57 protein-coding genes (2 of these 57 running past the window's edge) are annotated in these 55386 nt (G+C 66.3%); 27 read left to right on the top strand and 30 right to left on the bottom strand.

What is annotated here, in order from left to right:
* A protein-coding gene (locus JO391_RS06495; protein ID WP_220663505.1) for a cupin domain-containing protein crosses the window boundary here: on the bottom strand, positions 1–282 show its beginning. It extends 852 nt beyond the left edge of the window; the window shows 282 of its 1134 coding nt (coding positions 1–282); it begins with the start codon at positions 280–282; the stop codon falls past the left edge of the window.
* A 185-nt stretch (positions 283–467) separates the two neighbouring features.
* Here JO391_RS06495 and JO391_RS06490 point away from each other — a divergent pair, with 185 nt between their 5' ends.
* The 3 genes from JO391_RS06490 to ilvN all read left to right on the top strand — a co-directional run bounded on the left by JO391_RS06490 (position 468) and on the right by ilvN (position 4091).
* Positions 468–1382 (top strand): calcium/sodium antiporter, encoded by a 915-nt coding sequence (locus tag JO391_RS06490; RefSeq protein ID WP_220663503.1) that lies wholly within the window; start codon positions 468–470, stop codon positions 1380–1382.
* A 317-nt stretch (positions 1383–1699) separates the two neighbouring features.
* Positions 1700–3454, top strand: coding sequence for an acetolactate synthase 3 large subunit (locus JO391_RS06485; RefSeq protein ID WP_220663501.1), 1755 nt, complete (start codon positions 1700–1702; stop codon positions 3452–3454).
* 76 nt (positions 3455–3530) lie between these two features.
* Positions 3531–4091: an acetolactate synthase small subunit gene (gene ilvN, locus JO391_RS06480; RefSeq protein WP_220663498.1), complete on the top strand. Its 561-nt coding sequence runs from the start codon at positions 3531–3533 to the stop codon at positions 4089–4091.
* Between the two features lie 5 nt (positions 4092–4096).
* Here ilvN and JO391_RS06475 read toward each other — a convergent pair whose 3' ends face one another.
* The 5 genes from JO391_RS06475 to JO391_RS06455 all read right to left on the bottom strand — a co-directional run bounded on the left by JO391_RS06475 (position 4097) and on the right by JO391_RS06455 (position 9322).
* Positions 4097–4870, bottom strand: a complete 774-nt coding sequence (locus tag JO391_RS06475; RefSeq protein ID WP_220663496.1) for an enoyl-CoA hydratase-related protein — start codon at positions 4868–4870, stop codon at positions 4097–4099.
* A gap of 85 nt (positions 4871–4955) precedes the next feature.
* The gene (locus tag JO391_RS06470; RefSeq protein ID WP_220663494.1) at positions 4956–6155 is read right to left on the bottom strand and encodes an SAM-dependent methyltransferase; all 1200 of its coding nucleotides are present in this window, start codon (positions 6153–6155) and stop codon (positions 4956–4958) included.
* Positions 6156–6258: 103 nt separating this feature from the next.
* Entirely contained in the window at positions 6259–6711 is a 453-nt protein-coding gene (locus tag JO391_RS06465) for a cytochrome c-type biogenesis protein (RefSeq protein ID WP_220663492.1), read from the bottom strand.
* 5 nt (positions 6712–6716) lie between these two features.
* Positions 6717–8684 (bottom strand): heme lyase CcmF/NrfE family subunit, encoded by a 1968-nt coding sequence (locus tag JO391_RS06460; protein WP_220663490.1) that lies wholly within the window; start codon positions 8682–8684, stop codon positions 6717–6719.
* 206 nt (positions 8685–8890) lie between these two features.
* Positions 8891–9322, bottom strand: coding sequence for an Lrp/AsnC family transcriptional regulator (locus JO391_RS06455; RefSeq protein WP_220664466.1), 432 nt, complete (start codon positions 9320–9322; stop codon positions 8891–8893).
* 107 nt (positions 9323–9429) lie between these two features.
* Here JO391_RS06455 and rocF point away from each other — a divergent pair, with 107 nt between their 5' ends.
* Complete coding sequence (gene rocF / locus JO391_RS06450; protein ID WP_220663488.1) at positions 9430–10353, top strand: arginase; 924 nt, start codon at positions 9430–9432, stop codon at positions 10351–10353.
* Between the two features lie 13 nt (positions 10354–10366).
* On the top strand, positions 10367–11401 hold the full coding sequence (gene ocd / locus JO391_RS06445) for an ornithine cyclodeaminase (protein WP_220663487.1): 1035 nt from the start codon (positions 10367–10369) through the stop codon (positions 11399–11401).
* Here the strand turns inward: ocd and gluQRS are convergent.
* The 5 genes from gluQRS to gyrA form a co-directional block, all read right to left on the bottom strand.
* Positions 11398–12318, bottom strand: coding sequence for a tRNA glutamyl-Q(34) synthetase GluQRS (gluQRS, locus tag JO391_RS06440; protein WP_220663486.1), 921 nt, complete (start codon positions 12316–12318; stop codon positions 11398–11400). The genes ocd and gluQRS overlap by 4 nt on opposite strands.
* Positions 12306–13634, bottom strand: a complete 1329-nt coding sequence (gene trmFO / locus JO391_RS06435) for a methylenetetrahydrofolate--tRNA-(uracil(54)-C(5))-methyltransferase (FADH(2)-oxidizing) TrmFO (RefSeq protein ID WP_220663485.1) — start codon at positions 13632–13634, stop codon at positions 12306–12308. Before trmFO ends, gluQRS begins: the two co-directional genes overlap by 13 nt.
* Positions 13635–13710: 76 nt before the next feature.
* Entirely contained in the window at positions 13711–14088 is a 378-nt protein-coding gene (locus JO391_RS06430; RefSeq protein WP_220663484.1) for a DoxX family protein, read from the bottom strand.
* 119 nt (positions 14089–14207) lie between these two features.
* Entirely contained in the window at positions 14208–14504 is a 297-nt protein-coding gene (locus JO391_RS06425) for a hypothetical protein (RefSeq protein ID WP_220663483.1), read from the bottom strand.
* Positions 14497–17211, bottom strand: coding sequence for a DNA gyrase subunit A (gene gyrA / locus JO391_RS06420; RefSeq protein ID WP_220663482.1), 2715 nt, complete (start codon positions 17209–17211; stop codon positions 14497–14499). The genes JO391_RS06425 and gyrA overlap by 8 nt, the downstream gene beginning before the upstream one ends.
* Positions 17212–17406: 195 nt before the next feature.
* Between gyrA and JO391_RS06415 the strand changes: the two genes are divergently transcribed.
* Positions 17407–17676 (top strand): usg protein, encoded by a 270-nt coding sequence (locus tag JO391_RS06415; protein ID WP_220663481.1) that lies wholly within the window; start codon positions 17407–17409, stop codon positions 17674–17676.
* Here the strand turns inward: JO391_RS06415 and hisI are convergent.
* Complete coding sequence (hisI, locus tag JO391_RS06410; protein ID WP_220663480.1) at positions 17673–18035, bottom strand: phosphoribosyl-AMP cyclohydrolase; 363 nt, start codon at positions 18033–18035, stop codon at positions 17673–17675. The genes JO391_RS06415 and hisI overlap by 4 nt on opposite strands.
* Positions 18036–18097: 62 nt before the next feature.
* Here hisI and JO391_RS06405 point away from each other — a divergent pair, with 62 nt between their 5' ends.
* Positions 18098–18541: an iron-sulfur cluster assembly scaffold protein gene (locus JO391_RS06405; protein WP_220663478.1), complete on the top strand. Its 444-nt coding sequence runs from the start codon at positions 18098–18100 to the stop codon at positions 18539–18541.
* A 130-nt stretch (positions 18542–18671) separates the two neighbouring features.
* Here JO391_RS06405 and JO391_RS21425 read toward each other — a convergent pair whose 3' ends face one another.
* From JO391_RS21425 to JO391_RS06390, 4 genes are all read right to left on the bottom strand, one after another.
* Complete coding sequence (locus tag JO391_RS21425) at positions 18672–18794, bottom strand: hypothetical protein (protein ID WP_259444836.1); 123 nt, start codon at positions 18792–18794, stop codon at positions 18672–18674.
* Between the two features lie 123 nt (positions 18795–18917).
* Positions 18918–19430 (bottom strand): helix-turn-helix transcriptional regulator, encoded by a 513-nt coding sequence (locus JO391_RS06400; protein ID WP_220664465.1) that lies wholly within the window; start codon positions 19428–19430, stop codon positions 18918–18920.
* 2 nt (positions 19431–19432) lie between these two features.
* Positions 19433–20095, bottom strand: a complete 663-nt coding sequence (locus tag JO391_RS06395) for a cytochrome b/b6 domain-containing protein (RefSeq protein WP_220663476.1) — start codon at positions 20093–20095, stop codon at positions 19433–19435.
* A 3-nt stretch (positions 20096–20098) separates the two neighbouring features.
* Positions 20099–20434: a PepSY domain-containing protein gene (locus tag JO391_RS06390; RefSeq protein WP_259444835.1), complete on the bottom strand. Its 336-nt coding sequence runs from the start codon at positions 20432–20434 to the stop codon at positions 20099–20101.
* 102 nt (positions 20435–20536) lie between these two features.
* Between JO391_RS06390 and JO391_RS06385 the strand changes: the two genes are divergently transcribed.
* The 12 genes from JO391_RS06385 to JO391_RS06330 all read left to right on the top strand — a co-directional run bounded on the left by JO391_RS06385 (position 20537) and on the right by JO391_RS06330 (position 32715).
* Positions 20537–21340, top strand: a complete 804-nt coding sequence (locus tag JO391_RS06385) for a hypothetical protein (protein WP_220663474.1) — start codon at positions 20537–20539, stop codon at positions 21338–21340.
* Positions 21337–22356: a hypothetical protein gene (locus JO391_RS06380; protein ID WP_220663472.1), complete on the top strand. Its 1020-nt coding sequence runs from the start codon at positions 21337–21339 to the stop codon at positions 22354–22356. The genes JO391_RS06385 and JO391_RS06380 overlap by 4 nt, the downstream gene beginning before the upstream one ends.
* 62 nt (positions 22357–22418) lie before the next feature.
* On the top strand, positions 22419–23504 hold the full coding sequence (locus tag JO391_RS06375; RefSeq protein WP_220663470.1) for an AI-2E family transporter: 1086 nt from the start codon (positions 22419–22421) through the stop codon (positions 23502–23504).
* Positions 23501–24175: a P-loop NTPase family protein gene (locus tag JO391_RS06370; RefSeq protein ID WP_220663468.1), complete on the top strand. Its 675-nt coding sequence runs from the start codon at positions 23501–23503 to the stop codon at positions 24173–24175. The genes JO391_RS06375 and JO391_RS06370 overlap by 4 nt, the downstream gene beginning before the upstream one ends.
* A 43-nt stretch (positions 24176–24218) precedes the next feature.
* Positions 24219–26408, top strand: a complete 2190-nt coding sequence (locus tag JO391_RS06365) for an RNA degradosome polyphosphate kinase (RefSeq protein WP_220663466.1) — start codon at positions 24219–24221, stop codon at positions 26406–26408.
* Positions 26409–26563: 155 nt separating this feature from the next.
* A complete protein-coding gene (locus JO391_RS06360) occupies positions 26564–28114 on the top strand; it encodes a Ppx/GppA family phosphatase (protein ID WP_220663464.1) in 1551 nt (516 codons plus the stop codon).
* The gene (locus JO391_RS06355; RefSeq protein WP_220663462.1) at positions 28111–28722 is read left to right on the top strand and encodes a VOC family protein; all 612 of its coding nucleotides are present in this window, start codon (positions 28111–28113) and stop codon (positions 28720–28722) included. The genes JO391_RS06360 and JO391_RS06355 overlap by 4 nt, the downstream gene beginning before the upstream one ends.
* Positions 28719–29207, top strand: a complete 489-nt coding sequence (locus JO391_RS06350; RefSeq protein ID WP_220663460.1) for a GNAT family N-acetyltransferase — start codon at positions 28719–28721, stop codon at positions 29205–29207. Before JO391_RS06355 ends, JO391_RS06350 begins: the two co-directional genes overlap by 4 nt.
* A gap of 31 nt (positions 29208–29238) precedes the next feature.
* Positions 29239–29940: a TerB family tellurite resistance protein gene (locus JO391_RS06345; protein WP_220663458.1), complete on the top strand. Its 702-nt coding sequence runs from the start codon at positions 29239–29241 to the stop codon at positions 29938–29940.
* Positions 29941–30020: 80 nt separating this feature from the next.
* A complete protein-coding gene (locus tag JO391_RS06340) occupies positions 30021–31058 on the top strand; it encodes an endonuclease/exonuclease/phosphatase family protein (protein ID WP_220664463.1) in 1038 nt (345 codons plus the stop codon).
* A gap of 31 nt (positions 31059–31089) precedes the next feature.
* The gene (locus tag JO391_RS06335) at positions 31090–31476 is read left to right on the top strand and encodes an AAA+ family ATPase (RefSeq protein WP_220663456.1); all 387 of its coding nucleotides are present in this window, start codon (positions 31090–31092) and stop codon (positions 31474–31476) included.
* A 156-nt stretch (positions 31477–31632) separates the two neighbouring features.
* Positions 31633–32715, top strand: a complete 1083-nt coding sequence (locus JO391_RS06330) for an IS4 family transposase (protein WP_259444834.1) — start codon at positions 31633–31635, stop codon at positions 32713–32715.
* 87 nt (positions 32716–32802) lie between these two features.
* On the opposite strand, the gene scpA is transcribed toward JO391_RS06330, so the two are convergent.
* On the bottom strand, positions 32803–34932 hold the full coding sequence (scpA, locus tag JO391_RS06325) for a methylmalonyl-CoA mutase (RefSeq protein ID WP_220663454.1): 2130 nt from the start codon (positions 34930–34932) through the stop codon (positions 32803–32805).
* 94 nt (positions 34933–35026) lie between these two features.
* Here scpA and JO391_RS06320 point away from each other — a divergent pair, with 94 nt between their 5' ends.
* Positions 35027–35464 (top strand): DUF4174 domain-containing protein, encoded by a 438-nt coding sequence (locus JO391_RS06320; RefSeq protein ID WP_220663452.1) that lies wholly within the window; start codon positions 35027–35029, stop codon positions 35462–35464.
* A 17-nt stretch (positions 35465–35481) separates the two neighbouring features.
* Here the strand turns inward: JO391_RS06320 and JO391_RS06315 are convergent, their stop codons facing one another.
* From JO391_RS06315 to JO391_RS06290, 6 genes are all read right to left on the bottom strand, one after another.
* Positions 35482–37485: an acetyl-CoA carboxylase biotin carboxylase subunit gene (locus JO391_RS06315; RefSeq protein WP_220663450.1), complete on the bottom strand. Its 2004-nt coding sequence runs from the start codon at positions 37483–37485 to the stop codon at positions 35482–35484.
* Positions 37486–37610: 125 nt separating this feature from the next.
* Positions 37611–37823: a hypothetical protein gene (locus JO391_RS06310; protein ID WP_220663448.1), complete on the bottom strand. Its 213-nt coding sequence runs from the start codon at positions 37821–37823 to the stop codon at positions 37611–37613.
* A 121-nt stretch (positions 37824–37944) separates the two neighbouring features.
* Complete coding sequence (locus tag JO391_RS06305) at positions 37945–38337, bottom strand: hypothetical protein (RefSeq protein WP_220663446.1); 393 nt, start codon at positions 38335–38337, stop codon at positions 37945–37947.
* Positions 38338–38460: 123 nt separating this feature from the next.
* On the bottom strand, positions 38461–38622 hold the full coding sequence (locus JO391_RS06300) for a hypothetical protein (RefSeq protein WP_220663445.1): 162 nt from the start codon (positions 38620–38622) through the stop codon (positions 38461–38463).
* Between the two features lie 85 nt (positions 38623–38707).
* Positions 38708–39109, bottom strand: coding sequence for a DUF6497 family protein (locus JO391_RS06295; protein ID WP_375155688.1), 402 nt, complete (start codon positions 39107–39109; stop codon positions 38708–38710).
* Positions 39110–39132: 23 nt separating this feature from the next.
* On the bottom strand, positions 39133–40665 hold the full coding sequence (locus tag JO391_RS06290; protein ID WP_220663443.1) for an acyl-CoA carboxylase subunit beta: 1533 nt from the start codon (positions 40663–40665) through the stop codon (positions 39133–39135).
* A gap of 172 nt (positions 40666–40837) precedes the next feature.
* On the opposite strand from JO391_RS06290, the gene JO391_RS06285 reads away from it, so the two are divergent.
* The 4 genes from JO391_RS06285 (at position 40838) to JO391_RS06270 (ending at position 44483) form a co-directional block, all read left to right on the top strand.
* A complete protein-coding gene (locus JO391_RS06285; RefSeq protein WP_220663441.1) occupies positions 40838–41191 on the top strand; it encodes a DMT family protein in 354 nt (117 codons plus the stop codon).
* Between the two features lie 101 nt (positions 41192–41292).
* Positions 41293–42510: a multidrug effflux MFS transporter gene (locus JO391_RS06280; RefSeq protein ID WP_375155701.1), complete on the top strand. Its 1218-nt coding sequence runs from the start codon at positions 41293–41295 to the stop codon at positions 42508–42510.
* A gap of 58 nt (positions 42511–42568) precedes the next feature.
* Positions 42569–43966: a helix-turn-helix domain-containing protein gene (locus JO391_RS06275; protein ID WP_220663438.1), complete on the top strand. Its 1398-nt coding sequence runs from the start codon at positions 42569–42571 to the stop codon at positions 43964–43966.
* Between the two features lie 64 nt (positions 43967–44030).
* Positions 44031–44483, top strand: coding sequence for an SRPBCC family protein (locus tag JO391_RS06270; RefSeq protein ID WP_220663437.1), 453 nt, complete (start codon positions 44031–44033; stop codon positions 44481–44483).
* A 6-nt stretch (positions 44484–44489) separates the two neighbouring features.
* Here JO391_RS06270 and JO391_RS06265 read toward each other — a convergent pair whose 3' ends face one another.
* The 5 genes from JO391_RS06265 to betI form a co-directional block, all read right to left on the bottom strand.
* Positions 44490–44729 (bottom strand): HP1242/YdcH family protein, encoded by a 240-nt coding sequence (locus tag JO391_RS06265; RefSeq protein WP_220663436.1) that lies wholly within the window; start codon positions 44727–44729, stop codon positions 44490–44492.
* 72 nt (positions 44730–44801) lie between these two features.
* Positions 44802–45431 (bottom strand): thermonuclease family protein, encoded by a 630-nt coding sequence (locus JO391_RS06260; protein ID WP_310795063.1) that lies wholly within the window; start codon positions 45429–45431, stop codon positions 44802–44804.
* Positions 45432–45589: 158 nt separating this feature from the next.
* Positions 45590–47248, bottom strand: coding sequence for a choline dehydrogenase (gene betA, locus JO391_RS06255; RefSeq protein ID WP_220663434.1), 1659 nt, complete (start codon positions 47246–47248; stop codon positions 45590–45592).
* On the bottom strand, positions 47245–48240 hold the full coding sequence (locus tag JO391_RS06250; protein ID WP_220663432.1) for a threonine ammonia-lyase: 996 nt from the start codon (positions 48238–48240) through the stop codon (positions 47245–47247). The genes betA and JO391_RS06250 overlap by 4 nt, the downstream gene beginning before the upstream one ends.
* The gene (gene betI, locus JO391_RS06245; protein ID WP_220663430.1) at positions 48237–48821 is read right to left on the bottom strand and encodes a choline-binding transcriptional repressor BetI; all 585 of its coding nucleotides are present in this window, start codon (positions 48819–48821) and stop codon (positions 48237–48239) included. The genes JO391_RS06250 and betI overlap by 4 nt, the downstream gene beginning before the upstream one ends.
* A 91-nt stretch (positions 48822–48912) precedes the next feature.
* Between betI and choX the strand changes: the two genes are divergently transcribed.
* The 3 genes from choX (at position 48913) to choV (ending at position 51888) form a co-directional block, all read left to right on the top strand.
* The gene (gene choX / locus JO391_RS06240; protein ID WP_220663428.1) at positions 48913–49842 is read left to right on the top strand and encodes a choline ABC transporter substrate-binding protein; all 930 of its coding nucleotides are present in this window, start codon (positions 48913–48915) and stop codon (positions 49840–49842) included.
* An 85-nt stretch (positions 49843–49927) separates the two neighbouring features.
* Complete coding sequence (gene choW / locus JO391_RS06235; protein ID WP_259444833.1) at positions 49928–50863, top strand: choline ABC transporter permease subunit; 936 nt, start codon at positions 49928–49930, stop codon at positions 50861–50863.
* Positions 50860–51888, top strand: a complete 1029-nt coding sequence (gene choV, locus JO391_RS06230) for a choline ABC transporter ATP-binding protein (RefSeq protein WP_220663426.1) — start codon at positions 50860–50862, stop codon at positions 51886–51888. Before choW ends, choV begins: the two co-directional genes overlap by 4 nt.
* Here the strand turns inward: choV and JO391_RS06225 are convergent.
* Together JO391_RS06225 and topA are read right to left on the bottom strand one after the other, a co-directional pair.
* Positions 51885–52946 carry a DUF1036 domain-containing protein gene (locus JO391_RS06225; RefSeq protein ID WP_220663424.1) on the bottom strand — a complete coding sequence of 354 codons (1062 nt, stop codon included), beginning with the start codon at positions 52944–52946 and terminating at the stop codon, positions 51885–51887. The genes choV and JO391_RS06225 overlap by 4 nt on opposite strands.
* Before the next feature lie 6 nt (positions 52947–52952).
* On the bottom strand, positions 52953–55386 hold the 3' portion of the coding sequence (gene topA / locus JO391_RS06220; protein ID WP_220663422.1) for a type I DNA topoisomerase. 191 nt of this gene lie beyond the right edge of the window; the window shows 2434 of its 2625 coding nt (coding positions 192–2625); its start codon lies beyond the right edge, outside the window; the stop codon is at positions 52953–52955.

Raw genomic sequence — 55386 nt, 5'->3', positions numbered from 1 at the left:
GTGCCAGTGCATCTCGCGCACGACGCCGGGGCCGAGGCGCATGTTGACGATGGCAAGCTCTTCCATCGCCGGCATCTCGCGCAGCGTGACCTCGCGCGCCCAACCGCCGTCTTCCAGGCGGTTGTGGGCCTGGGCGAAGGGGAACTTCAGGTTCGGCATGCCGCCGTGGTCGGTGACGGGGGGAACCAGGATGTCGGGGTTCAGCGCCTCGACCGCGGGGTTGCGGGGGCCGGCGATGGTGGCGCCGAGATGGCCGAGGATGGGTTGGCGGGGATCGGGCATCGGGGGCTCCTGTTTGCGCGGTTGCGCGGCAGGGTACAGATTTGTCAGCGGCTTGCACCTGGGATTTGCGGAGTTTCGCGGCAAGACCTGTGGCCCGGCGGACGCTATGGTGCGAACTCGGCAGGGCGCCCCTTGCATGGGAGAGCGTTCGGACAACCATCTGAGGAAACCGGACGGGGGCTGTCGTGACCTATGTGATGTTCGTGGTGGGGCTGGCGGGGCTGTTCTTCGGCGGGGAATACCTCGTGCGGGGCGCGAGCGTGCTGGCGCGGCGGTTCGGGCTGTCGCCCATGGTGATCGGGCTGACGGTGGTGGGCTTCGGCACATCGGCGCCGGAGCTTCTGGTTTCGGTCCAGGCGGCCCTGGCAGGCGAGCCGGGGATCGCCATCGGCAACGTGATGGGGTCGAACATCGCCAACATCCTGTTGATCCTGGGCATATCGGCGGTGATTGCGCCGCTGGTGATTCCGGCGCGGCGGCTGTGGCGGGACCTGGGGTTCATGATGCTGGCCTCGCTGGCGCTGTGGCCCGTTCTGGCGGACGGGGCGGTGACGCGGGTGGACGGGCTGGTTCTGCTGGGCGGGCTGGCGGTCTTCCTGCTGGTGGCGTTACGGATGGGCGGCAATCCGGAGGATGTGGAGCTGACGGTGGACGAGCCGGCCTGGAAGGCCGCGGCACAGACCCTGGGCGGGCTGGTGCTTCTGGTGATCGGTGCGCGGTTCCTGGTGGACAGTGCCAGCGAGATCGCGCGGGGCTTCGGCATATCGGAGGCGGTGATCGGGCTGACGGTGGTGGCCGTGGGCACCTCGCTGCCGGAACTGGCGACCAGCGCCATCGCGGCCTTCCGGCGGCAGACCGACATCGCGGTGGGCAATGTCGTGGGATCGAACATCTTCAACATCTTCGGCATCCTGGGCGCGACCGCGATGATTGCGCCGATCGACAGCGTGGATGCGCGGTTCATGGCGGTGGATTTCCCCTGGGTGGTGGGAACGGCGGCGGCCGTGACGGTGCTGGCGCTGGCACTGGGGCGCCTGCCGCGCTGGCTTGGGGGTGTGCTTCTTGTGGTCTATGCGGGCTATGTCGCGCTGATGCTGTAGGACGGAACGGCCCGATTTTTGCGTTCGTTGCGAGGGGGCCGCACTGGGCGCAAGAAAAGTTCAAAAATTGCCGGGCGCGCCGACACTTTCTTTGCGCTTTTGCCATTGACGCCCCGTTTCGGCCCGCATAGGTTGCCGCTGCAGCAAAGGGGAGCGGGCCATGGCACGCATTCTTGTACTTGTAGAGGATTGGCGCATGGGCCGGTAACGGTTGCCATATCAGCACCCATGCGCCCCCGGAGACCCCTCCCGGGGGCTTTTTGTTGGCCGCGACGACTTGAACACGAACGACGACGAAGGACCGAAAGGCGAAAGCGATGACGAAGGCGATGACCGGCGCGAGGATGGTGGTTCAGGCCCTGAAGGATCAGGGCGTGGAGGTGGTCTTCGGCTATCCGGGCGGCGCTGTCCTTCCGATCTATGACGAGATCTTCCAGCAGAACGAGATCCGCCACATCCTCGTGCGGCACGAACAGGGCGCGGTGCACATGGCCGAGGGCTATGCGCGGTCGACCGGCAAGCCGGGCGTGGCCCTGGTGACCTCGGGTCCCGGTGCCACCAATGCGGTGACGGGCCTGACCGACGCGCTGATGGATTCGATCCCGATCATCGTGCTTTCGGGCCAGGTGCCGACCTTCATGATCGGCACCGACGGCTTCCAGGAGGCCGACACCGTGGGCATCACCCGGCCCTGCACCAAGATGAACTGGCTGGTGAAGGACACGGCGAAGCTGTCCGAGACCATCCACCAGGCCTTTCATGTTGCCACCGCCGGCCGCCCCGGCCCGGTGCTGGTGGACATTCCGAAGGATGTGCAGTTCGCCACTGCCGATTACATCGGCAAGGAAAGGCTGCGGATCGACCATTACCAGCCCAAGGTGAAGGGCGACATCGAGGCGATCACCCGTCTGGTCGAGATGATGGAGACCGCCGAGCGGCCGATCTTCTATACCGGGGGCGGCGTCATCAACTCGGGCACCGCGGCCAGCCAGCTCTTGCGCGAGCTGGTGGATGCGACGGGCTTTCCCATCACCTCGACCCTGATGGGCCTGGGCGCCTATCCGGCCTCGGGCAAGAACTGGCTGGGGATGCTGGGGATGCATGGCCTTTATGAGGCCAACCTGGCGATGCATGGCTGCGACCTGATGATCAACGTGGGCGCGCGCTTCGACGACCGGATCACCGGGCGGGTGAAGGATTTCAGCCCCCATTCGAAGAAGGCGCATATCGACATCGACGCCTCGTCCATCAACAAGGTGATCCGGGTGGACGTGCCGATCCTGGGCGACGTGGGCCACGTGCTGGAAGACCTGCTTCGCATCTGGAAGGCGCGGGGCCGCAAGGTGAACAAGGAGGGGCTCGCCAAATGGTGGGGCCGCATCGCCGAATGGAAGGCGGTGGATTGCCTGCGCTACAAGCCCTCGGAAAGCTCGATCAAGCCGCAGTACGCGCTGCAGCGGCTGGAGGCGCTGACCAAGGGGATGGACCGCTACATCACCACGGAAGTGGGCCAGCACCAGATGTGGGCGGCGCAGTTCCTGGGCTTCGAGGCGCCGAACCGCTGGATGACATCCGGAGGGCTTGGCACCATGGGCTATGGCCTGCCGGCCAGCATCGGGGTGCAGATCGCGCATCCGCAGGCGCTGGTGATCAACGTGGCGGGCGAGGCCAGTTGGCTGATGAACATGCAGGAAATGGGCACGGCGATGCAGTTCCGCGCGCCGGTCAAGCAGTTCATCCTGAACAACGAGCGTCTGGGCATGGTGCGCCAGTGGCAGGAACTGCTGCATGGCGAGCGCTATTCGCATTCCTGGAGCGAGAGCCTGCCCGATTTCGTGAAGTTGGCGGAAGCCTTCGGCTGCAAGGGCATCAAGTGTTCGGATCCGAAGGACCTGGACGACGCGATCATGGAAATGATCCGCTATGAAGGCCCGGTGATCTTTGACTGCCTGGTGGAGAAGCACGAGAACTGCTTCCCCATGATCCCGAGCGGCAAGCCGCACAACGAGATGCTCCTGGGCGATGCCGATACCCAGGGCGTGATCGGGGCCAAGGGCGCGGTGCTGGTGTAAGGTGGAGCCGGGGGACTTTGCGTCCCCCGGACCGCCGGCAGGATGTTTGTTGGACAGAAAATGAAGGGAGGGGCGGATGTCGCCGCTCAACATCAAGAAAGGCTCAACGAGCCATTCCGCCTATGACCTGCGGGACAGCCATTCCCAGGTCGAGGAGAGTCACACCCTCGCCGTGATCGTCGAGAACGAGCCGGGCGTGCTGGCGCGGGTGATCGGGCTGTTTTCCGGGCGCGGGTATAACATCGACTCGCTGACCGTGGCCGAGGTGGACCATACCGGCCACCGCTCGCGCATCACCGTTGTGACACGGGGCACGCCGGCGGTGATCGACCAGATCGAGGCGCAGCTGAGCCGGATGGTGCCGGTTCATGCGGTGCACGACCTGACGGCCGAGGGGCCGAGCGTGCAGCGCGAACTGGCGCTGTTCAAGGTGGCGGGCAAGGGCGATGCGCGGATCGAGGCGCTGCGGCTGGCGGAGATCTTCCGCGCCAATGTGGTGGATTCCACGCTGGAGAGCTTTGTCTTCGAGATGACCGGCACGCCCGAGAAGATCGATGCCTTTGCCGAGCTGATGCGCCCCCTGGGCCTGCGCGAGATCGCGCGGACCGGCATCGCGGCCCTGTCGCGCGGGGCCTGAGCGGATCAGGCGCCCCGGAAGCGTGCGGGGCGCTTTTCCAGGAAGGCGGCGACGCCTTCGCGGAAATCCTGCGTGGCGCCGCACTGGCCCTGAAGCCGGGCTTCGAGGGCCAGTTGCGCGGGGAGTGTGCTACCGGGGCTGGCGCGGAGCGCGCGTTTGACGGCGGCAAGGGCCACGGTCGGACCGGCAGCGAGCGTCTTGGCGCGGGCGCGCCAGCGGGTTTCGAACTCGGCATCGGGCACGGCTTCCCAGATCATGCCCCAGTCGGCGGCCTGGGCGGCCGGGATCGGTTCGGCCAGCAGCATCGCTCCCATGGCACGGGCCTGGCCCACCTGGCGTGGCAGCCAGAAGGTGCCGCCGGCATCGGGCATCAGGCCGATGCGGGTGAACGCCTGCAGGAAGGTGGCGCTTTCGGCGGCGATCACCAGATCGCAGGCAAGCGCCAGGTTGGCCCCTGCCCCGGCGGCGACGCCGTTGACCGCAGCGATGACCGGCGCGGGGCAATCGGCGATGGCGGCGATGAGGGGTTCATATTCCTCGCGCAGGGTGCGTTCGAGGTCCAGCTCGTCCAGCGGGCCGGCATCGGCGAGGTCCTGGCCGGAAGAGAAGGCGCCGCCCGTGCCGGTGAGGACGACGCAGCGCGCCTGTGTCGCGGCCTTGAGGGCGGCCAGAAGCTCGGCCCGGAGCTGGCGGTTGAGCGCGTTGCGCAGCCTTGGCCGGTTCAGCGTGAGGATCGTCACCCCGCCTTCGGCCTGCACCAGAATCGTCGGTTCTGCCATCGCACCCTCCCCTTGCCGCGGCCAGCCTAAAGACCGGGGGCCTGCGGCGGAAGCGCGGGCCGAATGGGACGTTGCGGCACGGGCGTCAGGCGTAGAGGTAATCGCGCGTCATGGGGACGGATGCGCCGTGGCGGGCGAGTTGGAGCTGGTGGATCACCATGGTTTCCTCGGCAAAGCTCTGTTCGGCAGCCAGGAGGTAATAGCGCCACATCCGCACGAAGCGGTCGTCGTAGAGCTGGCGGGCGCGGTCGAGATTGGTCTGGAACTTGGCATACCAGGCGGCGAGCGTGCGTTCGTAGTGGCCGCGCCAGATTTCCAGGTCGCACAGCGCGATGTCGTGGCGTTCGAGGATGGGCAGCACCTCTGACAGGGCCGGGATATAGGCGCCGGGGAAGATGTACTTGTCGAACCAGGGCGAGATCGACTCGGGCCGGATCGGGCGGCCGATGTAGTGGATGAGCGCCACGCCGTCGTCCGTCAGGAGCTCGCGCACCTTGCGGAAATAGGTGGACAGGTGCGGCAGGCCGACATGTTCCATCATGCCGACCGACACGATGCGGTCGAAGGGGCCGGTGACATCGCGGTAATCCTGAAGCCGGAACTCGCAGCGGTCGGCCAGGCCGGCGGCGGCGGCCTTGGCGCGCGCTTCGGCCAGTTGCACCTCGGACAGGGTGACGCCCGTGACATGGGCGCCGAAGTCGCGCGCCAGCGTCATCGCCAGCGTGCCGAAGCCGCAGCCGATGTCGAGCACGCGCATTTCCGGCCGGATCAGGAGCTTGCGGCCGATGAGGGCCATCTTTTCGGCCTGAGCCTGTTCGATGGTTAGGTCGGGCTGGCGGAAATAGGCGCAGGTGTACTGCTTGTTGGCATCCAGGAAGAGGTCATAGAACTCGCCGCTGAGGTCATAGTGATGCGCCACATTGCGCCGCGCGCGGTGCAGCGGGTTCACGCCCAGGCGGGCGCGGATGGCGCGTCGCGCGCGTTCCAGCGTGCCGGGGACAAGGCCGGGATTGGGCAGGCGGGCGTTGCGGATCATCAGTTTGAGAAAGCCGCGCAGGTCATCGCCCTGGATGATAAGCGTGCCGTCCATATAGGCCTCGCCCAAGGCGAGATCGGGGTTCAGCACGATGCGCGTTGGCAGGGCCGGGTCGGTGAGGACGATGCTGACCTCTGGCCCGCCGGAACCGGGGCCGAAGCTGTGTTTCGCCCCGTCGGGCAATGTCATGTTGAGGCGGCCCACCTGGACGAAGCGCCGCCCGACCGCCAGCATCAGAGCTGTCGACATGGTCACATCCCCCTGATCCCCACGCCGTGAGGCAGATAATCACGAAGGTTTTGCGACGAAAAGAGGAAGATGCGGCACTCTGCCGCAGGAAATCGACCGGAAGTCAGTCCTTGAGCAATTCCTTCAGCCGGGCCTCTTCATCCGCGGTCAGGCCGCGGTCGGCGATCTGACTGCGGCTGCGGCCGCGGAAGGTAAGGAAGGCGATGCCGGCCCCGGCCAGCAACATGGCCGGCCCGGCGAGCCAGAGTGCGAGGTTCAGGCCCTGCGGGCGCGGGTTGAACAGCACGAATTCGCCATAGCGGTCCACGATGTAGTCGATGACCTCCTCGTTGGTGTCGCCCGCCACCAGCCGTTCGCGCACCAGAAGCCGCAGGTCGCGGCTGATCTGGGCATCGGAATCGTCGATGTTCTCGCCCTGGCAGACCGGGCAGCGCAAATCGCGCGAAATCACGCGGGCGCGGGCTTCCAGCGCGGGGTCGGGCAGCATCTCGTCGGGCTGGACGGCCCAGACGGGGGCGGCGACGACGAGCGCAAGCGCCAGGATCAGGCGGCGCATCACGGTCATTCCGCGGGGACCGCAGCGGGGCGGCGGGCGCCGGCGGCCAGACGGAAGCGGCGGTCGGTCAGGCTGAGGAGGCCACCCAGGGCCATGAGGGCCGAGCCGATCCACAGCCAGTTGGCGAAGGGTTCACGGTAGCTGCGGATCACCCAGCCCCCGCCGTCCTGCGGATCGCCCAGGGCAAAGTACAGGTCATGCGTCAGGGTCTGGTGGATGGCAGCTTCGGTCGTGGGCATGGCCTGGACCGGATAGAACCGCTTTTCCGGTTGCATGGTGATGGTGGGGCCGCCGGGGCGGGCCACCGCCAGATCGGCGAAATGGGTGGTGTAGTTCGGCCCCGGTTCTTCGCGCACGCCGGTGAGGGTGACGGTGTAGCCGCCGAATTCCATGCTGTCGCCCGGCTTCATCACGCGGATGTCCTCGACCTTCCAGGCGTGCATGGCGGCCACAGCGAAAAGCGTGACGCCAAGGCCCACATGGGCGGTGGCCTTGCCCCAATCGGCCCGGGGGGCGCGGGCCAGGCGGCGCAGGCGCGTGCCGGCGGCGCCCTGCCCGCCCTTCGACCAGAGATCGGTCAGCGCGCCAAGCACCACCCAGGCGCCAAGGGCGGCGCCGATGGGGCCAAGAACCGCCGGGCCGCCCTGCAGCGCCCAGACGGTGGCGCCAAGGACTACGGAGAGGATGAGGGCCGGGCGCATCAGGCGCAGGGCGCGGGACAGATCGCCCCGTTTCCAGGCGAGCACGCTGCCGGGCGGCAGGATCAGCGCCAGCGCCACCATGAAGGGGGTGAAAGCCGCGTTGAAGAAGGGCTCGCCGACCGAAAGCTTGCGGTCGAAGGCCATTTCGGCGACCAGCGGCCAGACCGTGCCCACGAAGACCACGAAGCAGGCGACGGTCAGCAGGATGTTGTTGGCCACCAGCGCGCTTTCGCGGCTGATGGGCGCGAAGATGCCCTTCGCCTCCATCGCGCCGGCGCGGGCGGCAAACAGTGTGAGCGCGCCGCCCAGGAAGACGGCGAGGATCAACAGGATGAAGACGCCGCGTTCGGGGTCATTCGCGAAGCTGTGCACAGAGGTGATGACACCCGAGCGCACGATGAAGGTGCCGATCAGCGAGAAGCCGAAGGCGAGGATGGCGAGAAGGATGGTCCAGGCCTTCAGCGTTTCCCGCTTTTCCACCACGATGGCGGAATGAAGGAGCGCCGCGCCGATCAGCCAGGGCATGAACGAGGCGTTCTCGACCGGATCCCAGAACCAGAAGCCGCCCCAGCCAAGCTCGTAATAGGCCCACCAGGAGCCGAGCGCGATGCCGATGGTCAGGAACACCCAGGCGGCCACCGTCCAGGGCCGGACCCAGCGGGCCCAGGCGGCATCGACCCGGCCCTCGATCAGGGCGGCGACGGCGAAGGAGAAGGCCATCGAGAGCCCGACATAGCCGAGGTAGAGGAAGGGCGGGTGGAAGGCGAGGCCGGGGTCCTGCAACAAGGGGTTCAGGTCGCGCCCATCCATCGGCGGCATGGCAAGCCGGTCGAAGGGATTGGAGGTGAGCAGCATGAACAGAAGGAAGGCCACCCCGATCATGCCCTGAACCGCCAGAACGCGCGCCTTCAGCGTGGCGGGCAGATACTGGCCGAAGAAGACGGCGCAGGCGGAGTAGAGCGAGAGGATCAGGCTCCACAGAAGCAGAGAGCCCTCGTGGTTGCCCCAGGTTCCGGCGAACTTGTACAGCATGGGCTTGAGCGAATGCGAGTTCTCGACCACCACGCGCAGCGAGAAATCCGAGGTCATGAAGGCGCGGACCAGGGCCGCGAAGGCGAAACCCACCAGCAGGAATTGCAGCACCGCCGCGGGTTCGGCCACGGCCATCCAGGCCGGGTTGCGGCGGTGGGCGCCGACCAGCGGCACCACCGACTGAACAAGCGCCACGCAGAGAGCGAGGACGAGGGCGTAGTGTCCGAGTTCGACGATCATGGGATGTTCCGTTTGCGCTGCGCGAAGGTATAGGGCGCTTTGCCCCGCTTGTCAGCGCGGCTGTGGCGGAAGGAAGCGGGTGGTTCGACGGTTGCCGCACCCCGTGTGGAGTGTTTCCGCAACGAGGAATCCCATCGTATCAGAGTGTTACAGGTTCGCCCCCCGCGCGCCCAGTGAAGATGCGCGCAGGTGTCGCGGCGATGTGATCAGCGCTTGCCGGCCTTGCGGGTGCCGAGGAGGAGGTTGGTCTCTGACGTGGTGATGCCTTCGAGGCCGCGGATGCGGAAGAGGACCTCGTCCAGATCGGCCAGCGTTTGGGTGCCCAGTTCCACGATCAGGTCCCACTTGCCGTTGGTGGTGTGGATCGCCATCACCGCCGGAAAGCCCGAAAGCCGGGCCATGATGCGTTCGGCCCCCCTGCCCTCGATCCCCACCATCATCAGCGCGCGCACCGGCGCGGCGGTCACGTCGCTGCGCGTCAGCACCGTGAAGCCCGCGATTTCGCCCCGCGCTTCCAGCCGTTCCATGCGGGCGCGGACGGTCGCGCGCGAGATGTCGAGCCTTGCCGCAAGGTCGGACAGCGCGGCGCGGCCATCGCGGCGGAGTTCGGCGATCAGCCGCTGGTCGGTTTCGTCCAGCATGGTCGGTTCCTCCGCCGTTTCGGCAAATCCGTGGTTCAGGATGACGATAATGCCACTGGAATCCATCGCAAGGGGGAAAGACTGAAGGAGCAAAGGAGAGACCCATGGCCAATTGCATCCTGATCGGGGCCCCGATTGACGAAGGGCAACGTCGTCCCGGCTGTCTGATGGGGCCGGCGGCCTTTCGTGTGGCGGGGCTGGCCGCGGCGATCCGCGACCTGGGCCATGGCGTGACGGACTGGGGCGACCTGGCCCTGCCGGAGCTGCGCGAGGCGACCTGCCCCAACCCGGCGGTGCATTCGCTGGCCGAGGTGGTGGGCTGGACCGAGGTTCTGGCCGACAAGGTGGAGGACGCGCTGGCGGACGGCGGGTTGCCGGTGGTGATGGGGGGCGACCATTCGCTGGCGCTTGGATCGGTCGCCGGCGCCGCCGCCCATGCCAAGCGCGAGGGGCGGCCTCTGTTCCTGTTGTGGCTGGATGCGCATTCCGATTTCCACACGCCGATGACCACGACCAGCGGCAACCTGCATGGCACGCCGGTGGCCTATATTGCCGGGCGTGGCGATTTCGACGCCTTCCCCCCCTTCCCGGCGCCGATCCCGGCCGGTCGCATGTGCCTCTATGGCATCCGGTCTGTCGATCCGGCCGAGCATTCCGCCCTGCTGGAGCATGACATCGCCATCACCGACATGCGGGTGCTGGACGAACATGGCATCGTGGCGCCGCTCCGCGCCTTTCTGGAACGGGTGGAGGCGGAACAGGGGATGCTGCACGTCTCGCTGGACGTGGATTTCCTCGACCCGTCCATCGCGCCGGCCGTGGGCACGACGGTGCCGGGCGGCACGACCTTTCGCGAGGCGCATCTGGTGATGGAGCTCTTGCACGAATCCGGGCTGGTGACATCGCTGGACCTGGTGGAGCTGAACCCGTTCCTGGACGACCGCGGTATGACGGCGCGGCTGATGGTGGATCTGGTGGGCTCGCTGATGGGCAAGAAGGTCTTTGACCGGCCGACGCGGTCGAAGTGACGGGAGGCAAATGATGACCCTGAACCTTGTGCCTTTTGTCAGCGTTGACAGCATGATGAAGCTGGTTCTTCATCTTGGGATCGAACGCGTGATGGTCGATCTGGTGGCCGAGATCGAGGCCGACTTCCGGCGCTGGCCGATGTTCGACAAGACCCCGCGCATTGCCTCGCACAGCGATGTGGGCGTGATCGAGCTGATGCCGACCTCGGACGGGCAGACCTATGGCTTCAAGTATGTGAACGGGCATCCCGCCAACATGAAGCGGGGGTTGCAGACGGTGACGGCCTTTGGCCTTCTGGCTGATGTGGAGACGGGATATCCGGTGCTGCTTTCGGAAATGACCATCCTGACGGCGCTGCGCACCGCGGCGACCTCTGCCATGGCGGCGAAATGGCTGGCGCCGAAGGGCTCGCGCGTCATGGCGCTGATCGGCAATGGCGCGCAGGCCGAATTCCAGGCGCTGGCCTTCAAGGCGGTCTGCGGTATTCAGGAGGTCCGGCTCTACGACCTCGACCCCGCTGCCACGGCGAAATGCGTGCGGAACCTGGCCGGGCGGGGCCTGCGCACGGTGGCCTGCCGGACGGCGGAAGAGGCGATCTTGGGCGCCGAGATCGTGACCACGGTGACGGCGGACAAGGCCTGTGCCACGATCCTGACCGACAACATGGTGGGGTCAGGCGTGCACATCAACGCGGTGGGCGGCGACTGCCCCGGCAAGACGGAACTGCACCGCGACATCCTCCTGCGCTCGGGCATCTTCGTGGAGTTTCCCCCGCAGACGCGGGTGGAGGACGAGATCCAGCAACTGGACCCCGACCATCCGGTGACCGAGCTCTGGCAGGTGATCGCCGGGCAGGCGGCGGGGCGGAACAGCGCCGAGCAGATCACGCTCTTCGACTCGGTCGGCTTCGCCATCGAGGATTTCGCCGCGCTGCGCTATGTGGCGGGCAAGGTGAAGGGGACGGAGTTCTGCGAGATGCTGGACATGATCGCAGACCCGGACGATCCGCGCGACCTGTTCGGCATGGTGCTGCGCGCGGCGGCCTAGAGGCCGACCATCCGGCGGATGTCCTGCGGCGTCGCGCCCTCGGCGCGGTATTTCGCCAGCGCGCGGGCATCGTCGCGTTTCGCCAGCCGCTTGCCGTTGTCGTCGCGGATCAGGCGGTGGTGGTGGTAGGCGGGCGTGGGCAGGTTCAGCAGGCGCTGCAGCATCACGTGAATGCGCGTCGCTTCGGATAGATCGGCTCCCCGGACCACATGGGTCACGCCCTGCTCCGCGTCGTCCACGACCACCGACAGATGATAGGAGGTTCCCATGTCCTTACGGGCCACAACAAAATCGCCAACCTGCTTGCAGATGTCGTCCGGCGTGAACTCGATAAGACCCTTTGCCCCGCCGGGTCCGATCCCGGTTTCCACATAGCCAGCATAGCTGTGCCAGCCGCCATCCGGGGTGTCGATGCGGTGCTGGAAATGCTGCGGACCGATGCAGGCGACCTCCAGCCTCAGGGTGGCGTCGCGCGGGCGGTCATGTCCGTCTGGAAACGTCCGCTCCCAATTCATCCGGTTGCGGCAGGTGCCGGGATAGACCGGCCCGTCCGGCCCCGTAGGCAGGTCCACGCCTTCCTGCGGTGCCGACAGGGCGGCCTCGATGTCCCGGCGGCTGCAGGTGCAGGGGTACAACAACCCGGCCAGCCAGAGGTCATTCAGAGCCTTGTCATAGGCGGGCTGACGTTCCGACTGGCGCATCGGTTCGGCGTCCCAAACGATGCCCAGCCAGGCCAGATCGTCAAGGATCTGACGCTCCCAATCCGGCCTGCTGCGCTGGCGATCAATGTCCTCCATCCGCAAGAGGAAGCTTCCCCCCTCGTAGCGGGCCATGTCATGCGCCAGCAGGGCAGAATAGGCATGGCCGAGGTGTAGCGGGCCGGTCGGTGAGGGCGCGAAGCGGGTTACGAAAGCCATGCCTGGAAAGCTTCCTTGGCGCGGTCGGTATAGGCCTTGTAGCGGTCTTTCCGGCCCTTGCGGCCTCCCTTCGCGTCGATGGGCGGGAACAGCCCGAAGTTCACGTTCATCGGCTGGAAGGTCTTTGCCTCGGCCCCGCCGGTGATGTGGGTGATCAGAGCGCCCGTCGCTGTTTCGGGCGGCGGCGGTGGCAGGTCTTGTCCGAGGATCTCTGCCGCGGCCATGCGGCCGGCCAGAAGACCCATCGCGGCGCTTTCCACATAGCCCTCGACCCCGGTGATCTGGCCGGCGAAGCGGATGTTGGGGCGCGACTTCAGCCGCATCTGCGCATCGAGCAGCGTGGGCGAGTTGATGAAAGTGTTGCGGTGGATGCCGCCCAGGCGCGCGAACGAGGCATTTTCCAGCCCCGGAATCTTGCGGAAAACATCCACTTGCGCTCCGTACTTCATCTTGGTCTGGAAGCCCACGATGTTGTACAGTGTGCCCAGCTTGTTGTCGCGGCGCAGCTGCACCACGGCATAGGGCTTCTGGGGATTGTGGGGGTTGGTCAGGCCCACCGGCTTCATCGGGCCAAAGCGCAGCGTCTCGCGCCCGCGTTCGGCCATCACCTCGATCGGCAGGCAGCCGTCGAAGTAGCCCGCCGTCTCGCCCTCATGAAACTCGGTCTTGTCCGCCGCCAACACCGCGTCGATGAAGGCCTCGTACTGGTCCTTCGTCATCGGGCAGTTCATGTAGGCGGTCTGTTCCTCGATGGTCTCGCCCTTGTCATAACGCGACTGCATCCAGGCGACCGACATGTCCACCGTTTCGGCATAGACGATGGGGGCGATGGCATCGAAGAAGGCCAACGCCTCGGCGTCGGTGGCGGCGCGGATGCTTTCGGCCAGCGCACCGGAGGTCAGCGGGCCGGTGGCGATGATCCAGTGGCCGGATAAAGGAAGCTCGGTAATCTCTTCCTCTGAAACGGAAATCAGCGGATGGGAACTGAGCCGCGCTGTGACAGCTTCGGCAAAGGGATCGCGGTCCACGGCCAACGCGCCACCCGCCGGCAGGCGATGCGCTTCGGCCATTTCCATGATCAGGCCACCGGCCGCCCGCATCTCCCAGTGCAAGAGACCCACGGCGTTGCGTTCGTGGTCGTCCGAGCGGAAGGAGTTGGAGCAGACCATCTCGGCCAGCATGCCCGTGCGGTGGGCAAAGGTGCCGACCTTGGGGCGCATTTCGTGGATCACCACGGGCACGCCGGAAGATGCGGCCTGCCAGGCGGCTTCAGAACCCGCCATGCCGCCGCCGATAATGTGAAGTGTCTCGGTCATGGCAGGGATTTAAGCGCATTCGGCCCAAATGAAAAGCGGGCCGGTTTCCCGGCCCGCCTGTCCTAAAGTGCGTGCCTTACGCCTTGTCCAGCGCCAGCTTGCCCGCGCCGGTCGAAGCCAGCAGCAAAAGGCCACCCGCGATGGCCATGTTCTTCAGGAAGCTGGAGAGCTGCATCTGGTCGCCGAAGTTCGAATGATACATCAGCCCGGCCACCACGCAGAAGGCCGCCGCTGCCAGCGCGGCAAGGCGGGTCTGGAAGCCGACGATCAGCGCACCGCCCACCACGATCTCGAACAGGATCGCGGGCCACGCCAGGAAGGCAGGAAGACCACCCGAGGCGAGATAGCCCGAAAAGCCCGCGACATTCCCCAGCTTGCCAAGGCCGGCCAGAAGGAAGAGCACCCCGATCAGCACGCGCGCGGCAAGGGGGGCATAGGATTTGAGAGAGTCCATCGTGAAGGGTCCTGTTCCGTTTCGTCCTCGGCCCGTGCCGAAGCTGCATTACGCATACAGGATTTTTTCTTTCCGCAAATTCCGCACGTTCGCGCGCAGTCTGCGCAGGAATGCACAGATCAGGGTGTTCGGAGCGCCGCCCGCTGCCGCAAGACGAAGGCTGCAGGGTCCGAGACATCGTAACCCAGCCCTGCCGCTGCATCGAAGAAGCCGCGCGCCGGCATGTCACCACTCAGGCGCCCCCGCATGAGCGCTGCGCGCAACGGGCGCCCGGCGGCGGTATCCTCGGCCATCAGCCGTTCCAGGGCCGCCGTCAGGTCCGCCAGCCGCCAGCCCAGGTCGCGGGCCAGCGCGCCGTAGGTGATGGTCTCGCCCGCCGCCGCAAGGGCGGCAAGGCGGGCCTCCAGCTCACTCATCCGCCTGTTCGGCAACGCGGGCCACGGACACCACGTCCTCGCCCTCGCCCACGTTGAACACACGCACCCCGCCCGCCGAGCGGGACCGGAAGGAGATCTGGTCCACCGGAACGCGGATCGACTGGCCGGCCGAGGTCGCCAGCATGATCTGGTCGGAAGGTTCCACCGGGAACGAGGCCACAACGATGCCGCCGCGGGGGCCGGGCGAGATTGCCTTGACGCCGATGCCGCCGCGTCCGCGCACCGGGTAGTCGTGGCTGGACGAGAGCTTCCCCGACCCGCCACGCGTGACGGTCAGGATCAGGTCTTCCGCCGCCGACATCTCGGCATAGCGTTCGGGCGAAAGCTGGCCTTCGGACACCGCTTCTTCCTCCTCGTCTGCCGCCTCTTCCTCGGTCACGCCGGCCATCAGGCGGCGCTGCTTCAGATAGGCCACCCGCTCCTCTGGCGTGGCGTCGAAATGGCGGATCACCGCCATCGACACCACAGAGTCGCCCTCGGCCAGGCGGATGCCACGCACGCCGGTGGAATCGCGGCCCTTGAACACCCGCACCTCGGTTGTCGGGAAGCGGATCGCGCGGCCAAGCGAGGTCACCAGCATGATGTCGTCGTTCTCGTCGCAGATGCGCGCGTTCACCAGGCTCACGCCTTCGGGCAGGTTCATCGCGATCTTGCCGTTGCGCTTGATGTTCGTGAAATCGCTGAGCGCATTGCGGCGCACGTCGCCATCCGAGGTGGCGAAGAACACCTGCAGCCCGTCCCATTCCAGCTCCGGCACGTCGATGGGCATCAGCGCGGCAATGGAAATGCCGGTCTGGATCGGCAGGATGTTGACGATGGCCTTGCCCTTGGCGGTGCGCCCCGCCAGCGGCAGGCGCCAGCATTTCAGTTGGTAGGCCATGCCATCGGTGGTGAAGAACAGAAGAACGGTATGCGTGTTCGCCACGAACAAGGTGGTGACGACGTCGTCCTCTTTCGTCTCCATCGCCGACAGGCCCTTGCCGCCGCGGTTCTGGGCGCGGAATTCGGCCAGGGGCGTGCGCTTGATGTAGCCGCCCGAGGTGATGGTGACGACCATGTCTTCGCGCTCGATCAAATCCTCGTCGTCCAGGTCGCCCTCCCAATCGGCGATCTGGGTGCGGCGGGGCACGGCGAATTGCGTCTTCACCTCGGTCAGCTCGTCCGAAATGATCGCCATGATCCGGTCACGCGAGGACAGGATATCGAGGTAGTCCTTGATCTTCGCGGCCAGTTCCTCGAGCTCGTCGGTGATTTCCTTCACCCCCAGGGCGGTGAGCCGCTGCAGGCGCAGGTCGAGGATCGCGCGGGCCTGGGTTTCGGACAGGTTGTAGGTCCCGTCCTCGTTCATCTTGTGGGTCGGGTCGTCGATCAGGCGAATGTAATCGGCGATGTCATGCGCGGGCCAGCGCCGCGTCATCAGCCGGTCGCGCGCCTCGGACGGGTCGGAGGAGGAACGGATGGTCGCCACCACCTCGTCCACGTTCGAGACCGCCACCGCCAGACCGCACAGGATATGGCTGCGCTCCCGCGCCTTGCGCAGCTCGTAAGCCGTACGGCGCGCTACAACTTCCTCGCGGAAGGCAATGAAATGCACCAGGAAATCGCGCAGGGTTAGCGTTTCCGGCTTGCCGCCGTTCAAGGCCAGCATGTTGCAGCCAAAGCTCGTCTGCATTGGCGAAAAGCGGTAAAGCTGGTTCAGCACCACGTCGGGCGTGGCGTCGCGCTTCAGCTCGATCACCACGCGCACGCCCACCCGGTCGGATTCGTCGGCGACACTGGCCACGCCTTCCAGCCGCTTGTCGCGCACGGCCTCCGCGATCTTTTCGATCATCGCGGCCTTGTTCACCTGGAAGGGGATCTCGTCCACGATGATGGCAAAGCGGTCCTTGCGGATTTCCTCCACATGGGTCTTGGCGCGAATGATCACCGAGCCGCGGCCTTCAAGATACGCCTTCCGCACGCCCGACCGGCCCATAATCATCGCGCCGGTGGGGAAGTCGGGGGCCGGGATGATCTCCATCAGCCGTTCCATCGACAAGTCGGGATTCTCGATCAGCGCCAGCGTGCCGTCGATCACCTCGCCCAGATTGTGCGGCGGGATGCGGGTTGCCATGCCGACGGCGATGCCTTCGGACCCGTTGACCAACATGTTGGGGTAGCGCGCCGGCAGGACGGTGGGTTCGCGGTCCTTGCCGTCATAGTTGTCCTGAAAATCGACCGTGTCCTTGTCGATGTCGTCCAAGAGCGCGCGGGCCGATTTTTCCAGCCGGACCTCGGTATAACGGAAGGCCGCGGGCGGATCGCCGTCCATCGAGCCGAAGTTGCCCTGCCCGTCCAGCAGCGGCAGCGACATCGAGAAATCCTGCGTCATCCGCACCAGCGCGTCATAGATCGCCGAGTCGCCGTGCGGGTGATACTTGCCCATCGTGTCGGCCACCGGACGCGAGGACTTGCGGTAGGGCTTGTCGTGCGTGTTGCCGACTTCGTTCATCGCATAAAGAATACGCCGATGCACCGGCTTCAGCCCGTCGCGCAGGTCGGGGATGGCGCGGGCCACGATCACGCTCATCGCGTAATCCAGATAGGCCGTCTTCATCTCTTGCGCGATGTCGATCTGCGGTCCGTGCCATTCGGCCCGCGCCGGCTTTTCGTCAGCGTTTTCAGGGTCTTCGGGACGATCCGACACGTTGTCCTGCCTTCCGGGCCATTGCCCCATATCTTGCGCGCGCGACCCTACACCAACCATCCTGTTGTGTGCAATGCGGGGGTGGCCGCCCCATCTGGCAGCACCCCATCCTGAGTGCCAACATACTGTTTTCGTTGAAATTCATTCCGGCTTTGGCATCATCCTTCGCAGGGGGGAAACGCATCGGAGGCAAGGATGGCGGCAAGCGAGACGGAACTTATGCTGAAAGGCTATGGGCTGACCACGGCGGAACTGTTCTACCGGATGCCCGACTACCGGCATGTGCTGAACAGCTTCATCTGGCAGGACTATGATCTGGCGCCGGACTATCCCCGGCTCTTCAAGTTCATCGAGTTCTGGCAGGAAAAGATCGAAGGCCCGCTGCACTCGGTCCGCTTCGCTCACCGAAAGCTGATCAGCCCCGGCGAATGGCGGCATGTGAAGGGAGAGTTCTACCTGAACTAGCCCGCCATCGGCGCCATGATCTCGACCTCGGCCCCGCCGCGGATCGCCGTGTAGAAACAGCTGCGCCGGTTGGTGTGGCAGGCCGGCCCCTCCTGTGCCACCAGCGCCAGCAGACAGTCGCGGTCGCAGTCGATGCGCAATTCCACCAGCCGCTGGTGGTGCCCCGAGCTTTCGCCCTTGACCCAGAACGCCTGGCGCGAGCGTGACCAATAGGTCACCTTACCCGTCTCCAGCGTGCGCGCGACCGAGGCCGCGTTCATCCAGGCGAACATCAGCACCTCCCCCGTGGCCGCATCCTGCGCGATGCAGGGAACCAGGCCCTTGTCGTCGTACTTCAGGCTTGCCGCATCAAAGGCCATGGGTCCGCTCCTTGGCAGGGACAGGGTGCGGGTCTATCTAGGGGGTCAGCGGAGATTTGGCCATGAGCGACAGCGACCTCATCAAGCTCTATTCGGGGCGCATCCTGGAACTGGCGGCAGACATCCCGCATCTGGGCCGCCTGCCCCACCCCGACGCCAGCGCAAAGCGGCGCTCGCCGCTTTGCGGCTCCACCGTCACGGCCGATGTCGTGGTCAAGGATGGCCGTGTGCAGGATTTCGCGCAGGATGTGAAGGCCTGTGCGCTTGGCCAGGCCTCGGCGGCGGTGCTGGGCCGCGTGGTGATCGGCCGCAGCCGGGCAGAACTGGAAGCGGCGCGCGACGCCTTGCGCGCCATGCTGAAAGAGGGCGGCCCGGTGCCCGCCGCGCCCTTCGACGGCTACGAGGTGCTGATCCCCGCCCGCGACTACAAGAACCGCCACGCCTCGATCCTTCTGGCGCTGGAAGCGGTGACCGAGGCGATGGCCACGGCCGAAGCTGCCGCCTGACCAGAAAAAACCGCCGCACACCCATCGGTGGCGGCGGTCAGTGGCGTGTCTTTGCCGGAGCGGGTCGAGGCAGACCCAGGGACAGGCATCCGGGGAAGGATGATCCGGCAACAAAGACCGCAGGCAGAACTCAGGCGGCGCCGGTCAGGCTGAGGGCGCCGTAAAGCAGAACGAACAGGGCAACCAGGCCGGCGAGATCCTCCACCACCGTGGCGCGGGACCGGACGAGGACTGCGGCGATATCCTTGAACATCAGAACCTCCTGCTCTTGCGTTGCCCCTTTGTTCTCATATCCAGCGCGAGTCGTAAAGAACTTTTTAAGAACATTACGGAACAAACTGTGCACATACGGAATATGCGCCGCCCCGCACCCGGCTCAGGCTGCGCGCAGGGGCAGGCCCTCGCCCATCAGATCCTCGACAAAATAGGCGGCAAACTGCGCGCGGCCGGAAACCCCGGCCTTGGCGTAGATGCGCGTCAGCTGCGCGCGCACCGTGCCCTGCGCCGCCCCGCGCAATGCCGCGATTTCTGCAACGTCCAGCCCCTTCAGCGCCAGAAGGCCTACGTCGGTCTCGGCCGGGGTAAGCCCCCAGGCGGTGAACTGGCGTTCCACCACATCGGCAAGCGCGCCCCGCGCCACGTCCAGCGCGCGGTCCTGTTCCTCGATCAGCGTGATGGTGCGCCGCAGCGAGACGATGCCGAACAGCACCCCCAGCACCAGCGCCAGCGTCACCACGCCCTCGAACCAGATGTGCAGGCTGTCGGCATCCGCCGCGAGGTCGCTGAACACGTCGCCCACGAAGAACACCGCCGCCAGGCTTTGCAGTGCGACGAAAACCGAAAGCGCGGCGGTTTCCCGCCGCCCCTTCGGCCGAAGGATCGGGCCCATCTTCACTCGGCGCGCCTCCGGTTGCGTTCGCCGCGTGCCGCGCTGCCCAGAAGCATCGGCGCCACCAGATTGCGCCGCAGCGCGCGCGACTCAACGGCCACGCCAGCCACATGCAGCAGCACAAGGATCAGGATCACGTTCGCCGCCACCTCGTGCACCTCTTTTGCCGCGTCCTTCCAGCCGCCGTCGTCGTCGGCCCTGCTGTCATCGGCCTGCACCAGCGCCGACCAGTCGCCGCTGTCAACCGCCGCCTGATCGGCCGCCACCTGCATCGGCGTGGCGCCGCCCGTCATGTAAAGCCCACTTGCCGTGACAAGCGCCAGAAGGCCCCACAGCGCATAGGCCATGATCGCCCCCGCAGGGTTGTGCGAAGGGTATTCCGGCACCCGGCCGCGTACCAGCCCGGCAAGGTGACGCATCGCCTGCACCGGCGCAGGCGGGAAGGTGGAAAAGCGTGCTGCGCCGGGGCCGACCAGGCCCCAGACCAGCCGCAGCGCCAGCATCGCCATGCCGGTCCAGCCGGCGGCAACGTGAAGCGTGCTGCCCCCTTCGGTCAGGACCGCGTTCAGCAGCACCACGATGGCGATGACCCAATGCGTCAGGCGCACCACGGGGTCCCACAACGCCGGGGGCTTCACCCGGCCCGACCAAAGGGAGGCAGCCATGGCTTAGTCCCCCGACTTCACTTCGGTAACGGCGCCGCTGGCGGGGTCGATATAGACTTCCATCGGCTTGCCGGCCTCGTCGGTGCACTTCGCTTCGATCTTGCCGTCCTCGGCTTCGAAGTCCGAAACCTTGCAGCCCTTCTCGGCCAGTGCCGCGGTGGCGGCCTCGGGAGTGGTGCCCACGACATCGCCCACGGCAGGCGCGGCCAGCGCGGCCAGCGGGGCGGCGGTCAGGAACAGGAACAGGGTCAGGATACGCTTCATGGTCTTGCCTTCCTTCTGCCGGGGCACCGCGCCCCGGATGGCCGCCACCTGCCCCGCGCCCTGCGGCCGGTCCATTGGCCGGGGGCTTATCGCGACCCGCTAAGCGCCCGCTGACAGCCGGGAGCGGCGCGTCCCCCGGCTTGCAGGCCGCCGCGCTTCCGGGTCATGGTCGCGGCGATGGACCATCATGCACGCAGCATCGCCCTGACCGTTGCCGCCGGGACGGTGATCGTTCTGGCGCTTCTGGCCATATGGCGGATCCTGCAACCGCTGACACAGGGCGCGGCCCTTGCCCTGATCCTTCTTGCCCTGCTGGTGTTCCTTGGCACGCGCAGTGTCCAGGCGGCCCGCCGCCGCGCCTGGGGGCAGGCGGCGATTCGCCCTGCCTCGCCCCTCGCCCCGTTGCTGACAGGCCGGATCGGTGCCACGGCACGCGCCATCGGGGTCACCGCGATTGCCGTGCCCCTGACCGCGGCCGAGGTCGTGCTGGCGCGCCCGGCCGATCTCTGGCTTCTGGCGGCCCTCGTTCCGCTGGCGGCTCTGGCGCAGGCGATCCTCGCCCACCGGCTCGGACGGCACCTGCACCGTCCCTGGGCCGACCCGCTGGCCGACAGGCTGGCACTGGCGCTGGTGGGCGGGGTGTTCGTCGGGCTGCATGTCTGGCTCGACTGGACCACCGCCACCCTGCCCGGCTATCTGCACCTCCCCTTCGCCCCTGCGATGCAACAGGCCATGGCCGATGTGCCCGGCCCTGCCGGCCCGGTGACCGAAGCCCTTCAGGCGGCGCAGGCGGGCGATGCGGCGCGGATGTGGCTGTTGCTGCATCTTGGTCCGGACAGCCCCTTCGCGGCCCTGCGCCCGCTGGCTGTCATCCTGCACCTCGTGACAAGCGCGCTGGCCGTCCTGTCGGTGGCACAGGTGGCCATCGCCGTGCGGCAGTTCTGCGAGAACCTGCTTGTCGAAACATCGGGGTCCACATGACCGCACCTCCCCCGCCCGCAAGACGCCAGGCCCGGCTCTTTGCCATCGCCTTCTGGTCCACCATCGCGGTGCTGGCCCTTGTCACGCTTGGCCTCGCCGCCGTGGTCGCGCTGCGCGGCCCGGCGGGGCTGGACGATCTTGCACGTGACATCGGCCTGAAACCTGCCATCTACCGCCCCGCCCCGACCGAGCTTGAACGGCTGTTCCAGCAGGCGGGCGACATGGCGGCGGCAGAGGTGCAGGGTCTGATGGCGGCGCAACTGGACGCGGCCTTCGCCGCGGCCCATGCCGCCGTGCCGGACTACGCCGATTTCCACTATTCGGTTCTGGGCGAATACACCGAACTTGCCGGCGCCGTTCTGGGCCAGGTGGAAGGCGAGCTCTACCGCCGTCTCTTCGGCGACCTCGACACCCGGCTTTCCGAAGCAGCGGCCCGTGTCGATGCTGCCTATGCCCAGGCCTTCGCCTCGGCACTGGAGCGCAAGACCGCCGAGCTTCTCGCCGCGACGCCCGCTCAGGACGAACTCGACGCCGCGATGGCCGCGCTTCTGGGGCAAGCCCCCGTGCGGATGACGGTCACCGCCCCCATCGGCGCCACCGCCGCCCTGATGGGCGGCGCCGCGGCCGTGAAGGTCATGACCAGCGTGATGGCCAAGAAGATCGCCTCCAAGGTGGCCATGAAGGCGGCAGCGAAGGGCGCCGCAAAATCCGCAGGCCTTCTGGGCGGCAGCGGCGCCGGCGCGGCCATCGGCAGCGCCGTCGGTCCCGTCGGCACCGTCGCGGGTGCCGTCATCGGCGCCGGCATCGCCTGGTTCGCCACCGATGCCGTGGTGGTAAACCTCGACGAATACTTCCACCGCGAAGAATTCGAGGCCGAGCTTCACGCCATGATCGACGACCAGCGCGACCGGATGCTGCGCGACTGGACCGCCACCCTGCAGGCCCGCCCCACCGAACTGATGCAGGACGTGGCGCTGAAGGATCTCTTCACCCCCGCGGGGCCGCCCCAGCCGTGACCCGCCCTTGATATGCCCGCCCGGACGCGCGATATGCTCGACCAGTGCCTTGGAGACATGCGATGGCCCTGCCGGTGAAGGACCAACTGAAATACTGGGGCATCGCGGCCCTGGTGTTCTTCGTCGTGCTCTGGTTCCTGGGCAACATCATCCTGCCCTTCCTGGTGGGCGGCGCCATCGCCTATTTCCTCGACCCGCTGGCCGACCGGCTGCAACGCGCCGGCCTCAGCCGCGCCGCGGCCACCGCGCTCATCACCCTGGTGGCCGCCCTGGTCTTTGCCGCGCTGGTCCTGTCGGTCATCCCGACGCTGATCCAGCAGCTGACCGCGCTGGTCAACGCGGTGCCCGACTTCGTCAAGCAGTTCCAGACCTTCCTCGTCACCCGCTTCCCAGAGCTGCAGGACAGCACCTCGACCGCGCGCCAGACGCTTTCGCAGATCGCCCAGGCGATCCAGGCGCAGGGCGGCCAGCTGGCCAACGGCGTCATCTCCTCCGCGCTCAGCGTGGTCGGCGCGGTCGTCTTCCTCGTCGTCGTGCCGGTCGTGGCCTTCTACATGCTGCTCGACTGGGACCGCATGGTCGCCCAGGTCGATGCGCTGATCCCGCGCGACCACGCCCCCACCGTGCGCCAGCTCGCGCGCGAGATCGACGCCGTGCTTGCCGGCTTCGTGCGCGGCCAGGTCTCGGTCTGCGTCATCCTGGGCACTTTCTATTCGGTCGCGCTGATGCTGGCCGGCCTGCAATTCGGCCTTGTCGTCGGCGCCATCGCCGGGGCGATCACCTTCATCCCCTATGTGGGCTCGCTGGTCGGCGGCACGCTCGCCATCGGTCTGGCGCTCGTGCAGTTCTGGGGCGACTGGGTGTCCATCGCCATTGTCGCCGCCATCTTCGCCGCCGGCCAGTTCTTCGAAGGCAACATCCTCACCCCGCGCCTCGTGGGCAAGTCGGTGGGCCTGCACCCGGTCTGGCTCCTCTTCGCCCTGTCCGCCTTCGGCGCGGTCTTCGGCTTCGTCGGGATGCTGGTGGCGGTGCCCGTCGCCGCCGCCATGGGCGTCTTCACCCGCTTCGGCATCGCCCAGTACCAGAAGAGCCTGCTCTACCGCGGCATCGACCCGCATCCCGAGCCGGAGCGGGCGCCCGAGCCGTGACCGGACAGCTCGCGTTCGACCTGCCCGCGCGCGAAACCTTTCGCCGCGAGGATTTCTTCGTCTCGCCCGCCAATGCCACAGCGCTGGCCGCGCTGGATGCGGGCGACTGGCCCGGCGGCAAACTCGTGCTGACCGGCCCCGCCGGCAGCGGCAAGACCCATCTCGCCCGCCTTTGGGCCGCCGAGACCGGCACGCCTGTCATTCCCGGCACAACCCTCGGTGATGCCGACCCCCAGGCCCTTGCCGCGACAGGCCGGTTGGTCATCGAAGGCGCCGATGCCGTGGCGGGCCACGCGACGGCCGAGGTCGCGCTCTTCCACCTGCACAACCTCCTCTGCCCCGCCGGGCGCCTGCTCCTTACCGCGCGCCATCCGGTGCGCGACTGGGGCCTCACCCTGCCCGACCTGCACAGCCGCCTTTCCGCGGCCGGCGTTGCCACGCTGGACCTGCCCGACGATGCGCTCCTTTCTGCCGTGCTGGTCAAGCTCTTCGCCGACCGCCAGGTCACGGTGCCGCCCACGCTGATCCCCTGGCTCGTGGCCCGCATGGAACGCAGCATTGCCGCGGCCCGCGCGCTGGTGGCAGAGCTTGACGCCAAGTCACTGGCCGAACGGCGCCCCATCTCGCAGAAGCTGGCTGCAGAGGTGCTGGACAAGATGGAAGACGGGTGATTCCATATCCCGAAAGGCGCCGGGCAGACCGGCGGAGAGTGAGATGACCCAGGCCGATTTCCTGAAAGCCCCGTTCCCTGCCCCGGTTTCGCTGCCCGCGGCCGAAATCACCGGACCGGGTCGCTTCTTCAACCGCGAGCTCAGCTGGCTCGCCTTCAACTGGCGTGTGCTGGACGAAGCCGCGAATCCTGCCGTGCCGCTTCTGGAACGTCTGCGCTTCCTGTCGATCAGCGCAACCAACCTTGACGAATTCTACACCGTCCGCGTCGCCGGCCTGCGCGCGCTCGTCCGCGCCGGCAATACCACCCCGTCCGAGGATGGCCGCACTCCGGCCGAACAGCTGCGGCTCATCAACGAGGATGCGCGCCGCCTGATGCAGGTACAGCAGACCACGTTCAACAAGCTGAAGAAGGAAATGGAGGCCGAGGGCATCACGCTGCTCACCCGGTCAAAGCTTACCTCGCGCGACCTGAAACACCTGGAAAAGCACTTCCTCGACAAGGTCTTCCCGGTGCTTTCGCCGCTTGCCATCGACCCGGCACACCCGTTCCCCTTCATCCCCAACACGGGCTTCTCCCTGGCGCTGGAGCTGGAACGCGTGTCCGATCACCGCGCCCTCCAGGCACTTCTGCCCATTCCCCAGCAGATCGCCCGCTTCGTGCCGTTGCCGGGGCGCGAGGGCGAAAACCGCTTCCTGCCCCTCGAAGAGCTTCTGCTCCTGCACCTCGACATGCTCTTCCCAGGCTTCACCGACCGCGGCCATTGCCTGTTCCGCGTGCTGCGCGACAGCGACCTCGAAGTCGAGGACGAGGCCGAAGACCTGGTGCGCGAGTTCGAAACCGCACTCAAGCGCCGCCGCCGGGGCGAGGTGATCCGGCTCAAGATGTCCGCCGGCGCCCCGCCCGAGCTGAAAGAGCTCATCATGGAAGAGCTCGCCGTCACCGAACAGGAAGTGGTCGAGGTGCGCGGCCTGCTCGGTGTGGCCGACCTCAAGGAACTGGTGCTGTCCTCGCGCCCCGATCTTCTCTGGCCGCCCTTCACGCCCCGTGTGCCCGAACGGGTGCAGGATCACGACGGCGATCTCTTCGCCGCCATCAAGCAGAAGGACATCCTTCTGCACCATCCCTACGAAACCTTCGATCTGGTGATCCGCTTTCTGGAACAGGCCGCGCGCGACCCGAACGTGCTGGCCATCAAGCAGACGCTCTACCGCACCAGCTGGGACAGCCCCATCGTCAGCGCGCTCTGCGAGGCGGCAGAGGCGGGCAAGTCCGTGACCGCGCTGGTCGAGCTGAAGGCCCGCTTCGACGAGGCCGCCAACATCCGCCAAAGCCGCCGGCTGGAACGGTCCGGCGCGCATGTCGTCTATGGCTTCGTGAACTACAAGACCCACGCGAAGATCAGTACCGTGGTCCGGCGCGAGGGCGAGAACCTGGTCACCTATACCCACTACGGCACCGGCAACTATCACCCGATCACTGCGCGCATCTACACCGACCTGTCGTTTTTCACCTGTGATGCCGCGCTTGGCCGCGATGCCACCAAGGTCTTCAACTATCTCTCCGGCTATGTTCAGCCTCAGGGTCTGGAAAACCTCGCCATCGCCCCGGTCACGCTGAAACCGCGCCTTCTGGAACTGATCGGGGCCGAGGCCGACCACGCCCGCGCCGGCCGCCCGGCGGAAATCTGGGCCAAGCTGAACTCGCTGATCGAGCCCGACGTGATCGACGCGCTCTATTCTGCCTCGAATGCCGAGGTGAAGATCAACCTCGTGGTGCGCGGCATCTGCGGCCTGCGCCCCGGCGTGAAGGGTCTCAGCGAAAACATCCGCGTGAAGTCCATCGTCGGGCGGTTCCTGGAACATAGCCGAATCGTCTGCTTCGGCAACGGTGGTGGTCTGCCCTCGAAGAAGGCGCGCGTCTTCCTGTCCTCTGCCGACTGGATGAGCCGCAACCTGACGCGCCGGGTCGAGACGCTCGTCGAGGCGCATAACCCCACGGTCAAGAACCAGATCATGGGGCAGATCATGGCCGCCAATCTCGCGGACGAGGCACAAAGCTGGGTGCTGGATGCGATGGGCCGCTATCGCCGCTTCCTGCCCGAGAAGGACGAGACGCTGTTCAACTGCCACCGCTTCTTCATGGAAAACCCCTCGCTCTCGGGGCGCGGCTCGGCGGGGGCCAAGGACGTCCAGCGCCTGGCCACGCTGCGCGACGAAGGCCAGGCCGCCTGACGGTCTGGCCGGCGATTCCGGTGCGCAGCCGGGCCGCAGGGAGCCGGGTGACTTCGGTTTTTCGCAGAATAATCGTGATCTTGCGGGCCTGTGTTGACCTTGAAACCGCGCCGGTGCATGGTCCCGCGCGAACGGACAGACAGGGGGACGCTGCCATGCCTGCCGACCATTCCCACGATGATCACGGCCCCTTCGGCCGCCCGCTGTTCGACGATCCCTCTGCCAGGGCCCTGTCGCGCGTCGGCGTGGTGGACGTGGGCTCGAACTCCATCCGCATGGTGGTCTTCGACGGCGCGGCGCGCAGCCCCGCCTATTTCTACAACGAAAAGATCATGGCCGGCCTCGGCAAGAACCTGGCCGAAACCGGCAGGCTCAACCCCGAGGGCCGAGTCCGGGCGGTGGCCGCGCTGAAACGCTTCGCGCTTCTGGCCGAAGGCATGGGCATCGCCCCCCTCACCGTCGTCGCCACCGCCGCCACGCGCGAGGCCGAGGACGGCCCCGACTTCCAGGCCGAGGTGCTGCGCGAAACCGGGCTGAAGCTCTGGGTCATCGACGGCGACGAAGAGGCGCGTCTGTCGGCCCAGGGCGTGCTCCTCGGCTGGCCCGACGCCAAGGGCGTGGTCTGCGACATCGGCGGCAACTCGATGGAACTGGCCCGCATCGGCGACGGCAAGGTCGGTCGCCGCGTCTCCACGCCCCTCGGCCCCTTCCGGCTCCAGCAGGCCGCGCCCACCCCCGACAAGCGCCGCCTGCACATCGACCGCATCCTGAAGGACGCCCAGGCCCAGATCCGCTCGGAAGGCGAACGCATCTACCTCGTCGGCGGCTCCTGGCGCGTCATCGCGCGGCTCGACATGGAACGGCGCAACTACCCGCTCACCGTGCTCCACGAATACCGCATGACGCCGCGCTCGCTCCTCGACACGCTCGACTGGATCGCCGCCTCCGACCTCGCCCTCCTGCGCGCCCGCACCGGCACTTCGGCCGACCGTATGGAACTGGTCCCCCTCGCCTGCGAGGTTCTGCGCGAAGTGGTGAAACTCCTCAAACCCTCCGAAATCGACGTCTCCGCCTATGGCATCCGCGAGGGCCTGCTCTACGAACAGATGCCCGACCGCCTGCGCCAGCGCGACCCGCTGATCGAGGCCGCGCGCATGGCCGAACTCACCTCGGCCCGCATGCCCGGCTTCGGTCGCAAGCTCTATGACTTCCTCGCGCCCCTCTTCCGGGACTGGCCCGAGGACCGGATGCGCCTGGTGAAGGCCGCCTGCCTGTTGCACGACACCACCTGGCGCGCCCACCCCGATTACCGGGCCGAAGTCTGCTTCGACAACGCCACCCGCGCCAACCTCGGCGGGCTCGACCATCCCGGCCGCGTCTTCCTCGGCCTGTCGCTCCTGCACCGATACAAAAACAGCCGCGCGGGCTCGCGCCTCGAACCCCTGTTCCGCCTGCTGACAGAGGACGAGATGGCCCAGGCCGAAGTCCTCGGCAAAGCCATGCGCTTCGGCGCCATGTTCTCCATCGGCGACCCGGCCGAAGCCGCCACCCTGTCCTGGCGCCCGAAAAAGCGCGTGATCGAGCTTGCCCTCACCGAACGCGGCCGCGGCCTTTACGGCGAGGTCGCGCAGGCCCGCTTCCAGTCGCTCGCCCTGGCACTGAAGGCCGTTCCCGCCGTCATCGGCGCGAACGAGGTCCTGGCGTGAACGGCATCGACCATATCGTCGTCTCGGCCAACAGCCTCGCCGAAGGCGTGGCCCATGTCGAAGCCGCGCTTGGCGTGACGCTTGCTGGCGGCGGCAAGCACGCGCTCATGTCCACCCACAACCGGCTCCTGGGCCTTGGCGATCTCTATCTTGAAGTCATCGCCATCGACCCCGAGGCCCCGCCCCCCGGCCGCCCCCGCTGGTTCGACCTCGACCATTTCGCAGGCCCGCCGCGCCTGACCAACTGGGTCGCCCAGGCCCAGGATCTGCCCGCCACCCTGGCGCTTTGTCCGCCCGGCCTTGGCAAGCCGGTCGAAATGACCCGCGGCGCCTACCGCTGGGATTATACCGTTCCGGCCGATGGCCGCCTGCCCTTCGACGGCGCTTTCCCCGCGCTCCTGCACTGGCACGGCCGCCGCCCGCCCGACGACCTGCCCGACTGCGGCCTGCGCCTCACCCGCTTCGACCTGATCCACCCCCAGGCCGACGCCCTGCGCACAGCCCTTGGCGCCATCATCGACGACGACCGGATCACCGTCACCCAGGGCCCGGCCAAGGCCCTGCGCGCCACCTTCGATGGCCCCTCCGGCCCGCGCGTCCTCGCATGATCCGCCCCGCCACCGCAGCCGATGTCGAATCCGTCGCGGCGCTCTGGAACGGGCTGATCCGCGACACCACCGTCACCTTCACCTCAAAGGAAAAGACACTGGCCGAGGTGGCCGAGACCATCGCAGCCCGCCAACGCGACGGCTTCACCTTCCTTGTCGCCGAACATGGCAGCAAGGTCGCGGGCTTCGCCACCTATGCCCAGTTCCGCGGCGGTGATGGCTATGCCCGCTGCATGGAACATTCCATTCACCTCGAACCGCTGGCCCGTGGCCAGGGCCTTGGCCGCAGGCTCATGCAGGCGATCGAAGACCACGCCCGCGCCCGCGGCACCCATTCCATGATCGCCGGCGTCAGCGCCGAAAATGCCGGCGGGCTCGCCTTCCACGGGGCACTCGGCTACCGGACCATCGCAACCGTGCCGGAATCCGGCTTCAAGTTCGGCCGCTGGCTTGACCTTGTGCTGATGCAGAAGATCCTGGACTGACAAGACCCGCACGGCATCGTAGGCTGACCCCATGTCGATCTGGTCCCGCATCTCTGCCGCGCTTGCAGCGCTCGCCCAGGGCGAACCGCTCTCGGTCGTGTTCGACCGCCTGCGCGGCGATCCCGAGGTTTCGGTCGGCTTCACCATCGCCGTCATCGCGCTTGGGGCAAAGCTCGCCAAGGCCGATGGCGAGGTCACGCGCGACGAGGTCGCCTGCTTCCGCCGCATCTTCACCATCCCGCCGGATGAAGAGGCCAACGCCGCCCGCGTCTACAACCTCGCCCGGCAGGATGTGGCGGGCTTCGAGTTCTACGCCCGCAAGATCGGCAAGCTGTTCAAGGGCGGGCATGAAACCCTGTTGCCCGACCTGATGGAGGGCCTCTTCCGCGTGGCGGTGGCCGATGGCCACTACAACGATGCCGAGGATGCCTTCCTTCACCAGGTCGCCCGCGAATTCGGCATGGACGACCGCGCCTTCCGCGCCGTTCGTGCGCGCTGTGTCGAGGGCGTGCCGCGCGATCCCTATGACGTGCTGGGCGTCACACATGACACCGACCTCGACGACATCCGCGCCGCATGGAAGCGCGCCGTGCGCGAGAACCACCCCGACGCGCTGATCGCCCGCGGCCTCCCGCCCGAGGCCGCCAAGCTGGCCGAGGCGCGCATGGTCGCCATCAACCGCGCCTGGGAAGAGATCGAATCCGAACGCTCGCCCCGGATGCTGCCGGCCTGACCGGGATGGCAAGGAATGCCCCCCAGGTTGCGCAAGCCGGCCCGGCGGAGGGCAAGACCCGGCCCGCTCCGGATCATCCCCTGCGCATCGCCACCTACAACGTCGAATGGTTCAACACCCTCTTCGACGACCAGGGTCATCTTCTGGCCGACATCCAGCCCTCGGCGCGCTACAAGATCAGCCGCGCCGAACAGCTGACGGCGCTCGGCATCGTCTTCACCGCGCTCGATGCCGATGGCATCATGGTGATCGAGGCGCCCGATACCAATGGCCGCCGCTCCACCGTCACTGCACTGGAAAGTTTCGCGCGCCATTTTGGTCTGCGCGCCCGCCGCACGCTGATCGGCTTCGCCTCTGAAACCGAACAGGAAATTGCCTTCCTCTACGATCCAGACCGGCTGACCGCACGCCATGATCCGCAAGGCGATCCCTCGGGCAAGAAGGGCAGCGAGGACGCCCCCCGTTTCGACGGCGCGTTCCGCTACGATCTCGATCAGGACGGCGTCTTCGACACCATCCGCTTCTCGAAACCGCCCCTTGAACTCGCGGTTGAAACCGCGTCAGGCCAAACCGTCCGGCTGATCGGCGTACATGCCAAGTCGAAAAACCCGCACGGCTTTGCGGGGCGAGAGGAGTTTCTGCGCGTCTCCATCGAGAACCGCCGCAAGCAGCTCGCGCAATGCCTCTGGCTCCGCCAGCGCGTCGATGCCCATCTGGCGGCGGGCGACGACCTGATCGTGATGGGCGATTTCAACGATGGTCCCGGCCTCGACCGGTTTGAACGGCTCTTCGGCCATTCCGGCATCGAGGTTGTGCTGGGTGTGGACGGCACGCCCGAAAGCCACCTCTACGACCCCAATGCCATCCTTGGCTTCGGTCCGCGCATGGGCGCCGGGCCGACCTCGGCGCGGTTCTGGTATGCGCCGCAGAAATGCTATTTCGAGGCGCTTCTCGATTTCATCATGGTCTCGTCCCGTCTGGCCGGCATGCAGCCCGCGCCGGTCTGGCGCATCTGGCACCCGAACAACGACCCGCGCATCGCCACCGTGCCCGAACTGCGTGACGCCCTGCTCACCGCCTCGGATCACTTCCCGGTGTCGCTGGACATCGCCCTTTGAGGACGCTGTCGTCGCGCCTATATTGCGCGCCATGAAAGCTGTTGTCCTCGCCCTGCCCCTCGCCCTCCTCGCGCCCGCCCTGCCGGCGCAAGAACCGCCTGCTGCGTCCAGCGAAATCGACGAAGGCATGTCGCTTCTGGAAGAAGGCGCGCGGATGTTCCTTCGCGGCCTGATGACCGAGGTCGAACCGAAGATGCAGGACATGCAGAAGGGGCTGGACGATCTGGGCAGCAAGATGGGCTCGGCGCTCGATCAGGCGCAGCCCTGGATCACCGCCCTGTCCTCGATGGTGGACGATTTCGGCTATTACGATCCGCCCGAACGCCTACCCAATGGCGACATCATCATCCGGCGCAAGGCAGACGCCCCGCCGGTGGTGCTGGAAAACCTGCCGCCCGAGCCTCAGACGGACCTGTAGGTTCGGCGCATTGGCGAAGCGGTTGCCCCCATCCGGCGCGCGAGGCTTCGGACCTCCACAAGAGTTAAGTCCAAGCATACTACACGACACAGGGGGTTTGTGAGGGCGGCGGGTTGGTTCAGAGTATCGGACTCTTCCTCGCCAAAGGAGCGTCCGATGGACCGTCCCGTGATCGCCGCCCTCGCCGAAGTGCTAGGCGGGTTTGTCCAGTTGAGCAAGTCGCGGCTGGAGACGATGGCGCTGATCGTGGTGGGCATGATCGGGGCGCGCACGGTCAATCTCGCCCATCTGGCCAGCGAACGGGGCAGCGACCGCGCGGCCCTCGCCTCGACCTACCGTCGTCTGCAGCGGTTCTTCCAGCACGTCTGCCTGCCGCAGGACTGGGCGGCGCCGGTGATCGCACAACTGGCGGGCGGTGCAGAAGGACGGACGCTGGTGATGGACCGGACCAACTGGAAGATCGGCGGGACGGCGGTGAACCTGCTGGTTCTGGCGATCCGCACCCGCCATTCGCAGGTGCCGCTGATGTGGACCGTGCTGGGGCATGCGGGCAATTCTTCCTGCGAGGAGCGCATCGGGCTGATGGCGCGCTATGTCGCGCTGTTCGGGGCGGGGAATGTCGAGACGCTGCTGGCCGACCGCGAGTTCGCGGGCCATGCCTGGCTCAACTGGCTGAACAGGAACAACATTCCCTTCGACATCCGGGTCGCGGTGAACCGGCTGATCATCCGGGCCGACGGGCGCGAGGTGAAGCTCGCCACCCAGGTCACGCTGCCGCGCAAGGGCCGTCACTGCACCGGCACGCTCGAAGGGATGGACCGCCCGCTGCATTTCTCCGCGCGCCTGCCCAGGGGCAATGGCGCCGAATGGGTCATCGTCGCCACCAACCGGACGGGCCACGACGCGCTGAAGACCTACCGCAAGCGGTGGGCCATCGAGCGTCTGTTCAGGAACACCAAGACCAACGGCGTGAACTTCGAGGACACCCGCCTGACCGATCCGGCCAAGCTCCACTTGCTGACCTCCCTCATCGCCCTGGCCGTCGCATGGTCCGTCCGCGCCGCACGCACCGCCCTTGGCAACGCGGCACCCCCGCGAAAGGCCCACGGCTCCCTCGCCATGTCCTACTTCCGCACCGGCTTCACCTTCATCAGGAACCGACTGCGCGCCGACCACCCCGAAACCCTCATCGAGTGGACAAGGCTCAGATCAAACCCGAACTCGGCCAGAGTCGTGTAGTATGAAGTCCAAGTTAAATCGCGCAAGCAACCCATTGATTTCATTACCCGCAAAGGGGCGTCCGAGCTCGGACGCCCCTCGGACGCCTCAGACCCTGGCCGACCGGATCAGTCCCATGATCTCCTTCGCCGCCGCCGGGATATTGGTCCCCGGTCCGAAGATCGCCTTCACCCCGGCCCCCTTCAGGAACTCATAGTCCTGCTGCGGGATCACCCCCCCGCAGATCACGATGATGTCCCCCGCCCCCTTGGCCTCCAGCGCCTCGATCAGCTTGGGCGCCAGCGTCTTGTGCCCCGCCGCCTGGCTGGAAATCCCCACAATATGGACGTCATTGTCCACCGCATCCTGTGCGGCCTCCTCGGGCGTCTGGAACAGCGGCCCCACATCCACATCGAACCCGATGTCGGCGAAGGCCGTGGCGATGACCTTGGCACCCCGGTCGTGGCCATCCTGCCCCATCTTCACCACCAGCATCCGCGGCCGACGGCCCTCTTGCTCGGCAAAGGCCTCCACATCCTTCTGGATCTGGGCAAAGCCCTCGTCACCCTCGTAGGCCGAGCCATAGACGCCGGCCAGCGTCTTGATCTCGGCCCGGTGACGCCCGAAGACCTTTTCCATCGCCATGCTGATCTCTCCCACGCTCGCCCGCGCCCGCGCGGCCTCGACCGCCGCCTCCAGAAGATTGCCCCCCTCGCGCGCCCGCCGCTCCAGCTCGACCAGCGCCGCCTGTGCCCGGCCCTCGTCCCGCGCCGCCCGCGTCGCCACCAGCCGCGCCACCTGCGCCTCCCGGACCTTCATGTTGTCGATGTCCAGGATGTCGATCGGGTCCTGCTTGGCCAGTCGGTACTTGTTGACCCCGACGATCACCTCTTCGCCCCGGTCGATCATCGCCTGCCGCCGGGCGGCACTTTCCTCGATCCTCAGCTTCGGCATGCCGGTGGCGACCGCCTTGGTCATGCCGCCCATCGCCTCGACCTCTTCGATCAGCGCCCAGGCCTTTTCGGCCAGTTCTGCCGTGAGGCTCTCCACGTAGTAACTCCCCGCCAGGGGGTCGACGACATGGGTGATCCCCGTCTCTTCCTGCAGGATCAGCTGGGTGTTGCGGGCGATGCGGGCCGAAAACTCGGTCGGCAGCGCAATCGCCTCGTCCAGCGCGTTGGTGTGCAGCGACTGCGTCCCCCCAAGTGCCGCCGCCATCGCCTCGTAAGCCGTGCGGATCACGTTGTTGTAGGGGTCCTGCTCCTGCAGGCTCACGCCCGAGGTCTGGCAATGGGTGCGCAGCATCAGGCTGCCGGGCTTCTTCGGGCCGAACTCCGACATGATGCGGTGCCACAAGAGCCGCGCCGCCCGCAGCTTCGCGGCCTCCATGAAGAAGTTCATGCCGATGGCGAAGAAGAAGGAAAGCCGCCCGGCGAAATCGTCCACGTTCATGCCGCGGGCCAGCGCCGCGCGGACATATTCGCGGCCATCGGCCAGGGTGAAAGCCAGCTCCTGTACCAGGTTCGCGCCCGCCTCCTGCATGTGATAGCCGGAGATCGAGATCGAGTTGAACTTGGGCATCTCGGCGCTGGTGTATTCGATGATGTCCGCGATGATCCGCATCGAGGGTTCGGGCGGATAGATGTAGGTGTTGCGGACCATGAACTCCTTGAGGATGTCGTTCTGGATGGTCCCTGACAGTTCGGCCCGCGGCACGCCCTGCTCTTCCCCGGTGACGATGAAGTTGGCGAGGATCGGGATGACCGCGCCGTTCATCGTCATCGAGACGCTGACCTTTTCCAGCGGGATGCCGTCAAAGAGGATCTTCATGTCCTCGACCGAGTCGATGGCCACGCCCGCCTTGCCGACATCGCCCACCACGCGGGGGTGGTCGCTGTCATAGCCGCGGTGGGTGGCCAGGTCGAAGGCGACCGATACGCCCTGCTGACCGGCGGCCAGGGCCTTGCGGTAGAAGGCGTTGGATTCCTCCGCCGTCGAGAAGCCCGCATACTGGCGGATCGTCCAGGGACGACCGGCATACATCGTGGCGCGCACGCCGCGCGTGAAGGGGGCAAGGCCGGGCATGGTGCCCAGATGGTCGAGCCCCGCAAGATCGGCCGAGGTGTAGAGCGGTTTGACCGGAATGCCTTCCAGCGTGTTCCAGGTCAGGCCCTCGGGGTCTGCGCCCTTCAGTTCCTTCGCGGCAAGCTTGCGCCAGCTGTCCAGATCTTCACTCATCGCTCTCGTCCTTCGTGTGGCCGGGCTGGGCCTCCCGGCGGTTCCGCTTTGGCATCAAGGGACTTCGTGCCTATATCCAAGGCAGGGAGGTCCCATGAAACCGCTTCATGTCCTTGTTGCACTGGCATTGCTGCCACTGGCCGCGTTGGCCGAAGAGCCCCCCGCCGTCGGCCCCGTGCCGGCGGCCGATGTGGTGCTGGCCGATTTCCTGTGGCAGCGCCGGCCCGTCGTCGTTTTCGCCGACCGGCCCGACGATCCGCAGTTCATCCGCCAGATGGCGGCGATCAACAGTGGCCTGGCCGAGTTGGAAGAGCGCGACGTCGTGGTGATCACCGACACCGATCCCGCCGCCCGGTCCGATGCCCGCCAGAGGCTGCGACCTCGCGGGTTTTCGCTGGTCCTCTTGGACAAGGACGGACAGGTGAAACGCCGCCAGCCCTCGCCCTGGTCGATGCGCGAGATCACGCATACCATCGACCGCTTCCCCTTGCGCCGCGAGGAGATGCTGGAACGCAACCCCTCGGGCCGGTAGGCGGCCGCGCGGGCCACCTATTCGAACTCCATGATCACATCGTCCACCTTCAGGCTTTGCCCGGCCGAGGTGCGGATCGCCTTCACCACGCCCGTGCGTTCGGCCTTGAGGATGTTCTCCATCTTCATCGCCTCGACGGTGGCAAGTGCCTGGCCTTCCTGCACTTCCTGACCCACTTCGACCGCGATCTTCACCACCAGGCCCGGCATCGGGCACAGCAGATACTTCGACGTGTCGGGGGGCAGCTTTTCAGGCATCAACTCGGCAAGCTGGGCCTGGCGAGGGGTCTGGATGTGGCATTTCAGGTCGGCGCCGCGCAGGCGCAGGCGGAAGCCCATGGGGATCTTGGCCACCTTCATCACCAGGGGCCGGCCATCCACCATCACGCGGGCGAGGTGCTGACCCGGCGTCCAGTCGGATGTCACGCGGTGCGCCGTACCATCATCGAAGGTGACGGTGGAGCCTTCCGGGTCGGCCGCGATGGCCACGCGGAAGGTGTCGCCGTTCAGCGCCACCACCCAGTCGTCGCCGACCTTGCGGCGGTGGTTGTCCATCGTGCCGGAAATGCGGGTGCGGCGGATTTCGGCCACCCGGTTCATCGCCGCCGCTGCCGCCGCCACACGGCGCATGAGATCGGGCGCGAGCGTGGTGCCCTGGAAGCCCTCGGGATACTCTTCCGCGATGAAGGCGGTGGAGATGTCGCCCGAAACGAACCGCGGATGGTCCATCACCGCCGCGCAGAACGGCAGATTGTGGCCGATTCCCTCGACCTCGAAGGTGTCGAGCGCGAGCCGCATCTCTTCTATCGCCGCATCTCGCGTGGGGCCCCAGGTGCAAAGCTTGGCGATCATCGGGTCGTAATACATGCTGATCTCGCCGCCCTCATAGACGCCGGTATCGTTGCGCACGATGCCGCCCGAGGCGGTTGAGCCTTCCACCGGGGGACGATAGCGCGTGAGGCGACCGATGGAGGGCAGGAACTTGCGGTAGGGATCCTCCGCGTAAAGCCGGCTTTCCATGGCCCAGCCGTTGATCTTCACATCGGCTTGCGTGAAGGGCAGCGGCTCTCCGTTCGCGACGCGGATCATCTGTTCCACGAGGTCCACGCCGGTGATGAGTTCCGTGACCGGGTGTTCCACCTGCAGGCGGGTGTTCATTTCCAGGAAGTAGAAGTTGCGCTGCGCATCCACGATGAATTCGACCGTGCCGGCGCTGGTGTAGCCCACGGCCCGTGCCAAGGCGCAGGCCTGTTCGCCCATTGCCTTTCGGGTGGCCGGGTCAAGGAAGGAAGAAGGCGCCTCTTCGATGACTTTCTGGTTGCGTCGCTGGATCGAACATTCGCGCTCGTTCAGGTAAAGGCAGTTGCCGTGCTTGTCGGCCAGAACCTGAATTTCGATGTGGCGCGGTTGCGTGACGAACTTCTCGATGAAGATCCGGTCGTCGCCAAAGCTGGCCGCCGCCTCGTTCTTGGAGGACTGGAAACCCTCGCGCGCCTCGTCATCGCTCCAGGCAATGCGCATGCCCTTGCCGCCGCCGCCGGCGCTGGCCTTGATCATCACCGGATAGCCGACCTCGCGCGCGATCTTTACCGCTTCCTCGGCATCCGCGATGAGGCCCATGTAGCCGGGAACGGTGGAAACCCCGGCTTCCCTGGCAATCTTCTTCGAGGTGATCTTGTCGCCCATCGCCTCGATCGCGGGGCTGGGCGGGCCGATAAAGACAACACCCGCCTTCTCAAGTTCCGCCGCGAAGTGCATGTTTTCTGAAAGAAACCCGTAGCCGGGGTGAACTGCCTCGGCACCCGTGGCCTTGATCGCGGCCATGATCTTGTCGATCACGATGTAGCTTTGCGCGGCAGGGGACGGACCGATGTGCACCGCCTCGTCGGCCATTCTTACGTGCAGAGCGTTGCGGTCGGCGTCAGAGTAAACCGCCACGGTCTTGATGCCCATCTTGCGGGCCGATTTGATGACCCGGCAGGCGATCTCTCCCCGGTTGGCGATCAGGATCTTCTTGAACATTTCACTTCCGTCCCTCTGGTGCGCGGTGGGCCATGCGCAAACGTGAACGCGCCGCCGGGAACTACCCGGCGGCGCGCGAAAGGCTGTGTTGTCCGGTCAGCGACCAGACGGATGCAGGTGCAGGATCAGCAGCCCGGCGCGTTTGCGTCGGCGATACAGGCCGCAGCCACGTTGCCAAGCGCGCCGATGGCCGCGCCACCCGCCACGTTGTTGCCGGTCGCGCCAGCGACAAGACCGCCGGCGATGCCGCCCATGAGGGCGCGCTCACCAACCGTCTGGTTGGTGCAGCCGGCTGCGGCCAGTACGGCCAGAAGGGCCGAAACGGTGAGAATACGCATGTTGCTCTGCCTCCTAGTGCAATTCTTCGCCGCGCACTATCGCCGCAGGTCACAATGGTGTCAAAGGGCAAAACCCCTGACACGGACAAAGTGGCAACAACGTGCGGGGCGAGGGAGAAGGTCATTCGTCGTCGTCCTCCCAGTCGTCGAATACGACCGCTGGCGCCTCGGGCGCGAAGACCTGGGGGAAAGACGCCTCGGCCCGGCGACGGTCGATGCGCAGCAAGGCTTCATAGCTTTCGGGATCGAAAGGGTCTTCGGCCGGGACGACCTCGCGGCCAAAGAGCCAGGACAGGCGGCCGGCATCCAGGTTGCCGCGTTCGAAAGGTTCTTCGCCGAAATACTGCCAGAGCGCGGCCATGAAGGCCTCGTCCGCCCGCCGGTCCACGGCCTTGCGATCCTTGAAACGCTCGCGCTTGAAGATCTTGGTCGCGCCCGCCTTGTTGGCGCGGCGGATCGTGAACTGGAAGTCGCTGCTTGGAAGTCGACCGGGGAAGCCGCGATGCTTCAGCATGGCAGCCCCCCATTCGCAGCGGTTCGCCTGGGGGCGGTCCTTTCAAGCAGGGCCGGTTCCCGTTGCGTCCGTCCTGCCCGCGCCGTCTGAACGGCAAGCGCGGGCAGGCAGAGCGAGCGGAACTCAGCGGGCCGCGCGGCCCTGGGTATCCGCGTCAGCCGCCTCGCCGGCACCGATCGCCGAGGGGTTGTCGTCGGCATTCGGCGAAGGGCCGGTGTCGGTGTTGACGCAGCCTGCCAGGACGGCCAGCAGCATGGTCGAGATAAGCACGGCAGAAAGGCGCATTCGGACCTCCATTCACTTGTCCGAGAGAAAGCATAGACCGGCTTTGCGCCAAGTCGCAATGACAGTCTGCCGCAGGTTGTGGGCATCAGAACATCTCCCAGATGCAGGTGCCATTCTCGACACGGTAGGCTTCGAAAAACTGGGTCACGTCGGGCAAGACTTCTCCGAAAGGCACGGGCTGGTCCGAAAGCGAGATGATGATCTGGGCCGGCTGCGGCCCGTTCGGGTCGATGCGCGGCAAGGCGAAATTCTGGCAAAGCGCGGCCATGTCGGCGGAAGCGGTCTCGGGGTCGATGGTGCCGCCTTGGGCGATCTGTGGCGCGATGAAGCGGAACCGGAAGGTCAGGCCGGATGGGCCGGGCTCGTTCCAGATCACGTCCTGCAACGTGACCGGCTGGCCCGAGGGAACGACGATTGTCTCCCCCGCCTTCACCAGGACCGCGCCCCCTTCAGCGGCACCCGTCCCTTCTTCCCATCCGCTTCCCATCGCCGCTTCCCCCTACGCTGATCCTACAGGGGAATGTTGTCGTGCTTCTTCCAGGGATTCGACAGCTTCTTTCCGCGCAGCGAGGCGAAGGCGCGGGCCACGCGCCGCCGGGTCGAGGCCGGCATGATCACCTCGTCAATGAACCCGCGTTCGGCGGCGACGAAGGGATTGGCGAAGCGGTCCTCGTAGTCCTTCACTCGGCCCGCGATCTTTTCCGGCTCGCCCAACTCGCTGCGATAGAGGATTTCGACCGCCCCCTTCGCGCCCATCACGGCCACTTCCGCGGTGGGCCAGGCATAGTTGAAATCGCCGCGCAGATGTTTGGACGACATCACGTCATAGGCGCCGCCATAGGCTTTGCGCGTGATCACCGTGACTTTCGGCACCGTCGCCTCGCCGTAGGCGAACAGCAGCTTCGCGCCATGCTTGATGACCCCGCCATACTCCTGCGAGGTGCCAGGCAGGAAGCCGGGCACATCCACCAGCGTCAGGATCGGGATTTCGAAGGCATCGCAGAACCGTACGAAACGCGCGGCCTTCCGGCTGGCATCGATGTCCAGGCATCCTGCAAGCACCATGGGCTGGTTCGCGACCACGCCGACGGACTGCCCCTCGATGCGGATGAAGCCGATGATGATGTTGCCCGCAAAGTCCTTTTGGATTTCGAAGAAGTCGCCCTCGTCGGCGATCTTCACGATCAGTTCCTTCATGTCATAGGGCTGGTTAGGATTGTCCGGCACCAGCGTGTCCAGGCTCTTCTCGATCCGCGCGGGGTCGTCGAAGAAGGGGCGGACCGGCGCCTTCTCGCGGTTGTTCAGGGGCAGGAAGTCGAACAGCCTGCGGGTCTCGGCCAGCGCCTCGACATCGTTCTCATAGGCGCCGTCGGCCACGCTGGACTTGCGGGTATGCGTCGAGGCGCCTCCCAGTTCTTCGGCGGTGACATGTTCATTGGTCACCGTCTTCACCACGTCGGGGCCGGTGACGAACATGTAGGAGCTATCCTTCACCATGAAGATGAAGTCGGTCATCGCCGGCGAATAGACGGCGCCGCCGGCGCAGGGCCCCATGATCAGGGAAATCTGCGGCACCACGCCCGATGCCAGGATGTTGCGCTGGAACACTTCGCCATAGGCCGCCAGCGACCCTACCCCCTCCTGGATGCGGGCGCCGCCGGAATCGTTGATGCCGATCACCGGTGCCCCGTTCTGGATCGCCATGTCCATGATCTTGCAGATCTTCGCGGCATGGGTTTCACTGACCGAGCCGCCAAGGACGGTGAAATCCTGGCTGAACACATAGACTTGCCGGCCGTTGATGGTGCCCCAGCCAGTGACCACACCGTCTCCCGGCGTTCGGGTCTCTTCCATACCGAAATCGGTGCACCGATGTGCCACGAACATGTCGAACTCTTCAAAAGAGCCCTCGTCCAGCAGAAGCTCGATCCGCTCGCGCGCAGTCAGCTTGCCTTTGGCGTGCTGCGCGTCGATCCGGCGCTGACCGCCACCGATGCGAGCCACGTCACGGCGCTTTTCCAGCTCGTGCAGGATGTCCTTCATGCCGTCCTCCCTGAATGCAGTCGCAGCATAGCGATGGCTACTCCCTGCCGGAAGCGGATTGACGCAAATTTGCAAAGCTTTGGCAGCGACTACGATGCATAATGAAAAGTAGCGAAGCATGGTTCAGTGCAGTCCGCTGGTCTATTGGAAGGCACCCTTTCCGGAGACCGCGATGCCCAATCTGCCCATCCCGTTCATCACGATCGGCCTGCTGATCGCCTCGAACCTGTTCATGACCTTTGCCTGGTATGGCCACCTCAAGAACGTCCATTCGCCACTGCCGCAGACCATCCTGATCAGCTGGGGCATCGCTTTTTTCGAGTATTGTCTTATGGTTCCGGCCAACCGTATCGGCTACGGCCATTTCTCTGCCGCCGAGTTGAAGACCATCCAGGAGATCATCACCCTGACGATCTTCGCCTTCTTCTCGACGCTCTACCTGAAGGAGCCGATGCACTGGAACCACCTGGTCGGCTTTGCCTGCATTGCGGCCGGCGGGTTCTTCATCTTCCACAAGTGGTCGTGAATCACGGCCGTCGCTGCAAACAGCGGCGACAGCATGCCACAGGGCTTGGCGGGGTCGGCATGGACATTCGTGGCGCCTGAGGATAGCCCGTTTGCATGTCGATCCAGTCCCGCCCCGAAATCCGGTTGCTTGACCGCCGGACCCCCCCGCACATTCTGACCCTGGTCCTCGTGTCGGGGCTGGCGGCCCTGTCGCTCAACATCTTCCTGCCCTCTTTGCCCTCGATGGCTGCGTACTTCGGCGTTGACTACGCGCTGATGCAGCTTTCCGTGTCGTTGTACCTGGCCATGACGGCAGCGATCCAGCTGGTGATCGGTCCTGTCTCCGACCGGTTCGGTCGTCGTCCCGTGATGTTGGGCGCGGTCGGGGTGTTCCTGCTGGCGACGCTGGTGGCGATCTTCGCGCCGAATTTTGCGGTCTTCATCGCTGCCCGCATGGTGCAGGCCGCTGTGGCGACCGCCTTCACACTCAGCCGCGCCGTGGTCCGTGATATCGTCTCGCAGGACGAGGCGGCCTCGATGATCGGATATGTCACCATGGGCATGTCTGTCGTGCCGATGGTCGGTCCCGTGATCGGCGGGGCGCTGGACGAGGTGTTTGGCTGGAAGGCCAGTTTCTGGGTGCTGGCCGGTGGAGCAGCGGGGCTTCTGGTCCTGGTCTGGGCAGACCAGGGGGAAACGGCGAAAAGCCGGTCGGCCAGCTTCGGAGCTCAGGTTCGTCAGTATCCCGAACTCCTGCGCTCGCAGAGGTTCTGGGGTTATGTGGGCGCTTCAACCTTCGCCTCTGGAGCCTTCTTTGCCTATCTTGGCGGCTCGCCCTACGTCGGCACCCGTATCTTCGGTCTGGATGCCGCCACGCTCGGCTTCTACTTCGGCGCTCCGGCCGTGGGCTACTTGATCGGCAATTTCCTTTCCGGCCGCTTTGCCATGCGTATGGGCATCAACCGCATGATCATGGCCGGAGCCTGGACAACGACCCTGGGCCTTCTGCTGCTGGCAGCGCTGGAATTCGCAGGCCTCTCGCATCCGGCCCTGTTCTTCGGCCTGACCGTCTCGGTCGGCCTTGGCAACGGCATCATGCTGCCTTCGGCAAACTCCGGCATGCTTTCGGTTCGCCCGCAACTGGCCGGATCGGCCGCCGGGCTTGGCGGCGCCATCACCATCGGCGGCGGTGCGGCGCTCTCGGCCCTGGCGGGGTGGGTGCTGCAGACAGGCGGCAGTGCGCTGGCTCTTGTCATGCTAATGGTCGCCACGTCGGCCCTGTCTCTCGTGTCGATCTTCTGGGTCATGGCGCGCGAGCGCAGGCTGCGACAGGGCTGACACTTGCCAACGAGGGCTTTGCAAAGGCATCTTCGGCTTTGCAAACTCCGGGGGAAACATGGCCACGCAAAAACTGTACGCCGGAGCCAAGCTCCGCGAGATGCGCGGCAGGCTTGGCCTGACCCAGAAGGTCTTTGCCGACAAGCTGTCGGTGTCCCTGCCCTACCTGAACCAGATGGAAAACAACCACCGCCCGGTTTCGGCCGCGGTGGTGCTGGCCTTGGCGCAGGAATTCGGGCTGGACGTGACGGAACTGACGGTGGGCGAAAGCGAACGCCTTGTCAGCGACATGCGCGAGGCACTTGCCGACCCGGTGTTTGCCAAGTCCGCCCCGCCCCTGGCAGACCTGCGGCTTGCCGCCTCGAACGCCCCGGCTCTGGCGCGGGCCTTCCTCGACCTGCATCGCGCCTATCGCCAGACACATGAGCGCCTGGCCTCCCTCGACGAGGCGCTTGGCCGCGAGGACGCGGCGCTACGCCCCAGCCCCTGGGAAGAAGTGCGCGACTTCTTCCACTATTGCGACAACTACATCGATGCCGTGGACCGTGCGGCCGAGCACTTCGCGAGCGGGCTTTCCGGGCAAAAGGACCTGATCCAGGCCGTGCGCGAAGCGCTGGCCCGACGCGGGATCACGCTGCACTTCGCCGAAATGCCGCTGATCCGTCACTATGACCCGGCCACCCGGCGGCTCGACATATCCGCGCGCATCTCAGGCCCGACGCAGCGGTTTCAGCTTCTGACGCAGGTGGCACTGCTCACGCAGAACGAACTGCTGGAAGCGACGCTGGACCTCGCGCGCTTTGCCACGCCCGAGGCGCGCGACATCGCCAAGATCGGTCTGGCCAACTACTTCGCTGGCGCGGCGCTTATGCCCTACCGCGCCTTTCTTGCAGCCGCGGGCGAAACACGCCACGACCTCGAACAACTCGCCGACCGCTTCGGTGCATCGATCGAACAGGTGGCGCACAGGCTGTCAACGTTGCAAAGGCCGGGCGCCAAGGGCATCCCGTTCTTCTTTGTGCGCGTGGACCAGGCGGGCACGATCACCAAACGCCACTCCGCCACGCGGCTTCAGTTCGCTCGGTTCGGCGGGGCCTGCCCTCTGTGGAACGTGCACCGCGCCTTCGAAACGCCCGGCCAGTTCCTCCGGCAGCTGGCCGAAACGCCTGATGGCGTGCGCTACCTCTGCCTCGCGCGCGACGTCTCGAAACCGGGAGGTTCCTTCCATGCGCCCGTGCGCCGCTATGCAATCGGGCTCGGCTGCGAAGTGCTGCACGCGCCTCAGCTTGTGTATTCCGACGGTCTGGACCTGAAGGGCCTGTTCGAACCCATCGGCATTTCCTGTCGGATCTGCGACCGGCGCGGTTGCCACCAGCGCTCGGTTCCGCCTCTTGAACGGCGCCTGAAGGTCGATCCCGACCGACGTGGCCTCTTGCCCTATGAGATGGCCGATTAGGCCGGATCGGGGCCTTGCCACCGCGCGGCGTTTTCGCTAGGCGAGCGCAAACGAGGAGAATTGTATGCAGGTCGCCGGTTCCGTATTCGTCCGCGCCCCGTCATCCAAGGTTGCGGCCGCGCTTCGTGATCCAAACATGATTGCTTCGGTCGTTCCTGCCTGTCGCGGCGTCCAGGCCACCGGACCCGACAGCTATGTCCTGCGAATCGAATATGCAGGTCCGGTGCCGATCGGCATGGATGTGGAAATGAAGCTCGAACCGCTGCGCAGCGGCGCAATCGTCGTTATGAAGGCGGGCAACGTGGTGACCGGGCGCCTCAGCAGCCGGACCGAACTGACCCTGGCTGGCGAAGCTGGCGGTTGCCGTATCTCTTGGGACGGTTCCTTGGCAGCGAGCGGGCTTGCCGGGCGTCTGATTGCGGGCAGGGATGATGCTGTCGTGGCACGGGCGAACCGGATGTTCAGCGAACTTGGTGCCAAGATCGAACAGGCGGCCCCCGCGCCGGGAGCCGCCTGAGGCCTGTCAGGCGGCGCGCAGCATCCGCGCGATTTCATCTTTCAAGGACGAACGACGGCGTCGTAGGTCTTGCTCGACATCCTCGGTCACGGCTTCCAGCCGTGTCTCGGCGCGGTGCACCTTGTCATTGACGGCGTCATAGTCCTCCAGCAGCCGGGCAAAATGCGCGTTTGCGCCCTTCAGCGCGGTTATCCGTTCGGCATCCGCCGGGAATTCTTCCTGCAAGGTGTGCGGCGTATTGGACATCGCGGTCTCCTTCTTCTTCCGATGAAGAAACCCTAGCGGCGTGAAGCGCCGCTCTCCTTGACGCGGATCAAATCACTGCCTTGCCTTGCGAAACCCCGCGGCCCGAGCCTCGGCCTCGGTGCAGAACCAGGCCTCGCCGCGCTTTGGATCAATGCGAGTCTCGGCGTAGTGTTCCTGGCCCGGCACATGGTAGATATGCCCGTTGCCCGAGATGTTGCCCTTGATCGCGCAATCCCCCGGCACAGCCTGGGCGACGACCACCTGACGGTCATGGCGAAAGCTCTCGGGCGCCTCCAGCGTGCCGCGCCAGATGCCCAGGCCCGCAGCGCGAGCCGCCTTCTCTTCACCCAGGTAATCGCGGGAGTATCGGACATAGGCCATGGCGGCCCCCGCGGCCACGAGCGATGCGCCGACATCCGCTCCCCCGACCTCGCACCGGGCAAGGAGCCTGTCATAGCGGTCACGTCCGGTGCCGGTGCAGGCCACCTCCTGCCCCGCAACCAGCTTTGCGAGGGCTTTGCGGGCATAGGCGCCGCAATCCCATTCAGCGCCCTGCGCAATGCAGCTCTGGTCATGCTCTGGGGCATCCACGCCGAAGATCCGGACCCGCTCCGCGCCGATTTCCAGTGTATCGCCGTCCACCGCCCGGGCAGGACCAGCCAGCTGCGCCAGATCCGTTGCATGACCGGGCAACGCGAGCACAACCGAAAGAAGAACAATACTTGAACGAAGTGTTAACATGGCCCCGAGATGGGGCAGATTCCCGCTTCCTTCAAGCCAAAGGTTGAAAATCAGTTAACTTCTCTGACCCTTCCCCAAGAAGAGTGAAGAGCAGACTTCTCCAAAGACGGACCGGTCTCCTAGCGCTGGCTGGTCCGCCAGTTCGGGTTGATCCAGGGCTCGGCGTTCGAAGGCGCCAGCGGCGTGCGTCCCAGAAGGTGGTCCGACACTTTCTCGCCCACCATGATCGAAGGACCGTTCAGGTTGCCATTCGTCACCTGCGGGAAGATCGAGCTGTCGGCAACGCGCAACCCTTCGACCCCGATCACCCGTGCCTCTGGGTCCACCACGGCCGTCGGGTCGTCGCGCCGCCCCATGCGCACCGTACCGCAGGGGTGATAGGCGCTTTCCACATGCTCGCGCAGGAACCCGTCCAACTCGTCGTCCGACTGCAAGGCGGCGCCCGGCTGGATTTCGGATTTCACGAAGGGCCTGAACGCCTCTTGCCCGAAGACCTCGCGCGTGAGGCGGATACAAGTGCGGAAATCCTCCCAGTCATCAGGGTGCGACATGTAGTTGAAGCGGATCACCGGCGCATCCTCGGGGCGGCCAGATCGCAGGGTCACGGCACCGCGCGACTTCGACCGCATCGGCCCGACATGGGCCTGGAACCCGTGACCGCCCGCCGCCGCCTTGCCATCGTAGCGCACCGCTATGGGCAGGAAATGGTACTGGATATCAGGATATTCCACGCCGGCCTTCGACCGGATAAAGGCGCAGGCCTCGAACTGGTTGGATGCCCCCAGCCCCTTGCCGGTGAACAGCCACTGCGCCCCCACCATCGCCTTGCCCCAAAGGTTCCAGTACTTGTACAGCGTCACCGGCTGCGCGGCAGCGAACTGCATGTAGATTTCCAGGTGATCCTGCAGGTTCTGTCCGACGCCGGGACGGTCGGCCACCACGGGGATGCCGTGCTCGGCAAGATGGGCCCCCGGCCCGATGCCCGACAGCATGAGAATCTTGGGCGAGTTGATCGACGACGCAGCGATCACCACCTCGCGCCCTGCCGTAATCACCTCGACCGCACCGTTGCGCATCACCTCGACCCCGGTAGCGCGGCCGTTCTCGATGATCACCTTGCGCGCGAGGGCGCGCACGACGGTCACCCGCCCCGTCGCAATGGCCGGCTTCAGATAGGCGTTGGAGGCAGACCAGCGCCGCCCTTTCCAGATCGTCGCCTCCATCGGGCCGAAGCCTTCTTGCTGCTGCCCATTGTAATCCATCGTCACCGGATATCCGGCCTGACGCCCCGCCTCGATGAAGGCGTGGAACAGCGGATTCGACCGGGGGCCGCGGGTGATGTGGAGCGGCCCCTTGTGGCCGCGCCAGTCGGGCTCGCCCCCGTCATGATGGCCGTGCCAATGCTCTTGCCGCTGGAAATAGGGCAGCACGTCGGCATAGGCCCAGCCCTGCGCCCCCATCTCGGCCCAGGTGTCGAAATCTTTGGCGTGGCCGCGCACATAGACCATGCCGTTGATGCTGGACGACCCGCCGATCACCTTGCCGCGCGGCGTTGCCAGCCGGCGCCCGCCGAGGTGGGGCTCCGGCTCGGTCTGGAACCCCCAGTCGTAGATCCCCATGTTCATGGGGTAGGAAAGCGCCGCTGGCATCTGGATGAAGGGCCCGGCATCCGATCCGCCGTATTCGATCACAGTCACCGAACGCCCGGCCTCGGCCAACCGATACGCCATGGCACAGCCGGCCGAACCGGCGCCGACGATCACGAAATCCGAAGTCATGTCTCTCTCAGCAATTGGGCCGCGAAGCGGTCGAAGGGAATGTTGCCGCCCGTGGCAAAGATCAGGACAGTGGCGCCGTCCAGCGGCACCCGGCCCGAAAGCGCTGCGCCAATGGCAACGGCGCCCGAAGGCTCCAACACCAGCTTCAGCGCCTCGAAGCCCGCGCGCATTCCCGCTGCCGCCTCGGCATCGGTGACCGCCACCCCCTCCACCCCGGCGGCGCGGCAGGCGGCCAGGGTGGCCTCGCCCGGCATGGTGGCCTGAAGTGCGTCGCAAATGGTGGCGCCGCCCGCCACCCGGACCCGCTCACCCCGGCGCAGGCTCTCGCCCATGCCGTCGTAGCCTGCGGGTTCCACCGCGATCAGCCGCACCTCGGGGACGGCCGCGCGCAAAGCCAGCGCAACGCCGCCCATCAGCCCGCCACCGCCCGCAGGGCACAGCACCACATCGGGCAAGGCCCCGGCTTCGGCCAGCTGCTCCAGCGCCTCCAGCCCGGCACCCGCCTGCCCGGCGACAATCTCGGGATCGTCGAAGGGGTGCAGCAACGCCAGACCTTCCTCCGCTGCGAGCCGCTTCGCAAGGTCGGACGCCACCTCTTCCCGCGGCCGGTCGCCATGATGCGACAGCACCACCCGCGCCCCAAATGCTTCGGTCGCGCGCCGCTTCACCTCTGGCGCGTCCACCGGCATGACAATGGTGACTGGCACGCCCAGATCGCGCCCCGCCGCCGCCAGCCCTTGCGCGAAATTGCCCGAGGAATAGGCCACCACGCCTCTTGCCCGTTCTTCCGCGTCAAGCACCGACAGCCGCCAGAATGCCCCGCGCAGCTTGAAGCTGCCCGCACGCTGCAGGTTCTCGGCCTTCACAAAGACCCGCGCCGCGCCCGTGGCCAAAGCCAGCGCTTCGGAGTCCAGCAAAAGCGTGCGCCGCGTGGCACCGCGTGTCACGGCGTAAGCCTGCGCGAGCCGCGCCTGCGTGGGCAGAACCGTCATAGCGGACCACCCTTCAGCGCATTGGACAGGTAATCCAGCCCGACGCGCACCGCCGCCTTGCCGTCCGGCGCGCCCTCTTTCAGCACCTCGCGCAGATACAGCCCGTCAATCAGCGCACCCAAGCCGTCCGCCACTTCTTCCGCCCGATTCCCTGCCAGTGGCCGAAGGCAGGTCAGCAGATTCGACCGTAGGCGCCGCTGATAGACCGCCAGCAGTCGCTTCGCCTGCGGCTGGCTTTGCGCCAGCACCCAGAAGTTCAGCCATGCTCCGACCACATCGCGCCGAAAGTTGGCGGGACTGAAACTTGCCGTCAGAATCGCCCGCAGCCTGTCCTCCGGTCCGTGCGCCAGCGCCAGCGCGCCCCGCACCTCGGCTCCGTACAGCGCCAGGATATGGCGCATCGCGGCCAGGAACATATCTTCCTTGGCGCCAAAATAGTGATGTGCCAGAGCCGCCGACACCCCGGCACGCTTGGCGATCTGGCTGACCGTCACGTCAAGCGAGCCCACACGCCCGATCTCTAGGATCGTCGCCTTGACCAGCGCCGCCTTCCGGATAGGCTCCATCCCCAGCTTGGGCATTGTCGCAAAACCTGCACAGAAAATGCTTGCCAGACCGAGCTAGCCCGATGTTTATTGAGCCGTCAATCAACAAAAAGACAGGGAGCCCCCGATGACCTTCCGTTCCGTCCTCCTGGCTTCGGCCACGGCCTTCGCCCTCGCGGGCTCGGCCCATGCCGCGGGCTGCGACAAGGTGATATTCTCCGATGTCGGCTGGACCGACATCACCGCCACCACCGCCGCCACCACCCTGGTGCTGGAGGCGCTTGGCTACGAGACCGAGACCAAGGTGCTGTCGGTGCCCGTCACCTATACCGGCCTTGCCCAGGGCGACATCGACGTCTTCCTCGGCAACTGGATGCCCACGATGGAGGCCGACATCGCCCCCTACCGCGACGCCGGCAAGGTCGACACCGTTCGCACCAACCTGGAAGGCGCCAAGTACACGCTGGCCACCAACGAGGCCGGCGCCGCCGCCGGCATCACCGACTTCGGCAACATCAAGGACGCAAAGGACGCGCTCGGCGCACAGATCTACGGCATCGAGCCGGGCAATGACGGCAACCGCCTGATCATGGACATGATCGCCTCCGGTCCCTTCGGCCTCGACGGATTCGAGGTGGTGGAAAGCTCCGAACAAGGCATGCTGGCCGAAGTCGCGCGCGCAGACAAGGACGGCAAGCCGATCGTCTTCCTTGGCTGGGAACCTCACCCGATGAACGCCAACTTCAAGATGACCTACCTGACAGGCGGCGACGATTACTTCGGCCCGAACTTCGGCGGTGCCATCGTGGCGACCAATGTACGCGCGGGCTACGTCGCCGAATGTCCGAACCAGGGCAAGCTGTTGCAGAACCTCGTCTTCTCGCTGCCGATGGAGAACGAGATCATGGGCGCCATCCTGAACGACGGCGAAGACCCGCGCGATGCCGCAAAGGCCTGGCTCGCGGCGAACCCGGATGCCTGGAAACCCTGGCTCGACGGCGTGACCACCAAGGACGGCGGCGACGCCGTGGCTGCCGTCACCGCGGCACTGCAGTAACCGCATCCAAAGGCCCGCTTGTCGCAAGGCGCGCGGGCCTTCCCCATCTCCGCGCATGGCAGCCAGTCCCGGAAGGAGAGAGGCGTTGAGGTCATTCCAGACGAGGGTAGCTGCAATGGTGGCGATGCTGACCGGCCTGGCCGGTCAAGTCAGCGCCCAGGATGCGCCCTTCTTCCCGCCCCCATCCGACTGGTTCAACGGCGACGCCAAGATCCCCGTCGGCAAGGCCTCGAAGCGCATCTTCGACTGGATGAACGACAATCTCGGCTGGCTGTTCGAGGCAATCTCGAACACGCTGGAAGCGCTGATCAACGGCATCCTCTGGCTGCTGCAGGCACCGCCCGCGCTGGTCGTCGTTGCGCTGTTCGTCGCCCTGACCTGGGTGTTGCAGCGCAACTGGAAGATCTGCCTTGGCGTGTTTCTCGGCTTCCTGTTCATCCTGAACCAGGGCTACTGGGAGGAAACCACCGAAAGCCTCACCTTGATCCTCACCTCCTGCATTGTCTGCATGGGCATTGGCGTGCCCATCGGCATCGCCGCCGCGCACCGGCCAAAGCTCTATTCGGCCATGTCGCCGATCCTCGACCTGATGCAGACCCTGCCAACCTTCGTCTATCTCATCCCGGCCATCGTGTTCTTTGGCCTCGGCATGGTGCCCGGCCTCATCGCCACCGTGATCTTCGTTCTGCCCGCGCCGATCCGCCTGACCCACCTCGGCGTCTCTTCCACCCCCGTCTCGCTGATGGAGGCCGCCACCGCCTTCGGCGCCACCGACAGCCAGAGGCTGTGGAAGGTGGAACTGCCCTGGGCCTTCCCGCAGATCATGGCGGGCCTGAACCAGACCATCATGCTCTCGCTGTCCATGGTCGTGATCGCGGCGTTGGTCGGCGCCAACGGACTTGGCGTGCCGGTCGTGCGCGCGCTGAACTCGGTCAACACCGCGCTCGGCTTCGAATCCGGCTTCATCATCGTCGTGGTGGCCATCGTCCTTGACCGCATGCTGAGGGTGACGCGCAAATGACTCGCAACGCGGTCGAATTCGACAAGGTCTCCATCGTCTTCGGCGAACGCCCGCTGGAAGCCCTGCCCCACATGGACAAGGGCCTCAGCCGCGCCGAAGTGCAGGAACGCTGCGGCCAGGTCCTGGGCGTGCACGACTGTTCGCTTTCGGTCGGCGAGGGCGAGATCCTCGTACTGATGGGCCTGTCCGGCTCGGGCAAGTCCACGCTCCTGCGTGGGGTGAACGCTCTGAACCCCGTGGTGCGGGGCGAAGTGCGGGTGCTTGACGGCGACCGCATGGCCTCGGTCACAAAATCCGATCCCGCCACGCTGCGCCGCCTGCGCGCGACCAAGATCGCCATGGTGTTCCAGCAGTTCGGCCTCCTGCCCTGGCGCACCGTGCGCGAGAACGTGGGCCTCGGCCTCGAACTCGCCGGCCAGTCGCCCGCCGAACGCAAGCCCAAGGTCGATGAGCAACTCGCCCTTGTGAACCTCACGCAATGGGCCGACCGCCGCGTGGGCGAGCTTTCGGGCGGCATGCAGCAGCGCGTTGGCCTTGCCCGCGCCTTCGCCACCCAGGCGCCGATCCTGTTGATGGACGAACCCTTCTCGGCGCTGGACCCGCTGATCCGCGCCCGCCTGCAAGACGAGTTGCTGGAGCTTCAGGCCCGCTTGAAGCGCACCATCGTCTTCGTCTCCCACGACCTCGACGAGGCCTTCAAGATCGGCAACCGCATTGCGCTGATGGAAGGCGGGCGCATCGTGCAATGCGGCACCGCGCGCGAGATCATCGCCAACCCGGTCAGCGACTACGTCGCCGATTTCGTGGCCCACATGAACCCGCTTGGCGTGCTGACCGCGCGCGACGTGATGGACAAGGGCGAGACTTCGGCCCTGCTGGCGGTGGACGTGGAAACCCCGGTCAGGCAAATCATGGAAGCCATGCGCGACGGCGTCACCGAAATGGCGGTTACAGAGGCCGGCACTCGCGTCGGCGTGGTCCGGCCCGGCCACCTGATGGGCCGGCTCGTCAACCCGCGCGGCTAGGGCCGCCGATAGACCAGCGTGTTGCCACGCCCGATGTAGGACAGTTCCATCCGGTCGGGCGTGATCTCCACCACGGCATAGCAGAACAGATCCTCCGGATCGCCGCCCATGACCTGGGTAAAGAACACCGGCCCGATCGGCTCTCCCTCCGGGCAGGCATCCGCGAAGGTCATCACCGAAACCGACAGCACCTCGCCGTCGTAGATGTCGGTCTGCTCCGACCCGTCCACGCGCAATGCCGCCTTGGGATCTTCGGCCGAAACCCAGTCGCCCTGCACCGCATCGCGCAGGCCCGCCCAGGGATCAGGCTCGCCCGGCTCGATCTTCGACACCGCCGCATCAACGGTGATGTCGCCCATGCTGACCATGTCGCCCGTCACGATCACCGGCGCATTCACCGGCAAGTCCGCCATCGCCGCCAGCGCGGCCGCATTGCTGACCCCGTCCGCCGCAGCGATCCAGCGCCAACCCTCGGCATAGAAGGTGCAGTCCGGCACCTCCCCCTCTGCCGAACACCCCTGCATCAGGCCCAGCACCGTGAAGGGCTCGCCATGCGTGCCCGGCTCGAAAGCGGCGATCGCCGCTTCATCGCCGCCCATGTCCGCCGCATGATCCGGCACGCCGATCATCGGCGCCTCGACCTCGCCCTTCACCACGGGCGCGCGCGGACCTGTCACCTCGAAGGTGAAGTTCTCCGCCGTGGTCCCGGTGTCCACATGCGCAAAGGGCCGCTGCTCGCCCCCTAGGGCAGCACAATCGCCATCCGCACCCGGCAGCGTGAACGGCTCTGAGGTCACGCAGAAGGCATAGCCCTCGCCCGCGAAACCCGGATCGTCCGACAGCGTGTAATAGTAGTGCTGCTGCGCCAAAGGCCCGGGCAACACCAGCTTGCACTCGCCGGGCTGAAGGCCCCACCAGCCTTCCGAAACCCACTGGCTGCCATCGCTGTAGGCGATGGCCAGCTTCTGCACCGCATCGGTGCGGTTGCAGGCGGTCAGGTCGGCCTGCGCCGCGGTTGCCACCAGAACCAGCCCCGCCGACAGACCCACGAGCCGCATGTTCCCCTACTCCTCTGACTTCGCCGCCCTTGCAGGTGCCTTCTTCGCGCCCGCCGCCTTTGCCGGAGCCTTCTTGGCCGGGGCCTTTTTCGCCGCCGGTTTCGCCGCCGGTTTCGCCGCCTTATCGGCCGCAGGCTTTGCCGCGGCCTTCTTCGCCGGCGCCTTCTTGCCCGACTTGCCAGCCTTCTCGGCAATCAGCGCCAGCGCCTCCTCCAGCGTCACCGCCTCGGGCTCCATGCCCTTGGGCAGCGTGGCGTTGACCTTTTCCCACTTGACGTAAGGCCCATAGCGGCCCGGCATCACCTGCACCTCGCCGCCATCGGGGTGCGCGCCCAGCACCTTCAACGGGCCCGCCACGGTGCGCGCGCCACGCCCCCGGCTCGCCTTCTGCGCCAGCACCTCGACCGCCCGGTTCATGCCGATGGTGAAGACCTCCTCCACCTCGGGCAGGTTGGCATAGGTGGAACCATGCTTCACATAGGGCCCGAACCGGCCGATCCCGGCCTCGACCATCTCGCCGTCCTCGGGATGAGGCCCGACCTTGCGCGGCAGCGACAACAGCTCCAGCGCCCGCTCCAGCGTCAGTTCGGCCGGCGCCCAGCCCTTGGGCAGGCTGGCCCGGTCCGGCTTCGGCCGGTCCTCGGTGGCCTCGCCGCGCTGGACATATGGACCGAACCGCCCATCCTTCAGCGCAATCTCGTTGCCCGCCTCGTCGGTGCCCAGCACCCGTTCACCGCCCGCGCCCTCTTCCCCGCCCGAGATCGGCCGGGTATACCGGCATTCCGGATAGTTGCCGCAGCCGATGAAGGCCCCGCCCGACCGCGCCGTCTTCAGGTGCAGCCGCCCGGTGCCGCAAGTCGGGCAGATACGCGGGTCAGACCCGTCCGCCCGCGGCGGATAGAGGTGCGGCGAGAGGAATTCGTCGATCTTGTCCAGTACCTCGCCGATGCGCAGATCGGCCGTCTCGGCCACGGCGGCCGAGAAATCGCGCCAGAACCGCGCAAGCACGTCCTTGTAATCGCGCGCCCCGGCCGAGACATCGTCCAGTTCCTCTTCAAGATCCGCGGTGAAATCATACTCCACATAACGGCGGAAAAAGTTGGTCAGGAAGGCAGTCACCAGCCGCCCCTTGTCCTGCGGGATCAGCCGGTTCTTGTCCTTGGCCACATAGTCCCGCTCGACCAGGGTGGCCAGAATCGAGGCATAGGTCGATGGCCGCCCGATCCCCAGCTCTTCCATGCGCTTGACGAGCGAAGCCTCGGTATAGCGCGGCGGCGGTTGCGTGAAATGCTGGTCAGGCGTGACGGCCTTCTTCTCGGCCGGCTCGCCAGCCATGATCTGAGGCAGGCGACCTTCGTCGTCGCCGTCGTCATCGCGGCCCTCGTCATAGACCTTCAGGAACCCGTCGAACAGCACGACCTGCCCCGTAGCCCGCAGCGCCACTTCGCCGTCCGGGCTCGCCACATCCACCGTGGTCCGCTCCAGCCGGGCGCTGGCCATCTGGCTGGCGATCGTGCGCTTCCAGATCAGGTCGTAGAGACGGCGCTGATCCTCCTCGGCGCGCAGCTTCTCGGGCGAAAGCCCCATGTCGGTCGGCCGGATGCACTCATGCGCTTCCTGCGCATTCTTCGCCTTGTTCTTGTAGATACGGGGGCTGTCCGGCACGTAAGAAGCGCCGAAGCGCGCGCCGATCTCGGCCCGCGCCGCCGACACCGCCTCGGGCGCCATGTCGATGCCGTCGGTCCGCATATAGGTGATGTGCCCGGCCTCATACAGCCGTTGCGCCGCATTCATGCAGGCCCGCGCCCCCATGCCCAGCTTGCGGCTCGCCTCCTGCTGCAGGGTCGAGGTCATGAAGGGTGGCCAGGGGTTGCGCGTCGCTGGCTTGGCCTCCACCGCGGCAACCTTCAGGGGCCGCGACCGGACCGCCTGTACCGCAATCTCGGCCGCTTCCGAAGTCGGGATGTCGAAGCGCTGCAGCTTCTTGCCGCCAAGGACGGTCAGCGTCGCCTCAAAGTCCTGCCCGCGCGGCGTCGTCAGAACTGCCTTCACCGTCCAGTATTCCTGCGCGCGGAAGGCCTCGATCTCCATCTCGCGCTCGACGATCAGGCGCAGACAGACCGACTGCACTCGGCCCGCCGACCGCGCCCCTGGCAGTTTGCGCCACAACACCGGCGACAGGGTAAAGCCCACCAGGTAATCCAGCGCACGGCGCGCCAGATAAGCATCCACCAGCGCCTGGTCCACCTCGCGCGGGGCCTTCATCGCCTGGGTCACGGCATCCTTGGTGATGGCGTTGAACGTGACGCGGGCGACCTTCTTGCCCTTCTTCAGGCTGGAGGCCAGCGCCTCCTGCAAGTGCCAGGAAATCGCTTCGCCCTCGCGGTCGGGGTCGGTTGCCAGGATCAGCGTGTCGTCGGTCTTAAGCGCCTCGGCAATG

Origin of the sequence: Neotabrizicola shimadae, assembly GCF_019623905.1 — a bacterium.
In the GTDB taxonomy this organism is placed as follows: Bacteria; Pseudomonadota; Alphaproteobacteria; order Rhodobacterales; family Rhodobacteraceae; genus Neotabrizicola; species Neotabrizicola shimadae.
This window is presented reverse-complemented; position numbering and strand designations above follow the sequence as displayed.

What these genes read in the sequence shown, in the direction of transcription:
- JO391_RS06485 (WP_220663501.1), top strand. Translation starts at nt 1,700, where the DNA reads ATGACGAAGGCGATGACCGGCGCGAGGATGGTGGTTCAGGCCCTGAAG.
- ilvN (WP_220663498.1), top strand. Translation starts at nt 3,531, where the DNA reads ATGTCGCCGCTCAACATCAAGAAAGGCTCAACGAGCCATTCCGCCTAT.
- JO391_RS06475 (WP_220663496.1), bottom strand. Translation starts at nt 4,870, where the DNA reads ATGGCAGAACCGACGATTCTGGTGCAGGCCGAAGGCGGGGTGACGATC.
- JO391_RS06470 (WP_220663494.1), bottom strand. Translation starts at nt 6,155, where the DNA reads ATGTCGACAGCTCTGATGCTGGCGGTCGGGCGGCGCTTCGTCCAGGTG.
- JO391_RS06465 (WP_220663492.1), bottom strand. Translation starts at nt 6,711, where the DNA reads ATGCGCCGCCTGATCCTGGCGCTTGCGCTCGTCGTCGCCGCCCCCGTC.
- JO391_RS06460 (WP_220663490.1), bottom strand. Translation starts at nt 8,684, where the DNA reads ATGATCGTCGAACTCGGACACTACGCCCTCGTCCTCGCTCTCTGCGTG.
- rocF (WP_220663488.1), top strand. Translation starts at nt 9,430, where the DNA reads ATGGCCAATTGCATCCTGATCGGGGCCCCGATTGACGAAGGGCAACGT.
- ocd (WP_220663487.1), top strand. Translation starts at nt 10,367, where the DNA reads ATGACCCTGAACCTTGTGCCTTTTGTCAGCGTTGACAGCATGATGAAG.
- gluQRS (WP_220663486.1), bottom strand. Translation starts at nt 12,318, where the DNA reads ATGGCTTTCGTAACCCGCTTCGCGCCCTCACCGACCGGCCCGCTACAC.
- trmFO (WP_220663485.1), bottom strand. Translation starts at nt 13,634, where the DNA reads ATGACCGAGACACTTCACATTATCGGCGGCGGCATGGCGGGTTCTGAA.
- JO391_RS06430 (WP_220663484.1), bottom strand. Translation starts at nt 14,088, where the DNA reads ATGGACTCTCTCAAATCCTATGCCCCCCTTGCCGCGCGCGTGCTGATC.
- JO391_RS06425 (WP_220663483.1), bottom strand. Translation starts at nt 14,504, where the DNA reads ATGAGTGAGCTGGAGGCCCGCCTTGCCGCCCTTGCGGCGGCGGGCGAG.
- JO391_RS06415 (WP_220663481.1), top strand. Translation starts at nt 17,407, where the DNA reads ATGGCGGCAAGCGAGACGGAACTTATGCTGAAAGGCTATGGGCTGACC.
- hisI (WP_220663480.1), bottom strand. Translation starts at nt 18,035, where the DNA reads ATGGCCTTTGATGCGGCAAGCCTGAAGTACGACGACAAGGGCCTGGTT.
- JO391_RS06405 (WP_220663478.1), top strand. Translation starts at nt 18,098, where the DNA reads ATGAGCGACAGCGACCTCATCAAGCTCTATTCGGGGCGCATCCTGGAA.
- JO391_RS21425 (WP_259444836.1), bottom strand. Translation starts at nt 18,794, where the DNA reads ATGTTCAAGGATATCGCCGCAGTCCTCGTCCGGTCCCGCGCCACGGTG.
- JO391_RS06400 (WP_220664465.1), bottom strand. Translation starts at nt 19,430, where the DNA reads ATGGGCCCGATCCTTCGGCCGAAGGGGCGGCGGGAAACCGCCGCGCTT.
- JO391_RS06395 (WP_220663476.1), bottom strand. Translation starts at nt 20,095, where the DNA reads ATGGCTGCCTCCCTTTGGTCGGGCCGGGTGAAGCCCCCGGCGTTGTGG.
- JO391_RS06390 (WP_259444835.1), bottom strand. Translation starts at nt 20,434, where the DNA reads ATGGACCGGCCGCAGGGCGCGGGGCAGGTGGCGGCCATCCGGGGCGCG.
- JO391_RS06385 (WP_220663474.1), top strand. Translation starts at nt 20,537, where the DNA reads ATGGACCATCATGCACGCAGCATCGCCCTGACCGTTGCCGCCGGGACG.
- JO391_RS06380 (WP_220663472.1), top strand. Translation starts at nt 21,337, where the DNA reads ATGACCGCACCTCCCCCGCCCGCAAGACGCCAGGCCCGGCTCTTTGCC.
- JO391_RS06375 (WP_220663470.1), top strand. Translation starts at nt 22,419, where the DNA reads ATGGCCCTGCCGGTGAAGGACCAACTGAAATACTGGGGCATCGCGGCC.
- JO391_RS06365 (WP_220663466.1), top strand. Translation starts at nt 24,219, where the DNA reads ATGACCCAGGCCGATTTCCTGAAAGCCCCGTTCCCTGCCCCGGTTTCG.
- JO391_RS06360 (WP_220663464.1), top strand. Translation starts at nt 26,564, where the DNA reads ATGCCTGCCGACCATTCCCACGATGATCACGGCCCCTTCGGCCGCCCG.
- JO391_RS06350 (WP_220663460.1), top strand. Translation starts at nt 28,719, where the DNA reads ATGATCCGCCCCGCCACCGCAGCCGATGTCGAATCCGTCGCGGCGCTC.
- JO391_RS06345 (WP_220663458.1), top strand. Translation starts at nt 29,239, where the DNA reads ATGTCGATCTGGTCCCGCATCTCTGCCGCGCTTGCAGCGCTCGCCCAG.
- JO391_RS06335 (WP_220663456.1), top strand. Translation starts at nt 31,090, where the DNA reads ATGAAAGCTGTTGTCCTCGCCCTGCCCCTCGCCCTCCTCGCGCCCGCC.
- JO391_RS06330 (WP_259444834.1), top strand. Translation starts at nt 31,633, where the DNA reads ATGGACCGTCCCGTGATCGCCGCCCTCGCCGAAGTGCTAGGCGGGTTT.
- scpA (WP_220663454.1), bottom strand. Translation starts at nt 34,932, where the DNA reads ATGAGTGAAGATCTGGACAGCTGGCGCAAGCTTGCCGCGAAGGAACTG.
- JO391_RS06320 (WP_220663452.1), top strand. Translation starts at nt 35,027, where the DNA reads ATGAAACCGCTTCATGTCCTTGTTGCACTGGCATTGCTGCCACTGGCC.
- JO391_RS06315 (WP_220663450.1), bottom strand. Translation starts at nt 37,485, where the DNA reads ATGTTCAAGAAGATCCTGATCGCCAACCGGGGAGAGATCGCCTGCCGG.
- JO391_RS06310 (WP_220663448.1), bottom strand. Translation starts at nt 37,823, where the DNA reads ATGCGTATTCTCACCGTTTCGGCCCTTCTGGCCGTACTGGCCGCAGCC.
- JO391_RS06305 (WP_220663446.1), bottom strand. Translation starts at nt 38,337, where the DNA reads ATGCTGAAGCATCGCGGCTTCCCCGGTCGACTTCCAAGCAGCGACTTC.
- JO391_RS06300 (WP_220663445.1), bottom strand. Translation starts at nt 38,622, where the DNA reads ATGCGCCTTTCTGCCGTGCTTATCTCGACCATGCTGCTGGCCGTCCTG.
- JO391_RS06295 (WP_375155688.1), bottom strand. Translation starts at nt 39,109, where the DNA reads ATGGGAAGCGGATGGGAAGAAGGGACGGGTGCCGCTGAAGGGGGCGCG.
- JO391_RS06290 (WP_220663443.1), bottom strand. Translation starts at nt 40,665, where the DNA reads ATGAAGGACATCCTGCACGAGCTGGAAAAGCGCCGTGACGTGGCTCGC.
- JO391_RS06285 (WP_220663441.1), top strand. Translation starts at nt 40,838, where the DNA reads ATGCCCAATCTGCCCATCCCGTTCATCACGATCGGCCTGCTGATCGCC.
- JO391_RS06275 (WP_220663438.1), top strand. Translation starts at nt 42,569, where the DNA reads ATGGCCACGCAAAAACTGTACGCCGGAGCCAAGCTCCGCGAGATGCGC.
- JO391_RS06270 (WP_220663437.1), top strand. Translation starts at nt 44,031, where the DNA reads ATGCAGGTCGCCGGTTCCGTATTCGTCCGCGCCCCGTCATCCAAGGTT.
- JO391_RS06265 (WP_220663436.1), bottom strand. Translation starts at nt 44,729, where the DNA reads ATGTCCAATACGCCGCACACCTTGCAGGAAGAATTCCCGGCGGATGCC.
- betA (WP_220663434.1), bottom strand. Translation starts at nt 47,248, where the DNA reads ATGACTTCGGATTTCGTGATCGTCGGCGCCGGTTCGGCCGGCTGTGCC.
- JO391_RS06250 (WP_220663432.1), bottom strand. Translation starts at nt 48,240, where the DNA reads ATGACGGTTCTGCCCACGCAGGCGCGGCTCGCGCAGGCTTACGCCGTG.
- betI (WP_220663430.1), bottom strand. Translation starts at nt 48,821, where the DNA reads ATGCCCAAGCTGGGGATGGAGCCTATCCGGAAGGCGGCGCTGGTCAAG.
- choX (WP_220663428.1), top strand. Translation starts at nt 48,913, where the DNA reads ATGACCTTCCGTTCCGTCCTCCTGGCTTCGGCCACGGCCTTCGCCCTC.
- choV (WP_220663426.1), top strand. Translation starts at nt 50,860, where the DNA reads ATGACTCGCAACGCGGTCGAATTCGACAAGGTCTCCATCGTCTTCGGC.
- JO391_RS06225 (WP_220663424.1), bottom strand. Translation starts at nt 52,946, where the DNA reads ATGCGGCTCGTGGGTCTGTCGGCGGGGCTGGTTCTGGTGGCAACCGCG.